Origin of the sequence: Pedomonas sp. V897, assembly GCF_051304405.1 — a bacterium.
Taxonomy (GTDB): Bacteria; Pseudomonadota; Alphaproteobacteria; order Sphingomonadales; family Sphingomonadaceae; genus Pedomonas.
Genome location: NZ_JBPPGG010000005.1, coordinates 55412 through 113082 on the forward strand (window position 1 = coordinate 55412; position 57671 = coordinate 113082).

The following is a 57671-nucleotide window of genomic DNA, read 5'->3' on the forward strand; positions in this document are numbered from 1 at the left end:
ATGCGGGCGGACAACAAGGGCGAAGGCGGCTCGCTGGCGCTGCTGGCGCTCATTTCCCACAAGGTGGCGGGCGCGCGCTGGACCACCGGCATCGTGCTCCTCGGCGTGTTCGCGACGGCCCTGTTCTATGGCGACAGCATGATCACGCCCGCCATCTCGGTGTTGTCCGCCGTGGAGGGTCTCACCGTCATCAACCCCGGCTTCTCCGTGCTGGTGGTGCCGCTGGCGGTGGTTCTGCTGGTGGGCGTGTTCGTCATCCAGCGGCGGGGGACGGCGCGGGTCGGCGCCCTGTTCGGCCCGATCATGGTGGTCTATTTCACCGTGCTGGCGGTGCTGGGCATCGCCAACATCATCGCCGCGCCGCGGGTGCTTCTGGCGCTGAACCCATGGTACGCCCTCCACTTCTTCAGCCTGGACGGCTTCCAGGCCTTCCTCGCGCTGGGCTCGGTGGTGCTGGCCGTCACCGGCGCGGAGGCGCTCTATACGGACATGGGCCACTTCGGCAAGCAGCCGATCCGCATGTCCTGGCTCACCGTGGTCATGCCGGCCCTCATGCTCAACTATCTGGGGCAGGGCGCGCTGCTCATGGTGGAGCCCGAGGCGGTGAGCAGCCCGTTCTACCATCTGGCGCCGTCCTGGGCGCTGATCCCGCTGGTGGTGCTGACGACGCTTGCCACCATCATCGCCAGCCAGGCGGTGATCTCGGGCGCCTTCTCCATCACCCAGCAGGCGATCCAGCTCGGCTTCCTGCCGCGCCTCAGCATCAAGTTCACCTCGGCCGAGGCGCAGGGGCAGATCTACATCCCCTTCATCAACTGGGGGCTTCTGGTCTGCGTGCTGACGCTGGTGCTGGCGTTCCAGAGCTCGTCCAACCTGGCGGCGGCCTACGGCATCGCGGTTACCGGCGCCATGACCATCGATACCATCCTCCTGGGCGTGGTCATCTTCCTGCTGTGGCGCTGGAACCGCTATCTGGCCTTTGCCCTGCTCGGCCTGTTCCTGGTGGTCGATCTCACCTATTTCAGCGCGAACCTCACCAAGGTTCCGGCGGGCGGCTGGGTGCCGCTGGCCATCGGCCTGTCCATCTTCACCCTGCTCACCACCTGGAGCCGGGGCCGCAAGCTGGTGCAGGACAAGCTGTCCCAGTCTTCCATGCCGATCGACGTGTTCATCAAGTCGGCCTGCGCCAGCACCACCCGGGTGCCGGGGACGGCGGTGTTCCTCACCTCCACCTCCAACGGCGTGCCCCATGCCCTGCTTCACAACATGAAGCACAACAAGATCCTCCACGAGCGGGTGGTGTTCCTGACCGTGATGATCGAGAACGTGCCCTACGTGCCGGCGACTCGCCGCATCGAGGTGATCGACATGGGGCAGAACTTCTACCGCATCATCATCCATTACGGCTTCATGCAGGATCCGGACATCCCGCGGGCGCTGGCGCTGGCGGCCGATCACGGCCTTGTCTTCAAGATGATGGAGACCAGCTTCTTCCTGTCGCGCCAGACGCTGGTAACATCGAGCAAGCCCGGCATGCCGCTGTGGCGGGAAAAGGTGTTCTCGTGGATGATGCGCAACGCCACCAACGCGATGGAGTTCTTCAAGCTGCCCAGCAATCGTGTTGTGGAGCTTGGCAGCCAGGTGGAAATCTGAGTCCACTTGTTCCATAAGAGCGCCCGCGTCCGCAGGGCACCCGCGGTCCCGGCTTCCTGGCCGCTTCCACGACGCAGCCCGGCGGTCCAGCGTTTGCAAGTCAGCAGGAAGTCAGTCCCATGAAGCCCAGAACCGGTGTTGATCGCTCCATCACACAGAAGTGGCGTCCGGCCACCCAGGCCATTCGCGGCGGAACCTGGCGTTCCGACTTCGGCGAAACCTCCGAGGCCCTGTTCCTGACCTCGGGGTTCTCCTACGAGAGCGCGGATGAAGTCGCCGCCCGGTTCCGGGGCGAGGCCGAGGGCTTCACCTACAGCCGCCAGACCAACCCCACCGTCTCCATGTTCGAGGAGCGCATGGCGCTGCTGGAGGGGGCGGAGGTGGCCCGCGCCACCGGCACCGGCATGGCGGCCATGGCCACCGCGCTGCTGTGCCAGCTGCGCGCGGGCGACCATGTGGTGGCGGCCCGGGCCCTGTTCGGCTCGTGCCGCTGGCTGGTGGACACCCTGCTGCCGCAGTACGGCATCGAGACGACCATCGTCGACGGCCGCGACAACGAGGCCTGGGCGAAGGCGCGCAAGCCCAACACCAAGGTGTTCTTCCTGGAGACCCCGGCCAACCCGACGCTGGACATCGTGGACCTGCGGGCGGTCAGCGACCTTGCCCACGAGATCGGGGCGAAGGTGGTGGTGGACAACGTGTTCGCCACCCCGGTGCTGCAAAAGCCGATGGAGCTGGGCGCGGATATCGTCTGCTACTCGGCCACCAAGCACATCGACGGCCAGGGCCGGGTGCTGGGCGGCGTCATCCTCTGCGACAAGAAGTTCGACGACGAGCACCTCTACGCCTACTTCCGCCACACCGGCCAGATCATGTCCGCCTTCAATGCCTGGGTGCTGCTGAAGGGGCTGGAGACGCTGGACATGCGCGTGCGCCGGATGTGCGAGAACGCCGCGAAGGTGGCCGATTTCCTCGCCGGGCGCGTGCCGACGCTGCTCTATCCGGGCCGCAGGGACTTCCCCCAGCACGCGCTGGCGATGCAGCAGATGGCGGCGGGCGGCACCATCCTCAGCTTCCATCTGGAATCGGAGCGGCAGGCGTTCGACCTCCTGAATGCGCTGGAGCTGATCGACATCTCCAACAACATCGGCGACTCGCGCTCGCTGGCCACCCATCCGGCAACCACCACCCACAAGGCGGTGGCACCCGAGATCCAGCGGGAGCTTGGCATTACGCCCGGCATGATCCGCCTGTCGGTTGGTCTCGAGGATCCGCAGGATGTGATCGAAGACCTTGACCGTGCGTTGAAGATTTTAACTCTTTAAAAGCTAGCGAGGCCTGCAACCGCCGCCATGGCCCATCGGGAGGGCGGGCGGCGGTGCAGCCGGAATGGAATCAAGCCAGGCTCCGCGTGGTGTGGAGGAACCGCCTGGGCTGCGGGAGGCAAAGCGATGGCGTCATTGCCTGAAGACGTGGACTACCCGTATGAGGCCACGACCGGCAGCATTACCGTGAAGGTGCTGCCCGCGTACATCGACGACCAGTCGGACCCGTCGGAGAGCCGCTATGTGTGGGCCTACCATGTCCGCGTGGAGAACAACGGCGGCTTCACCGTGCAGCTGATGACCCGTCACTGGATCATTGCTGATGGCAATGGACGGGTGCACGAGGTGAAGGGCGAGGGCGTGGTGGGGGAACAGCCGGTCCTCGAGCCGGGCGACGTGTTCGAGTACACCTCGGGCTGCCCGCTCAATACGCCGTCGGGCATCATGCGGGGAACCTACGGCCTGGTGGATGAGGAAGGCAACAGCTTCGACGTGGAGATCCCCGCCTTCTCGCTCGACAGCCCGTTTGCCCTCAGAACCATCAACTGACCCCTCTTTGGCCGCCAGGCGCAGGAGGGGCGAACCCCTCCTGCGAAAGGCGTGCTGGCCCGCAGGCCCCGGCCGTCAGATCACGCCGAGCGCGTCCATGGCCTCGGCCACGCGGACGAAGCCCGCGATGTTGGCGCCCAGCACATAGTCGCCCGGTGCGCCGTATTCCTCGGCGGTGCGGGCGCAGCGGTCGTGGATGTCCCGCATGATCTCGGCGAGGCGCGCTTCGGTCTGCTCGAATGTCCAGCTGTCACGCGAGGCGTTCTGCTGCATTTCCAGCGCCGAGGTGGCGACGCCGCCCGCATTGGCGGCCTTGCCCGGCGCGAACAGCACGCCCGCCTGCTGGAACACGCGCACCGCCTCGGGGGTCGAGGGCATGTTCGCGCCTTCGGCCACGACGATCACGCCATTGTCCACCAGCGTTCTGGCGTCCTTGCCGGTCAGCTCGTTCTGGGTTGCCGAGGGCAGGGCAATCTCGCACGGCACGTTCCAGATGGAGCCGCCCTCCACATAGTGGCTGCGCGCGCCCTTCAGGCGCACATATTCGGAGATGCGCTGGCGGCGCACTTCCTTGATTTCCTTCACCAGATCGAGGTCGATCCCGTCCTCGTCCACGATGTAGCCGTTGGAGTCGGAGCAGGCGATGACCCGCGCGCCGAAGGCGAGGAGCTTTTCCATGGCATAGATGGCCACGTTGCCCGAGCCGGAGACCACGGCGCGCTTGCCCTCGATGGCGTCGCCCCGGGCGGAGAGCATGCGGTCCACGAAGTAGACCGCACCGTAGCCGGTGGCTTCCTTGCGCGCCCGCGAGCCGCCATAGACCAGCCCCTTGCCGGTGAGCACGCCCGCCTCGTAGCGGTTGGTCAGGCGCTTGTACTGGCCGAACATGTAGCCGATCTCGCGTCCGCCGACGCCGATGTCACCGGCTGGCACGTCGATGTACTCACCCAGGTGGCGGTGCAGCTCGGTCATGAACGACTGGCAGAACCGCATGATCTCACCGTCGGAGCGACCCCGAGGATCGAAATCCGAGCCGCCCTTGCCGCCGCCGATGGGCATACCGGTCAGGGCGTTCTTGAAGATCTGCTCGAACCCGAGAAACTTGATGATGCCCAGGTTCACCGAGGGGTGGAACCGGATGCCGCCCTTGTACGGACCGAGGGCGGAGTTGAACTGGACACGGAAGCCGCGGTTGATTTCCACCTGGCCCTTGTCGTTCACCCAGGGGACACGGAAGATGATCTGGCGTTCCGGTTCGCAGATGCGCTCGAGAAGCGCGTTGTCAGCATAACGGGGATGTTTGGCGAGGACGCGGCCCAGGCTTTCGAGAACCTCGCGCACGGCCTGATGGAACTCGGGCTCGCCGGGATTGCGGCGCAGCACGGCCGCAAGGACTTCATCCAGAATGGGTTCGGTATGCGGATCTACATGGTTCACTGTTGTAACTTTCTTGCCTTTTGTGTCTTTGATCTGCAATTCTTATGCGTCAAAAGAACCGCGTGGGCTTCCTAGCGGACAACGCCTTGAGGGCAAACTGGAAATTGTCAGGTCTGCGCTGCTCTGCGGGGGGAAGCGGCGGAACGCCGCATGCCGCACGGTGGGTTGGAAACGTCCAACGCCGCGTTTTCGCCGCTCCGGGGTGGACGAAACAGGCCGGTCTGGCCTGTGGCGGCGCCGGACGGCGGCCTGTTCCAGCCAATTAAACTAATATTAATGTGTTAGTTTTCTAAGGGCCTCACCGGAAACCATCTGAGTGAGGCAATCTCTTCCCATGCGCCGTGTCTTCCGGGCAGCCGGTCTTGTGGCTGCCGCTCTGACCGTTGCGTCTCCCGTGGCCGCGGCCCCGAACAACGGTCCCTCCGTCGAGACGATCAAGGAAATGATCATCCGGCAATCCATCGCCCGTTATCCCGGCACGTGCGCCTGCCCTTACAGCACCATGCGCAACGGGCGCAGCTGCGGCCGGCGCAGCGCCTATTCCCGGCCCGGCGGGTATGCGCCCAAATGCTACCCGTCCGACGTGACCGCCGAGGAGGTGAAGGCCTATCGCGCCACGCTGGTCCGGCAGTAGCCGGAAAAGAAAAGGCCGCGCCGTGGGGACAGGCGCGGCCCTTTGTCAGCGAAGGGAGTGTCAGCGAACGCTTGTCAGCGAAGGACGCGCGGAGGGTCCGCGACCCTCAGCACAATCCCGCTCCCCTATTCCTTCTCCTTCGGGCGCTCGAATACCCAGTCCCTGGAGCAGAAGGCGCAGTTGACGCGGATGGAGCCGTCCGGCTCGCGCATGTTCATCAGATCGTCGAACGAGAACTGGCGCAGCACCGCCTGAATGCGCTCCCGCGTGCAGCGGCAGCCGCGATGGATGGCGATGGAATCGTAGACGCGCGGCTCATCCTGATTGAACAGCCGCCACAGCACCGTCTCCAGCGTCACCGTGGGGTCGGTCAGTTCCTCCGGCCGGAGGGTGTTGGTCAGGATGGTGGCGTGCTGCCAGTTGGGATGCTGGGTTTCGGCGGCGAAGTGGCGCGGGCCGCCTTCCTCGCCGCGCGGCAGGTGCTGGATCAGCATGCCGCCCGCGAACCATTCGCCGGTCAGGCCGTCGTGGCGCACCGCCAGCTTGACGAGGGAGGGCAGCTGCTCCGAGTTCTCGAAATAGGCGCCCGCCGCTTCAGCCAGGCTGTTGCCCCGCAGCTCGACGATGCCCTGATAGCGTTCCGTGTTCAGCGTCTTGTCCACGGTGATGGCGAGATAGCCCTCGCCGAACAGGGTCTCCAGCGGTGCGCCCGGCTCGATGGCCTTGATGGCCTCGGCGTCGAACTGGGCGTAGCCGCGCACCGCGCCGGGGGCGAGGTAGTCGACCACCAGCAGCGAGACGGGGCCGTTCGCCTTGGCCTGGATGGTGAGCTGGCCGCCGTCCTCGCGCAGCACCGAGCCCAGCAGCGCCGTCAGCGCCAGCGCTTCCGCCAGAAGCTGCGCCACGGTCGCCGGGTAGGCGTGGGCCGACAGCACTTCCGACAGGGTGGGGCCAAGCCGGGTGATGCGGCCGCGCACGTCCAGATTGTCGATCTGGAACGGGAGCACCAGATCGGTCACCCGCTCCCCGTCGAGGCGGATCGTTCCGTTGTTTACGGGTTCAGTCGTCCCAGGCACCACAGCAACACCGCCTTCTGAGCATGGAGGCGGTTCTCCGCCTCATCGAACACAACCGACTGCGGACCGTCGATCACCTCGCTGGTGGCCTCCTCGTCCCGGTGGGCGGGCAGGCAGTGCAGGAAGATGGCTTCCTTGCGGGCCAGCGCCATCAGCTCCGCCGTCACCTGATAGGGCATCATGGCCGCCATCTTGGCTTCGCTGTCGGCCTGGCCCATCGACACCCACGTATCGGTGACGACAACGTCCGCGCCCTCCACCGCCGCGCGCGGATCGCGCAGCAGCTCCACCTTGCCGCCGGCCTTGCGGGCGGCCTCGATCACGGCCGGCTCGGGATCATAGCCCTCCGGCACCGCCACGCGCACGGTGAAGCCGAGCAGCGATCCCGCCTCGATGATCGAGTGGGTCATATTGTTGCCGTCGCCCAGCCAGGCCCAGGTGGTGCCTTCGACACCGCCCAGCTTTTCCTCCACCGTCAGCAGGTCGGCCATGACCTGGCACGGGTGGTTGAAGTCGGTGAGGCCGTTGACCACGGGGACGCTGGCGTAGGCGGCCAGTTCCTCGATCTTGGCGTGCGCCGACGTGCGGATCATGATGGCATCGACCATGCGCGACAGAACCTGCGCCGTATCGGCAATGGTCTCGCCGCGCCCCAGTTGCAGCTCGGATGACGACAGGGTCAGGGTCGAGCCGCCCAGTTGCCGCATCGCCATGTCGAAGGAAACGCGCGTGCGGGTCGAGGGCTTCTCGAAAATCGAGGCGAGCACATGCCCGTCGAGCGGGCGGTCCGGGTCCACCCGGCCCTTGGGCTGGCCCTTGCGGGCGTCCTTGCGGCGGCGGGCTTCTGCCAGCATGGCCTTGATCGCCGGAACGCCGGGCGTGGTCAGATCGAGAAAGTGGCGGATCGGACTGTTGCTCATGTGCTGTCGGTCCTGCGAGGCGTCAAGCCTTGGGGAAGGAACGGGCGGCGGCGGACAGCCGCTCGACCGCTTCGTCGATGTGGGCCGGCTCGATGTTGAGCGGCGGCAGCAGGCGCAGCACGTCCTGGCCGGCGGCCACGGTGAGGATGCCCTCGGAGCGGGCGTGGTTGACCAGATCGCGGCTCGGCACCAGGCACTTGATGCCGCGCATCAGGCCAAGGCCGCGCACCGGCTCGGCCGCGAAGATGTCCGGGTGGTTGGGCGTCATCTGCTCCAGCGCGTGGGTCAGACGCTCGCCCATGTTGCGCACATGGTCGAGGAAGCCCGGCTCCAGCATCAGGTCGAGCACGGCGTTGGCCACCGCCATGGCCAGCGGGTTGCCGCCGTAGGTGGAGCCGTGGGTGCCGACCACCATGCCGGCCGCGGCCTCCTCGGTCGTCAGGCAGGCGCCGACGGGGAAGCCGCCGCCGATGCCCTTGGCCACGGTCATGATGTCGGGCGTGATGCCGTACTGCTCATAGGCGAACAGGGTGCCGGTGCGGCCCATGCCGCACTGGATCTCGTCGAGGATGAGCAGGAGGCCGTGCTTGTCGCACAGGGCGCGCAGGCCCTTCATGAATTCCGGCGTGGCGGGCGAGATGCCGCCTTCACCCTGGAGCGGCTCCAGCATGATGCCGCCGGTATGCTCGTCGATGGCCGCCTCGACCGCCGCCAGATCGTTGAACGGCACCACGGTGAAGCCCGGCAGCAGCGGCTCGAAGCCGTCGCGCAGCTTCTTCTGGTCCGTCGCCGAGATCGCGCCCATGGTGCGGCCGTGGAAGGCGTTGGAGAAGGTGATGATGCCGTACTTCTCCGGCCGGCCCTTCACGTAGTGGTAGCGCCGGCAGGCCTTGATGGCGAATTCCACCGCCTCGGTGCCCGAGTTGGTGAAGAAGGCGGAGTCGGCGAACGTCACCTCGCGCAGGCGCTCGGCCAGGCGCTCCTGCCCCGGCACCCGGTAGAGGTTGGAGGTGTGCCACAGCGCCTCGGCCTGCTTCTTCAGCGCCTCCACCAGATGGGGATGACAATGGCCGAAGGCGTTCACAGCGATGCCGGCGGCGAAATCCAGATATTTTCGCCCTTTGGAATCAAACATATAGCAGCCTTCACCGCGCACCATCTCGATATCGGCGCGAGCATAGGTCGGCATCACCGGTGTGATCATGCTTTGATCTCCAAACGACAAAAGGCGGTCCGTGAAGGACCGCCGGAGCCACGGCTGGTTTAATGGCGGCGAAGCGCGCGGGAGTCAATGGAACTCTATGCCACGCCAAGGGTTTGAGCGGGCCGCCGGGCGCTGGTCCGGCCTCGTCGCGCCAGGCCCGATTTTTTGCCGATGTTCCTTGACTTTATCCCCGATGAGGCCCATGAGTGCTGCGCTGCCTAGCAGCTTCGGAAGTCCTCCGGTCGCGTGACGCCGCCCTGTTTCTTTGTATGGGTGGCTGCCAGTTAAGAGCCTTCCTGATTCGACCGGCCATCCAGATCACGCGGAGGGTCATTCCCCTCAAGCCTTCGTGCCTCAAGCCTTGTGTGCAGGGTGCACGGAGCCTGGCGATGCGCGTGGCGCATCCGGGACGGATGTGATTTACGCCCGCCAGACATGATTTCATGAAAGCTGAAATGAAAACGAATTTCTCTGACCTTGGTCTTCACCCGACTCTGCTGCAATCCCTTGACCGTCATGGTCTGACAACGCCTACGCCGATTCAGGCGGGCGCGATTCCCCACGTGATGGACGGGCGCGACCTGCTCGGCATCGCCCAGACCGGCACCGGCAAGACGGCGGCCTTCGCCCTGCCGCTGCTGCACCGTCTGCTGAAGCAGCCCCGCCGGGTGAGCTACAAGCACTGCCGCGTGCTGGTGCTGAGCCCCACCCGCGAGCTGGCCAGCCAGATCATGACCACCTTCCGCAACCTGGCGCAGGGTTCGGCGCTGAAGATCGCGTGCGTGTTCGGCGGCGTGCCCATGGGTGCGCAGCGCCAGACGCTGGCGGCGGGTGTTGACGTGCTCGTTGCCACGCCGGGCCGCCTGCTCGACCACATGGCGCAGGGCACGGCGAGCCTTGGCGAAGTCGAGGCCGTGGTGCTCGACGAGGCGGACCAGATGCTCGACATGGGCTTCATCCAGCCGCTGAAGAAGATCGTCGCCGCCCTGCCGAAGCAGCGGCAGGGGCTGTTCTTCTCGGCGACCATGCCGCCCGCCATTCGGGCGCTGGCCGAAACCCTGCTCACCGACCCGGTGGAAGTGGCCGTCACTCCGGTCGCCAAGACCGCCGACAAGGTGGAGCAGCGGGTGATCCACGTTGCCCAGCCGCACAAGCGGCTGCTGCTGGTGGAAACCCTGCGCGACGCCGAGAACATGGACCGAGCGCTGGTCTTTGCCCGCACCAAGCACGGCGCCGACAAGCTGGTGACCATCCTCACCCGCGCCGGGCTCCATGCCGCCGCCCTGCACGGCAACAAGACGCAGGCGCAGCGCACCCGTGCGCTCGCCGGCTTCAAGGACGGCAGCATTCCCATCCTGGTGGCGACCGACATCGCCGCGCGCGGCATCCACGTGGATAACGTTTCGCACGTCATCAACTACGACATGCCCAACATCGCCGAGAGCTACGTCCACCGCATCGGGCGGACGGCGCGCGCCGGCAGCTCGGGCATTGCCATCTCGTTTGTCGATGACAGCGAGAAGCCGTACCTGAAGCAGATCGAGCGGCTGATCGGTCATTCCATCTTCGCCACCTCCCACAAGGGCGGCGAGTTGCCCGCGGCCATGACCGCGCCCGCACCCCGCGGTAACGGCGAGAGCCGGGGCGAGAACCGGGGCGGCGAGCGCCGCAAGGCGTCCGGCGGCCGTGGCGAGCCGGAAGGCAAGCCTGCCGCCCGCACCGAGCGGCAGGAGGGTATCCGCAAGGCCGCTCCGGCCCAGGAGCAGGGCGCGGAGCAGGCGCACCGTCCCCGTCGCCGCCGTCGCCGCCCGCAGGGGCAGCGTCCGGCCCGGGCTGCGTAAGCGGGCGGGCGTTTCGGGAGCTTTGCAGGGGCGTCAGTCCCCTGCACCCCGGCATTTCAAAGGGGCCGTGTCCGCGCTGGCGGGCGCGGCCCTTTTCCCTGGCGCAAGCAAAAGGGCGCGCCCTCGACGGGGAGAACGCGCCCTGAACATCGACTGGGGGTCGAAGGGGGCGAGACCCCCTTCACGAAAACAAGCGAAGTCTTGAGCCTAAGCCTTCAGCCGCCAGCCGGTGCGGAGCACGGCGTAGGTCACGGCGCCGAGCGCGGCGTTGATCGCCAGCAGGTAGAGCGCGCCCCAGGCGAGCGGGCCGTCGGCGATGCCGAGGAAGCCGTAGCGGAAGCCGTCGATGATGAAGAAGAACGGGTTGATGTGGCTCACCGTCGACCAGATGCCGCCCAGCCGGTCCAGCGTGTAGAAGGTGCCCGAGAGCAGGGAGAGCGGCTGGATCACGAAGTTGGTGATGGCGGCGGTGTGGTCGAACTTCTCCGCCCAGATGCCGGTGAGGATGCCGAGTAGCGAGAGCAGGATGGAGCCCATGAGGCCGAAGTAGAGCACGGCCCAGGGAGCGCGGATGGTGGCGTCCGCCCCCGGCCACAGGGCGATGGCCAGCCACACGGCGGCGCCCACGGCGAAGGCGCGGGTGACACCGCCGCCCACGTAGCCCAGCAGCAGCTCGCCCGGGGAGAGCGGCGGCATGAGGATGTCGACGATGGTGCCCTGCACCTTGCCGATCATCAGCGAGGAGGAGGTGTTGGCGAAGGCGTTCTGCACCATGGCCATGGCGATGAGGCCCGGGCCGAGGAACGTGGCGAACGGCACGCCGAGGATGGTCTGGCCGCCCCGGCCCAGCGCCACGGTGAAGATGACGAGGAACAGCAGGGTGGTCACGGCAGGCGCCCAGATGGTCTGGGTGTGCACCTTGAGAAAGCGCCGGACCTCCTTCAGATACAGGGTGCGCGTGCCATACCAGTTCAGCATGCCGATGCGCTGAACGCCGGGTTCCGGGAATCGGGACGCGTCGCCGGTCATTACGGCAGTGCTCCGGGCGGGACTGGACATGGATTCGGTTTTCCTCATGCTTTGCGGGATCTCACAGCTAACCTGCGGCCAATCGGCCCACAAGGTCTCGCTATTTGAACAGACCTTCCCTATGTAGGGTGCGAATATCTCAAATGAGGTTCTTTGTATGTCCTGGACTGACGAGCGGATCGATCTTTTGAGGCGTCTCTGGGAGAAGGGCTTGTCCGCGAGCCAGATCGCCGAGGAGCTGGGCGAGGGCGTCACCCGCAATGCCGTGATCGGCAAGGCGCACCGTCTGGGTCTGAAGGCGAGGCCGTCGCCGGTGAAGGCCGATGCTCCCAAGAAGGCGGCGGCTGCCGCGCCCAAGAAGCCCAAGGTGGTGGCCAAGCCCAAGCGGGTCACGCTGCTCGACCTGAGCGACAAGATCTGCAAGTGGCCGCACGGTCACCCGGGCGAGGAAGACTTCCACTTCTGCGGCAAGCCGGTGCAGGCGGGCTTCCCCTATTGCCCCGAGCACTGCGCGGTGGCCTATCAGGCGCAGCTGCCCCGCCGCGACCGGCGTTCGTCGATGCCGCCGATGGGGCCGCGCCGCTGACGCGCTGAGCGCAGGGGCCCGAATCCCGCAACGAAAAGCCGGGCCGGTGGGCGCAGGACGGAAACCTCAGTCCTTGCGCCTGCCGGCCTTTTCCTTTTTCCCGCCCTGGCGGGGCGAGGACGCGTCGTCGGCGTCCGCCGGTTGCTTGGGGTTGATTCGGACGAACGATTCGATGGGGCAGCGGCTGCCGGAGCGGGCCATGATCATGTCCAGCCCGCCGCAGAGCTGCCGGTTGGGCGTGGTGCGGTAATAGAAGCCGTCATAGAACGACAGGCCCGGGCAGTTGTTCTGGAGGCGCATCTCGTAATAGACGTTGCCCCGCATGCGCAGGCGGATGACACGGTCGCTGCGAATGTCCGCGTCCCGTATGTCGTCGATGGAGATGCACTGCACGCTCTCTTCCTCGCCGGGTGCCGGGTCCGGCTCGCGGGCGCGTTTGGGCGGCTGGGGCGGCGGATCGTCCGGCATGGCCAGGTTGGCCGCCGTGCCCGGCACCTTCACCACCGGGCGCAGGTAGTTCTGCGCGTGCGCTGACGACAGGGCCATCGCATCCAGCACAACCAGAAGCGCTGTAATCAAGGCAACGCGCATGGGATTCCGCTCAATTTCTCCTCACCTTGCCTAAGCCTCGAGTGGTGAACAAGGTGTGAACCGTAGGATGTTCCCCCCCAACCGGCGAGTCGCAGTCTGCCTGCCTTGCAGGGAAGGATGCAGCGGTCGTGCCGGGGGGGATTTTTCTGCGCAAGACGAATCGCCAGGCGTGCCCGGACGCAGCCAAAGGTGTCGGCGCATCGAGCGGCGCAGCGGGACGGAAAGGTGCGGGGAGAAGACATAAGGGAGAGATGGTGCTGCTGAGTGGGATTGAACCACCGACCTCTCCCTTACCAAGGGAGTGCTCTACCACTGAGCTACAGCAGCCCATTCATGCGGGCGGCCCGTTCGACCGGGAGCCCTTCATCGGGCGCCCTCTGGGCTCCGGACCGGGGCGAACCCGCGTCCCGAACTCATCGGGTGCGCGGTCTATTGCCGTCCGCGTTGCGGCTTGTCAAGAAAAGGTGGCGTCTTTTGAGGAAATTTATGTCGAACAACTCAAAACAGGCTTCAGATCGTACCCGCCGGCTGGCGGAGGCGCTGCGCGCCAACCTCCGCCGCCGCAAGGAAGCGGCCCGTGCCCGCACTCTGGCGGCTCAGGAGGCCGGTTCGGACAGCGCTGATTCGACCGCCGACGTCAGCTCGGGCGAATCAGGGGAAACCCGGGTGCCGAAGTAGCCGATGAGGCGGCCATCCCGGCCGATGAGGTACTTGTGGAAGTTCCACTTCGGCTCCGAGCCGGGGCCGAGGGTCTGCGCCGCCCAGCGGAACAGGGGGATGGCCTGCTCGCCCTTCACATGCGCCTTCTCGGCCATGGGGAAGGTGATGCCGAACTTGGTCTCGCAGAACTCCTTCACCTCCTTGTTGGTGGCGAACTCCTGATCGTTGAAGTCGCCGGAGGGCACGCCGATCACGGTGAAGCCCCTGGCGGCGTACTTGTCGTGCAGCGCTTGCAGCCCCTCGTACTGGGGAGTGAAGCCGCACTTGGAGGCGGTGTTCACCACCAGCATCACCTGGCCCTTGAACCGGGACAGGGGCAGCTTCTCGCCGTCAATGGCGGTCAGGGTGAAGTCGTAGGCGGTGCGGCCGTCCGGCGCCGTCCGTGGTTCGGCGTGAACGGCGTAGTTGTAGGCGAAACCGCCGGTGAGCAGGGCGGTCACAACCGCGGTGATCTTCTTCAGCATCGTGCGTCCTCTCCCTTTCGATGCCTGAGAGGGGCGGATTATAGGGCGAAGGCCCGGGCGAGAAAGGGCGTTGCAGGGGGAACGGGTTCCCCCTGCAACCGCCTGCGACAGGCCGCCTGACCGCCTCACACCGGGCGGGTGGCCTCGGCCAGCCAGTTCCGGGTGTCCTCGGGGACCAGCGGGGCCAGGGTCTCGATCACGCGGCGGTGATAGGCGTTGAGCCACGCCTTCTCCTCCGGCGTGAGCAGGGCGGGCTCCACCAGCGCCAGGTCGATCGGGGCCATGGTGAGGGTCTCGAAGGCGAGCATGGGGCGCTCGTCCTCCTCCCGCCTGTCCTCGTGCACCAGCACCAGGTTCTCGATGCGGATGCCGTAGGCCCCCGGCTTGTAGTAGCCAGGCTCGTTGGAGAGGATCATGCCCGGCGTCAGCACGATGTCGTTGACCGTCTTGCCGATGCGCTGCGGCCCCTCGTGGACCGAGAGGTAGCTGCCGACGCCGTGGCCGGTGCCGTGGTCGTAGTCGAGGCCGGCCTGCCACAGCGGCAGGCGGGCCAGCACGTCCAGCTGGCGGCCGGTGGTGCCGGCGGGGAAGCGGGCGGTGGCCAGCGCGATGTGGCCCTTGAGCACGCGGGTGAAACGCTCGCGCTCCTCGCTGCCGGCCGCGCCGACGGCAACGGTGCGGGTCACGTCCGTGGTGCCGTCGAGGTACTGGCCGCCCGAGTCGATGAGGAACAGCTCGCCCACCTTCAGCGGCCGGTTGGTCTCGGGGGTCGAGCGGTAGTGGATGATCGCCCCGTTCGGGCCCGCGCCGGTGATGGCGGGGAAGCTCTCCTCACGGAACAGGTTGGCCTCCTGTCGCAGCGACAGCAGCTTGGCGTCGGCGTCCAGCTCCGTGACCGTGCCCTTGGGCGCTTCCACGTGCAGCCAGTGAAGGAAGCGGGACAGGGCCGCACCGTCGCGCACGTGGGCGGCGCGGGTGCCCGCGATCTCCACCGGGTTCTTGATCGCCTTGGGCATGACGCAGGGGTCGCGGCCTTCGATGATCGTGGCCCCGGCCGCCTGCAGGCGGCTGAACACGGCAAAGACGGTGCTGTCCGGGTCCACCAGCACGCGGGAGCCGGCCGCGCCCAGTTCATCCAGACGCTGGGCGAAGCGCTCGCGCGGGAGGATGGTGACGGAGCCGTTCAGCGCCTCGGCGAGGGCGGGCGTCACCTTCTCGGGCTCGGTGAACAGCTCGGCGCGGCCGTCGGCAAAGGCGAGGGCAAAGGCGCGGGGGACGGGGGTGCAGGTCACGTCCGTGCCGCGGATGTTGAGCAGCCAGGCAACGGAATCGAGCGCGGCGATCACGGCGACGTCGGCCCCCGCGCTGGCGATGGCCTGGCCGGTGGCGGCCAGCTTTTCCTCAAGGCTCACGCCGGTGTAGGTGATATCGTGCAGCTGGATCGGGGCCAGCGAGGGCGACGGCTGGTCGGTCCAGACGGCATCGACCGGGTTGCTGTCCACCTCCACCAGCGCCGCGCCTTTCTTCTCCAGCGTGCGCCGGGTCGCCTCCACCCACGCCCGGGTGTGATACCACGGGTCGAAGCCGATCTTCTGGCCCGCGCCGACGCGCTCGCCGAGCCACTGAGTCGGGGAGGTCTCCAGCGTGCTCTGGTATTCATAGAGGCTGCCGTCCACCTGGGCGCGCACCTGAAGCGTGTAGCGGCCGTCCACGAACACGGCGGCGCTGTCCTCCAGCACCACGGCGGAGCCGGCCGACCCGCTGAAACCCGTCAGCCAGTGGAGGCGCTTGGCGTAATCACCCACATATTCGCTCATGTGCTCGTCGGTGAGGGGGATGACGAAGCCCGTGAGCCCGCGCTTGGTCAATTCCGCGCGCAGCGCGGACAAGCGTTCTCTTGCATTCGACATGACGAAATCCTTTTTGGTGGTTACCTTTTCCATAAGACGCGGGTGTGCCTCTCACAAGGGAGCGCGCCGGTTGCGTCCTCCGAGAACAAGGATAATTGACGGGGGGAGACCGCATGAATCGTTGTGTTTGGCTGGGTGCCCTGGTGGCGCTTGCAGCCGGCTGCGCCCATGCGCAGCCACCATTGCAGGAAAGGACCGGACGCATGACCACTGCCTCGCAAGCCGCGACGGACGCCGCCCGCTGGCCGGAGCCGCCGCGCGCGCCGCAGAAGCCCTACAGCTACAAGCGTCACGGCTACACCATCGAGGACCCCTGGCACTGGCTGAAGGATGAGGACTATCCCGAGGTCAACGACCCGGAGGTGCTGGACTACCTCAAGGCGGAAAACGCCTACTTCGAGGCGGTGATGGCGCCGCACAAGCCGCTCATCGAGAAGATCTACGAGGAGATGAAGGCCCGCCTGAAGGAGGACGACTACAGCGTCCCCGCCAGGGACGGCGCGTGGGAGTACTGGTGGCAGTTCCAGCCGGGTGCGCAGTACCGCGACTGGTATCGCCGGCCCGTCGCGGGCGGCGAGGCGGAGCTGCTGCTGAGCGAGCCGCAGCTGGCCGAGGGGCTGGAGTATTTCCGCCTCGGCACGCTGGAGGTGAGCCCCAACGGCAGGCTGATGGCCTATTCGGCCGACACCAACGGCTCGGAGCGATTCACCCTCAAGGTGCGGGATCTGGACGCCCGGGCCGATCTGGACGTGGAGATTCCCGGCACCATCGGCGACGTGGTCTGGGATGCGGCCTCGGAGGGCTTCTTCTACACGCTGGTCAACGAGAACTGGCGGCCCTACGTGGTGAAGTATCACCGCCTCGGCACGCCGGTGGCGCAGGATGCGGTGGTCTACGAGGAGGCGGACGGCGGCTTCTTCATCGACATCAGCCACACCCAGAGCCGCCGCTTCCTGGTGGTCTCGACGGCGGACCACGTCACCTCCGAGGTGCGGCTGGTGCCGCTGGCCGACCCGCTGGCGAAGCCGCTGCTGGTCTCGCCCCGGCAGACGGGGCGGGAGTATGACGTCGATGAGCGCGAGGGCACGCTCTACATCCGCACCAACGACACGCATAAGAACTTCCGTGTCGTCACCGCCCGGCTGGACAACCCGGGCGCGTGGGAGGAGCTGATCCCCGGCTCGGACGAGCATTACATCCGCGACCTCATCTCCTTCCGCAATGCGCTGGTGATCGAGGAGCGGGTGAACGGCCTCGACCAGATCCGCATGCGCGACTACGGGGGCGGCGAGCACTACGTCTCGTTCCCCGAGCCGGTCTATACCGTCTCGGTCGACGAGAACCGGGAATACGAGGTGACGGCGCTGCGCCTGCGCTACGAGTCGATGGTGACGCCGCGCACCACCTTTGATTACGACCTCTCCCGGCGCGAGCTTGTCACCCGCAAGGTGCAGGAGATCCCGAGCGGCTACGACCCGCGCCAGTACGAGACGGTCCGCATCATGGCCCCCGCCCGGGATGGCGCGCAGATCCCCGTCTCCATTGTCTACAAGAAAGGGTTCCGGCGCGACGGCTCCCAGCCGCTGCACCTCTATGCCTACGGCGCCTATGGCCTCGCCACGCCGCCGAACTTCTCGACCGTCCGGCTGTCGCTGCTGGACCGGGGCTTCGCCTACGCCATCGCCCACATCCGCGGCGGCGACGAGATGGGCTACCAGTGGTATCTCGACGGCAAGCTGGACAAGCGCCAGAACACCTTCAACGACTTCGTCGATGCGGCCCGGGCGCTCATCCAGCAGGGCTATGCCTCGGCGGGGAACATCTCCATCTCCGGCGGTTCGGCGGGCGGCGAGCTGATGGGCGCGGTCACCAACATGAACCCGGAGCTGTGGCGGGCGGTGGTGGCGCACGTGCCGTTTGTCGACGTGCTCAACACCATGCAGGACGAGAGCCTGCCGCTGACGCCGATGGAGTGGCCGGAGTGGGGCAATCCGATCACGGACAAGACGGCGTTCGAGACCATCCGCGCTTACAGCCCCTACGACAACGTGGAGGCCAAGAACTACCCGCCGCTGCTCATCACCGGCGGTCTCAACGACCCGCGCGTGACCTACTGGGAGCCGGCCAAGTGGGCAGCGAGGTTACGCGCGACCAAGACCGACGACAACCTGTTGCTGCTCAAGATCAACATGGGGGCCGGCCACGGCGGCAAGTCCGGCCGCTTCGCCAGCCTTTATGAGGATGCGGAGGAATACGTCTTCATCCTCAAGGCGTTTGGGATGGCGGACGCCGAATAGGCCGGCGGCCCTTGCGCCGCCCCGGCCGTACCGCCGGGGCGGCGCCCGTCTGCAAGAGGGGGAATTCATGGCCCAGACCTATGAAGTGCCGCTCGCCGTGCAGCCGGAGGACATCGACGAGCAGGGGCACGTCAACAACGTGGTCTACCTGCGCTGGGTGCAGGAGGCCGCCTCGGCCCACTGGACGGCGCTCGCCACGCCCGAGGAGCTGGCGCGGTGGATGTGGGTCGTGAAGCGCCATGAAATCGACTATTGCGCGCCCGCCTTGCCCGGTGACGTGCTGGTGGCGCGCACCTGGCTGGGCGAGACCCGGGGCGCGCGCTTCGACCGCTACGTGGAGATTCTGCGCGGCACGGACAACCAGCTGCTCGCCCGGGCGAAGACGACCTGGGTCATCCTCGACGCCGCGACCCAGCGGGTTGCCCGCGTGCCGCCCGAATTTGTTGCCCGCTTCCGGGACAACGAGCGGCCGGCGTGACCGACCGGCCGCCCCGCCCGGCTTGCTCCGCCCGCAGGGCCGTCAGCAGGCGCCGCAGGCCTTCTCCCAGGGCGGGGATTCGCCCCACAGCCCTTTGAGGAAGTCCACCAGACGGCGCACCTTGGCCGAGACGTGCCGGTTGGGCGGATAGACCGCATAGATGCCGAACGGCGGCCCGGCGTATTCCTTCAGAATCGGCACGAGGCGGCCCTGGCGGATGTCCTCGGCGGCGAGGAAGCTCGGCCCGGCGATGATGCCGTCGCCCTTCACCGCCGCCGCGCGCAGCACCTCGCCGTTGTTGGCGATGATGCGCCCCGATACGGCGATCTGGATCGGCTCGCCGTTTTCCGGGTCGCGGAAGGTCCATTCCTGCGCCGGGCCCAGGTTGGAATAGCGCAGGCAGTGGTGTTGCAGCAGATCGCGCGGATGCCGGGGCTCGCCGTGCCGCTTGAGATACTCCGGCGAGGCGCAGGTGATGGTGCGCGCGGACCCCAGTTTCACGGCGATGAGGTTGGAGTCCTTCAACCGCCGGGAAATGCGGATGGCAAGGTCGAAGCCTTCCTCGACGATATCCACCACCCGGTCGTTGAGGGTGAGTTCGAGCGAGACTTCCGGGTACTGCTCCATGAAGTCCGAGAGCGGCCAGCCCAGATTCATCACGGAGAAGGTGACAGGCGCCGACACCCGCAACAGGCCGCGCGGACACCGCGCCCCTGACGAGACCACCTGCTCCGTGTCTTCCACCTGCTCAAGAATGGAGACGCAGCGCTCGTAATAGGCCTGGCCCACTTCCGTCAGGGACATCTGCCGCGTCGTGCGGTTGAGCAGCTGCGCGCCCAGCCGGTCCTCCAGCTCCGCCACGGCTTTCGAGACGACGGACTTGGACACGCCAAGCTGGCGGGCGGCGCCGGAGAAGCTCTTCGCCACCACGACCCGCACGAACATCTCCATTGCGGTCAGTCGATCCATAGTCACCGCTCCTGCAATTTCTGCCGCGCCCCCGGCGCGGAACAGGGCAGTTTTGGCCGACCCTGCCGGAACGCGCAATCCAATAGTCTGAATTTGCAACAAATCTGATCTGGCATGGCGTTTGCGTTGCCTTTGGCGGCGGTCGCGTGGCGGTCGGCCGAGGGCTGGGTAGCGGAGAAGGCGTCCCGATGATGGTTGAGCAGGCTTGGGTGATTGAGCAGGACATGGGCGCGGGCGTCTACGCGCAGAATCCGCTGGTCCAGCACGTGGCGCGCACCCTGCGCCGCGACCTGGGAGAGCGCGCCGTGCCCGCGGCCCATCGCGCCATCGAGAAGATGCGCGCGGCCAGCGACGCGGTTGGCCTGTCGCTCTGGCTGGCGATCCATGCCCGCATTGTCGAGGAGGAAGGGCTCACCCTTCCCGAGGGTGTGGCGGTGCATTGACGCCGCCGTCGGCTCTTGCGATTTGACGCGCCCCGTCCCGGGTGCCCTGTGCTAAACAGGCGCAAACCGGCAAGGGAGCGAGGCAGGCGTGAGGACGGTGTCGATCGAGGCGTGGCGCGAGGCGGAAGCCGCCTTCAAGGCGGTGGTCGGCGAGGGCGGCTGGCTGAGCGACCCGGCGGACACCGACCCTTATGAGCGGGACTGGCGCGGGCTGTTCAAGGGGGCAACCCCGCTGGTGCTCCGGCCCCGCGACGTGGCGCAGGTTGCCGAAATCGTCAGAATTGCGGGCCGCCATGGCGTGCCTCTGGTGCCCCAGGGCGGCAACACCGGGCTGGTGCGCGGCGGCGTGCCCGATGCCTCCGGCCAGCAGGTGGTGGTCAGTCTCCAGCGCCTCAACCGCATCCGCGCGGTAAACCCGGACGACTTCTCCCTCGTAGCCGAGGCGGGGGCGGTGCTGGCGGACGTGCAGGCGGCGGCCGAGGCGGCGGACCGGCTGTTCCCGCTCTCGCTCGGCTCGGAGGGCTCGGCGCGCATCGGCGGGCTGGTCTCCACCAATGCCGGCGGCATCCACGTGCTGCGCTATGGCACCATGCGCGCGCTGGTCCTGGGGGTGGAGGCCGTGCTGCCCAGCGGCGAGATCTTCCACGGCCTGACGACCCTGCGGAAAAACAACACCGGCTACGACCTCACCCAGCTGTTCATCGGCGCCGAAGGCACGCTCGGCATTGTCACGGCGGCGACGCTGCGCCTGTTCCCCCGCCTGCGCACATCGACCAGCGCCTGGATGACGCTCGCCTCGCCTGAGGCGGCGGTCCGGCTGCTGGCGCTGCTGCGCGAGCGCACCGGCGATCAGGTGAACGCCTTCGAGCTGATCCCGCGCGAGGGGGTCGATCTGGTGCTCGCCCACTTCCCCGAGGTGCGCGATCCTGCGCCGTCCCGCCTGCCGTGGGTGGCGCTGACGGAGGTCGCCTCGACGCAGGCGGATGCGGACGTGCGGGCGCAGGTGGAAGCCGCGCTGGCGGAGGCGCTGGAGGCGGGGCTGATCCGCGATGCGGTGCTCGGCGAAACCGGGGCGCAGGCGCGGGCGCTGTGGCGCATCCGCGAGATCCTGCCCGAGGCGGAGAAGAAGGACGGCGCGGCGATCAAGCACGACGTGGCGGTGCCGGTGGCCCGCATGCCCGCCTTCATCGAGGAGGCGACGCCCGTCGTCGAGGCCATGGTGCCCGGCAGCCGGGTGCTGGCCTTCGGCCATCTGGGCGACGGCAACATCCACTTCAACCTGCGCCAGCCGCCGGGCATGGACCGCGCCGCGTTCCTGGAGGAATGGCATCGGGTCAGCGCGCGGGTGCACGACATCGTGCTGTCCTACGGTGGCTCCATCTCCGCCGAGCACGGCATCGGCAGCCTCAAGCGGGACGAGCTGGCGCGCACCGGCGACCCGGCCAAGCTGGCGGCGATGCGGGCGATCAAGGCGGCGCTCGATCCCCGGGGCATCATGAACCCGGGCAAGGTGCTATAAGCGCGGATATGACTATCAACATATTGCCTCCATCACCGGATCGCGCTTAACCTGCCGCGGCTTCCGGCCAGGAGGAGGCCGGTTTTTGTTCAGGGGTAGACATGACCAACAATTCGCCCGCATCCGCCGAACAGCGGTTGCCGCTTTTTTATAATTCCATTGTCCCGCTCTCGCCGTCCCGGCACTCGAAGCTGGTGATGGCCGATCGCCGTGATTTCAAGTTTTCCGCCAAGACTCACGCTATCCCGCTGACGGTTGACGAGTTTGTGATCGCCCAGCGCCACTTCCCCATCATCTTCGGCCCGGGCGAGATCTCGGTGCCGCTGGCGCTGGTGGGCCTGCGGGAGGGCCAGAACCTGTTCGTTGACGAGGACGGCAAGTGGCAGTCCGATGTCTACGTGCCCGGTTATGTGCGCCGCTATCCGTTCGTCCTTGCGCGCCTGTCGCCCGAGTCCACGGACCTCAGCCTCTGCTTCGACGAAAGCTACGAGCTGTTCAGCGAAGGCGAGAAGAGCAACCTGTTCGAGGGCAACGAGCCCAGCGAGATCACCAAGGGCGTGCTGCAGTTCTGCGAGCAGTTCGAGGCGGCGGTGCAGCGCACCCGCGCCTTTGCCAAGGAATTGCAGGATCTGGACCTGCTGATGGAGGGCGAGGCCCAGATTCAGCCGCAGAACGGTCCGGCCAGCCAGTTCCGTGGCTTCCGCATGATCAACGAGCAGAAGATGAAGGATCTGCGCGGCGACCAGCATCGCAAGCTGGTGCAGTCCGGCGCGCTGGGCCTGATGTATGCTCACCTGTTCTCGCTGAACCACATCCAGACGCTGTTCGGCAAGCAGATGCAGCGGGATGCCGCCGACGGCGTGCAGGCCCCGATCGGCGAGGCCGCCAACGGCTGAGCAAGCCCCGGCATGTGATCGCCGGGAGATCGACATGAGGAGGCCGGACCTTCGGGTCCGGCCTTTTCGTTTCCGGACTATTTGTTTCCGGGGTGGTGCTTGCTCGCAGCGTCCCTACAGCCGGTTGAGCAGGAAGAAGCGGCGCATCATCGGCGCCACCTGATCCATCACCTCGAACTGGAGCATGTGGCCCGCGCCCGCCACCTGCCCGGTGGTCACCTTCGGATTGACCCGGGCCAGGTTGATCGGCCGGTTCAGCGGCTTCTCGATCACGATGGCGAGGGTGGGGCAGGTCACCCGCGCGAAGGCGGTGGGGCCGTCCCAGTCGCACACCGCGTCCCAGCAGGCGCGCACCACGGCGGCAGGGGTGCGGGTCATCACCTCGATCAGCGCCTCGATGGCGGTCTGGTCGGCGGCCTTCACGATCTGGCGGCGGCCGAACACTTCCAGCATGTCGGCGAGCTGGCCGGGGTCGAGCCGGTCGATGTGGCGGCGCATGTCCTCGGTGTAGGCCTTCGCGCTGTCGTGCGGCACGATGGGCGCGGGGTCGAGCAGCACAAGGCCCGCCACCTTGTCGGGGGCCTGGACCGCCGCCTCCACCGCGATCTGCGCGCCCATGCTGTGGCCGACGAGAATGGCGCCCTCCGGCGCGGCCTGAAGCACGGCGGCGGCCTGGGTTTCGATGGTATAGCTGCTCGAGGCCGGGCTGCGGCCATGCCCCAGCAGGTCAAGGCAGAGGACACGCCGCTCGGGGAAGGCGTCGGCCACCGGCTTCATGGCGCTGTGGTCGCAGCACCAGCCGTGGATCAACACCAGCGGATGGGCGGCATCGCCCGGGGCTCCGGCCCGTTCGGTAATGAAGAGACTCATATCGCCGCCCTGATCGCCTTTTCTGCCTGTTGCCACGCCAGTTCCGCCAGTGGCTCGAGCTTGTCCGCCATTTCCCGGGCATGGGCGCTGGAAGCCGTGCCGCGAATCAGGCGTCCCTTGATGCCATGGAGGATAGCCGCCAGACGGAACATGTTGAAGGCGATGTAGAAGTCCAGATGCGGAATGTCCGTGCGCCCGGTGCGCCGGCAGTAGGCGGCGACATAGTCCGCCTCCGTCGGGATGTTCAGCGCCGCCAGGTTGAGGCCCTGGAGCCCCGCCGCAAGGGCTGGCGGCATGCGATACATCATCAGGTGGTAGGTGAAGTCCGCGAGGGGGTGGCCAATGGTGGACAGCTCCCAGTCCAGCACCGCCAGCACGCGCGGCTCGGTCGGGTGGAAGATCATGTTGTCGCACCGGAAATCGCCGTGGACGATGGCGCTGTCGTCCCCCGGCGGGATGTTCTCGGGCAGCCATTCCACCAGACGGTCCATGGCGGGGACGCGCCCCGCCTCCGCATCCTCGCGGTACTGCTTCGACCAGCGGCCGATCTGGCGGGCGAAGTAGTTGCCGGGCTTGCCGAAGTCCTCCAGCCCCGCCGCCCGGTAATCCACCCGGTGCAGGCGGGCGATGGTCTCGTTCATGGCGTCGAAGTAGCGGGGGCGGTCGCTTGCCGGAACCTCGGGGAAGGCCGGGTCCCAGAAGATCCGGCCCTCCACCATGTCCATGATGTAGAACCAGGTGCCGATGACGCTGTCGTCCGTGCAGAGCACATGGTGTCTGGCAACCGGAAAGCCGGTGGCGTGCAGGGCCGAGATCACCCGGTATTCCCGGTCCACCGCGTGGGCGGAGGCAAGCAGCTGGCCCGGCGGCTTGCGCCGCAGCACGTAGCGCCGCCGGGGCGTTGCCAGCAGATAGGTGGGATTGGATTGCCCGCCCTTGAACTGGCGGACGGTGAGGGGACCTTCGTAGCCTGACACATGCTGGCGCATGTAGGCGTCCAGCCGGGTTTCATCGAAACGGTGCGGTGCGCGCACCTCGGTGGTGCCGGTGTTGAGCGCCTGCCGGTCGTCGGCCATGGTCCCCCCGCTTGGAGAGCGCCGGGATCAGGCCTTCTGCTGCTCCCGTGCGATCGCGCGCCAGCCGATGTCCCGGCGGCAGAAGCCCTCCGGCCAGTCCAGCTTGTCGATCGCAGCATAGGCACGGGCCTGCGCCTCGGCGACGGTTGTCCCCAGGGCAGTCACGTTGAGCACGCGGCCGCCGTTGGCCACTATGCGGCCGTCCTGCGCCTTTGTGCCAGCGTGGAACACCACGACCCCCCCAACGGCGCCGGCCTCCTCGAGGCCGTTGATGACGGTGCCCTTGCGCGGCTCGCCGGGGTAGCCCTCGGCGGCCATCACCACGGTCAGCGCCACCTCGTCCTTCCACTGGACGCTGTCGGGCTGAAGCGCGCCCCGGGCCGCGGCCACGAGCACGGGCAGCAGGTCGCTCTTCATGCGCATCATCAGCACCTGGCACTCGGGGTCACCGAACCGGCAGTTGTATTCGATGAGCTTGGGGCCATCCTTCGTGATCATCAGGCCCGCATAGAGCACGCCCACATAGGGGTGGCCTTCCTCTGCCAGCGCCTTGATGGTGGGCTCGACGATCTCGCGCAGGGTTCTCTCCACCAGCGCGTCGGTCATCACCGGTGCGGGCGAGTAGGCGCCCATGCCGCCGGTGTTGGGGCCGGTGTCGCCGTCGCCCACGCGCTTGTGGTCCTGCGCGGTCGCCAGCGGCACGGCGGTCTTGCCGTCGGTCAGCACGAAGAAGCTGGCTTCCTCGCCTTCGAGGAACTCCTCGACCACCACTTCCGCGCCCGCCGCGCCGAACTGGCCGCCGAAGATCATGTCGATGGCACCGAGCGCCTCGTCCAGCGTCATGGCGACGACCACACCCTTGCCGGCGGCGAGGCCATCGGCCTTCACCACGATCGGCGCGCCCTGCTGGCGGATGTAGGCCTTGGCGGCCTCCGCGTCGCTGAAGCGCTCGTAGGCGGCGGTCGGGATGTTGTGGCGCTTGCACAGATCCTTGGTGAAGCCCTTGGAGCCCTCAAGCTGGGCCGCATACCGCGACGGGCCGAAGCACAGGATGTTCGCCTGCTTGAGCGCGTCGGCGAGGCCATCCACCAGCGGCTGCTCGGGGCCGACGACGACGAGGCCGATGTCCTTCTCCCGTGCGAAGCGGATGACGGCATCGTGATCCTTCACGTCCAGCGCCACCAGTTCGGCAACCGAGGCGATGCCCGCGTTGCCGGGCGCGCAATAAAGGGTGCCAAGCGTTTCGGAAGCTGCCAGTTTCCAGCACAGGGCGTGTTCGCGTCCGCCGCTGCCAATGACCAGTACGTTCATGTCGCCCTCTTGTGATTCGGCTTGGAGGTTGGGCGGCTTGTAGCTAGACAAGGGCCGAGGAACAACGCCGGTGACGACAGAAACGCCCAATCTTCCCGAATACTCGGTCAGCGAGATCGCCAACGCCGTCAAGCGCACGGTGGAGGACCGCTTCGGACTGGTGCGCGTGCGCGGCGAGATTTCGGGCTGGAAGCAGGCAGCTTCGGGCCATGCCTACCTCTGCCTCAAGGATGAAAGCGCGGTCCTCGACGGCGTGATGTGGCGCGGCATGGTCAATGGATTGCGCTTCCGGCCCGAGGATGGCCTGGAAGTGATTGCGACCGGCAAGCTTACCACCTACCCGGGGCGCTCCAAGTACCAGATGGTCATCGAGCGGATGGAACCGGCGGGCGTCGGTGCTCTCATGGCCCTGCTCGAGGAGCGCAAGCGCAAGCTGGCCGCCGAGGGTCTGTTCGATCCCCGGCGCAAGCGGCCGATTCCCTACCTGCCGGACGTGATTGGCGTGGTGACCTCGCCGACCGGCGCCGTGATCCGCGACATTCTCCACCGCCTTGCCGACCGCTTCCCGCGCCATGTGCTGCTGTGGCCGGTGCTGGTGCAGGGCGAAGGCGCGGCCGAGCAGGTGGCGGCGGCGGTGCGCGGCTTCAACGCGCTGCCGAAGGACGGCCCGATTCCGCGGCCGGACGTGCTGATCGTGGCGCGCGGCGGCGGCTCCATCGAGGACCTGTGGGCCTTCAACGAGGAGATCGTCATCCGCGCGGTGGCGGAGAGCGGGATTCCGGTCATCTCCGCCGTGGGGCACGAGACGGACACGACGCTGGTGGACTACGCGTCCGACCGGCGCGCGCCGACACCGACGGCGGCGGCGGAAATGGCCGTGCCGGTGAAGGCGGATCTGGATTACACCGTCGGCCAGTTCGGGCTCCGGCTGGACCGGGCGCTCGCCAAGGGCATGGAGCGCCGGGCCGAGGCCGTGAAGGGGCTGGGGCGGGGCCTGCCGCATCCGCGCCATCTGCTCCAGCTGGCCGAGCAGCGGTTCGACGAGCTGGCCGAGCGCCTGCCCAAGTCCCTGAACAACGGCCTTGTGGTCTGGCGCAACCGCTACGAGCGGCTGAGCGACCGGCTCGCGCCGCGCCTGCTGACACAGGAGTGGCGCCGCAGCACCGAGCGGCTGGAGCGGGCGGGCGAGGCCCTCGCGCGGGTCACGGCCCTGCGGCTGCGCGATGACTCGCGGCGGCTGGCCGAGGCGGTGCGGATGCTGGAGACGCTCAGCCCCTATGCCACGGTGCAGCGCGGCTATGCCGTCGTCCGGTCGCGCGACGGGCGCGTCCTGACGACAGCCGAGGCAGCGAAGGGAGCCGGAGCCTTGACCCTCGAGCTTCGGGATGGGACTGTGGACGCCGTGGTCGATGGCGCATCGTCGGCGCTTGCGGACAGCCTGTCGCCGGCTCCGCCCAAGGCAAAGGCGGGCAAGACCAGGCCCACCGACGCCAGGCCGCCGGAAGGCGGGCCGGCCGGGGACGGGCGGCAAGGCAGCCTGTTCTGAGCAGGCCTGCTCGCATGCGACGGCCAGCAAGGTTTCTTTCGATCGGCTCCAAGGCAAGATGAAGTGGTGTCCATGCTCAATTCCAATGCTCAGCGCCCCGCGCGGGTCCAGTATCTCCCCGGCACGTTCCGCCTGCTCAGTCCGGGCGACCATGTGGTCTGTGCGGTGACGGGGGTGAAAATTCCGCTTCAGGAGCTGCGCTACTGGAATGCGGAAACCCAGGAGGCCTATGCCAGCGCGGAGATCGCCACCCGCCGCTTCGCGGAGCTGCAGAAGAAGGCGGGCTGATCGCCATCGGTGTCCTGAAGGGTCGGACCCGGGCGGGGTCCGCACGGCCAGGGCCGGAGTGAACACGGGCAGGAGTCTGAGGGCGGTGCGTTGGGTGACGAAGGCCGGGCCGACAGGGGCGCGGCATCTGAGGGTGTTGGCGGTTGCAGCGGCGGTAGCGGCCGGCGTGGTGCTCGCGGGCAGCGGCGCACGGGCCGACGAGGCGCTGCCGGAGCGCGTCCAGCCGGACAGGAACCTGCCGGCCCCGGAGTTCCGCATCGAAAGCCCGGTCTCGCAAGGGGCGGTCGTGATCGGCCGTGCGCCCCAAGGCACGGCCCGGCTGGTCTTTGACGGCAAGGATTTGCCGTTGACCGCCGATGGCCGGTTCGTCATCGGCCTGCATCGGGATGCAACCGGCGAGGTGCCGCTTATCGCCCACCTCGCCGACGGCACGAAGGTCGAGCACCGGCTTGCCATCAGCCCGCGCACGTTCAACATCCAGCGCGTCAACGGCCTGCCGCCCAAGACGGTGCAGATGCCGCCTGAGATGCTGGCGCGCCGTCAGGAGGAGCTGCGCCAGATCACCGCCGCGCGCGCCGCCCCGTCGCTGGAGACGCACTGGACCCGGCCCTTCATCTGGCCGGCCAGCGGGCGTATCTCCGGCGTCTATGGCTCGCAGCGCATCCGCAACGGTGTGCCGGGCTCGCCGCACTATGGCGTCGATATCGCCAACAAGATCGGCACGCCGGTCGTTGCCCCGGCATCGGGCATCATCCGGCTGGCCGTCACGGATTTCACGCTGGAAGGCGGCCTCATCATCATCGACCACGGCTTCAACCTGTTCTCGTCCATGCTGCATCTGAGCCGCGTCGACGTGAAGCCGGGCGACATCGTGATCCAGGGGCAGCAGATCGGGGCCATCGGGGCGACCGGCCGCGCCACCGGCCCGCACCTCCATTGGGGGCTGCGCTGGGGCGATGTGCACGTGGACCCGACCACGCTGCCGGGTCTGCCGCCGCTGCCGGAGAGCGCGGCCGCCCCGGTCTCCGGCTCCAACTAGCGCCTGCTTTCTTCCAGACTGCGTTTGCCGCCGCCCGGCCAGGTTCGCGCCTTCCGGGCGGCTTTTCACTGCCCGGTATTTTGAATCGTTTTGTTTAAAAATTGGCGGTTTTTCGCGCCTTTGGGGCGTGTTTCTGTATCAATTTTGATACACCTGTCGCCGAAGTGATCCGTTCCGCAACGACGGCCTTCACTGCCTGAAACCCGCCGATCGTTCCGCCCGTTCCTCGCGCACCTGGACGGCGTGTCGTGCGTGTTTCCTGCGTCCGCTCCGGCCGGCCTCGGCCTGCCGGTGCCTCTTTTCCTGTCTCCGTATCCGTAAGGCTTCGGGCTGCGTCGGCACCGCTCGGCTGCCGCGCTGCGCCGGTTCCCGGTTGCGTCTGGTTGGCGGTCCGTGCGGAAGGCCCGGGGCTCGCGTCCCTCTCTCCCCACGGTCCGCAGTGATTTGCCACGACGAAGGAGAGAACCTGTCATGACGAGAACATCCCCCGCGCGGCAAAGGGTGGCGCTGAGAGCCGGAGTTGCCGCGGGAGCCCTGATCTGCCTGACCCTGATCCCCGGCACGGACGCCCATGCGCAGGAGGCCACGACGGAGACCATCGTGGTGACAGGCTCGCGCATTGCCCGGCCGGATCTGAGCAGCTCCAGCCCGCTGGCGGTGGTGGGTCAGGAGGAATTCCGGCTGGCGGGCGCGACGAACGTGGAAACCGTTCTCAACGTGCTGCCGCAGGTGATCCCGGGCGAGACATCCTTCTCCAACAATCCGGGCACAGGTGTGGCGACGGTCGACCTGCGCGGCCTGGAGGAGGAGCGCACGCTCGTTCTGGTCAACGGGCGGCGCTACATCTTCTTCGACACCTCCCAACTGGTCGACATCAACAACATCCCCGCCTTCCTGGTCGAGCGTGTGGACGTGGTGACGGGCGGCGCCTCGGCGGTTTACGGCTCGGATGCCATCGCGGGCGTGGTCAACTTCGTGCTGCGGCAGGACTTCGAGGGGATGGAGCTGGGCGGCACCTATCGCCTCACGGAGCGGGGCGACGGCGAGCGGATTGATGTCTACGCCACCCTCGGCACGAACTTCGCCGACGACAAGGGCAACATCGTCGCCTACGCCAACTACTACAAGCGGGACACCATCTACCAGAACGCGCGCCGGTTCTCCCGCACCGCGCTGGTGGACGATGTGGACGTAAACGGCAATCCCGTCCTGGTGGCAGGCGGCAGCTCGACCGTGGCGGGCGGGCGCGTCACCCTGCCGGACGCCACACGGCCCGCGACCTTCCCCGGCGACTTCGGCGGCCTGTTCCAGCCGGGCGGCGGGTTCCGGGAATTCATCTACCCGGGCGACCAGTATAACTATGCGCCGTCCAACTTCCTCATGGTGCCGCAGGAGCGCTGGCTGATCGGCATGCAGGCGCACTATGACGTGACCGACAACATCCGCATCTACATGGAAGGCACGTTCGCCAACAACCGCGTCTCGGGCGAACTGGCCCCGACGCCGTTTACGGAGACGGTCGCCATCGATGTGGACAGCCCCTTCCTGTCGCCCGCCGCGCGCGCCGCCTTCGCGGCGGCGGATGCGGCGGAGACGGGGGCGGATGCGGGAGACGGCTTTGCCAATGCCACCCTGTTCCGGCGCATGAACGAGGTGGGGCCGCGCCAGAATCTGGACGAACGCAACGCCTGGCGGTTCGTCGGCGGGGTGACGGGCGACGTGGTCAAGGGCTGGACCTACGACGCCTACTACCTGTTCGCCCGCACCCGCAACAGCCAGATCCAGAACGGCAACATCTCCATCAGCCGCATGCGCTCGGCCCTGCGGACGGAAATCGACCCGGAGACGGGCGCCCTGCAATGCGCGGACCCCGCGGCGCGGGAGCAAGGGTGCGTGCCGGCCAATGTGTTCGGCGAGGATGCCCTGTCGCCGGAAGCGGCCGACTATCTCGCCATCAGCGCCGCCAACAGCGAAATCTCCCAATTGCAGGTGGCGAGCGCCAGCGTCACCGGCGAGCTGTTCGATCTCGGGGCCGGGGCGGTCGGCCTTGCCCTCGGCGTGGAATGGCGTTCGGTCAAGAGCCAGTTCCTGCCGGATTTCTCGCTGGCCTCGGGCGACGTGAGTGGCTTCAACGCGGGTCAGGCGACATCGGGCCGCTATTCGGTCAAGGAAGTATTCGGCGAGCTGCGCGTGCCGCTGCTCGCGGAGAAACCCTTCGCCGAGCGTCTCGAGCTGACCGGTGCGGCGCGCTATTCCGATTATTCCCTCGATGCGGTGGGCGGCGTCTTTACCTGGGCGGCGGGCGCGGAGTGGGCGCCGATCCGGGATGTCACCCTGCGTGGTCAGTTCCAGCGGGCCATTCGCGCGCCAAACGTGGATGAGCTGTTTGGCGGGCAGGAACAGGGCTTCCCGCCGGCGAATGATCCGTGTTCCAACCGCACCCCGGAAAACCAGAACGCCACGGTGCGGGCGCTGTGCATCGCGACCGGCGTTCCGGCCGGGTCGGTCTTCACCTCAGGCGTGCAGCCGGACTCCCAGATCGAGGGGTCCTTCGGCGGCAACCCGGACCTGAAGGAGGAGAAATCCGACACCTATACCCTCGGTGTCGTGTTCCGGCCGGGCTTCGTGCCCGGGCTCAACGTGACGGTCGACTACTACCACATCAAGGTGGACAACTACATCACCGAGCTGGGCGGCGGCCTCAATAACGTGCTCGACCTCTGCTACAACGTGGTGCAGGACGCCAACAATCCCTACTGCCAGGCTATCCAGCGCAATCCGGGCGGCGATATCGATATCGTTCGCGTCAACAACGCCAACGTGGCGTCGCTGACCACGGCGGGCATCGACCTACAGATCGACTACGGGCTCGACCTGGGTTTCGGCCTGTTCGCTGACAACGAAAGCCGCCTGACCCTGTTCTTCCTTGGCACCTGGGTGGACAAATGGACCTACACCCCGGTGGTCGAGCTGCCCACCACGATCGATTGCGTCGGGCAGTTCGGCCCCACCTGCGACGATCCTATCCCCGAGTTCCGGTTCACCGCCCGCGCCACCTGGGCGACGGGGCCCTTGCAGCTCAGTCTGCGCTACCGGTGGGTGGACGCGCTCAAGGATGACCAGATCAAGAATGCGAACACGCCCGCCAGCCAGCTGGCCAAGCCCAAGCTCGGCGCGCATCACTATTTCGACCTCTCCGCCGTCTACAGCGTCAACGAAGACGTGGAGCTGTCCTTCGGCATCAACAACCTGTTCGACAACAAGCCGCCGCTGACGGGCGACTCGCAGGAACAGGCCAATACCTTCCCCGGCCTCTATGATGTGCTGGGGCGCGACTATTTCCTGAGCGCGACCGTCCGGTTCTGATTGCCCCGGATCGGGGCAGGCATCGCGGGGCGCTGGCCGGAGTGGATCCGGCTGGCGCCCTTATGCTGTCTGCTGCGTCGGCACTGCAACCGGACTGCAACCATTACACGATTCTCGTCAGCTCGGGGGGGTAATCTCTTTCGGGTGCGGAATTTTATTTCAAGCCCATGAGATTGTGTGGGAATAAGATGACAATGCCGTGCTGAATTTGTCACACCGGCTTCGCTCAATACATCAAAATAGTTGTATCTAGCTTTACTAGACTCTCGTCATCAGCTTGATTGGTCCCAGACCTAAACGGTGCTTACCAGCGGCGGATGAAATGACCACGCATAACTCGAATACACGTGATTCGGGAAAGGGGGCTCTTGCATTCGCAGCTGCGGTTTCAAGGATCAATCTAACGGGAGGAGTTCAAGGTGAGTTCAACCAATTTGGTGCTGCACAGGGCGCTTCTGAAGGCAGGTGTTGCCACTGCGCTCATGGCAGCGGCATCTCCTGCCATTGCGCAGCAGCAGGCTGAGACCACGACGATGGAGACCATCGTCGTCACCGGTTCGCGCATTGCGCGTCCCGAGCTCCAGGCGTCGAGCCCGGTTGCGGTTGTGGGCGCGGAGGAATTCAAGTTCTCCGGCGCGACCCACGTGGAAGAGGTGCTGCACGAGCTGCCGCAGGTCATCCCGTCGTTGGGCGCGACCTCGAACAACCCGGGCGATGGCGTGTCCACCGTCGACCTTCGCGGTCTGGGCGCGACCCGCACCCTCGTGCTGGTCAACGGCCGCCGCTACGTCTCCTACGACGAGCAGCAGGTGGTCGACCTCAACACCATTCCGACCGCTCTGATCGAGCGCGTTGACGTGGTGACCGGCGGCCGTTCGGCCGTTTACGGTTCGGACGCGATCGCGGGCGTCGTCAACTTCGTCCTGAAGCAGGACTTCGAGGGCGTGCAGGTGGGCGGCAGCTACCGCCTGAACGAGAAGGGCGACGGCGACACCTACACGGTCGATGGCATCATCGGCGGCAACTTTGCGGACGGCAAGGGCAACATCACCGCCTACATGAGCTACTCTAAGCGCAAGGGGATCATGGCCGACGCCCGGTCGTACACCCGCAACGTGCTCTCGGATGACGGCGCCGGCAACATCGAGTTCGGCGGCTCCGCGGTTATTCCGAACGGCCTGATCATCAACGGCAACGATGCCTGGATTGCCGACAATGGCAACCTGCTGCCGTATGACGGCTCCACCTACAACTACGCGCCGGACAACTATCTGCAGACGCCGAACGAGCGCTGGTTCATCGGCGCGTTCGCGAAGTACGAGATCAACGAACACGCCGAAGTGTTCGCTGAAATGCAGTACATCAACAGCCGCGCCCAGACCGAACTGGCACCGACCCCGGTCACGGGCAACTTTGACGTCTCCGTCGACAATCCGTTCCTGACGGAAAGCGCCCGCAACATTCTGCGTGCCATTGACGCCAACGAAAAGGCCAATGCGAATGCGGGTATCAACCCGAATGACGGCGTTGCCCGTGTGGCGGTCTACCGCCGCATGAACGAGGCGGGTCCGCGCCACCAGCTGGACGATCGCAATGCGTTCCGCGCCCTGATCGGTCTGCGCGGCGATATTGCGGCGGGGTGGGCCTACGAGGGCTACTACAGCTACGCCCGCAACCGGAACATCCAGACCCAGGATGGCAACATTTCCCGCAGCAAGTTCCAGCAAGCGCTGCTGACCAACGGGAATGCCTGCGTCAATACGTCGGGTGGCTGCGTGCCGCTCAACATCTTTGGCCTTGGCGTTGCCAACCCCGACGGCGTGAACTTCGTCACGCTTGGCAGCACCAACCTGAACGAGATCCAGTCGCAGGTGGCCAGCTTCACCGTGAACAACGGCGAGCTGTTCGACCTGGGCGCTGGCCCGGTCGGTATCGCTCTCGGCGCCGAGTGGCGGTCCGAGCGCGGTTCCTACCGTCCGGACACCTACCTGTCATCGGGTGACGTGATCGGCTTCAACGCTGGCGAGCCGACCAAGGGCGGCTACAGCGTGAAGGAGTTCTTCGGCGAGCTTATCGTCCCGCTGCTCTCCGACCTTCCGGCTGTCCACAAGCTCGAGTTCAACGGCGCTGTGCGTTACGCTGACTACTCCAGCGCGGTGGGCTCGGCCTGGGCGTACTCCGCGGGCCTGATGTATGCGCCGATCGAGGACATCACCTTCCGCGGCCAGTATCAGCGCGCTGTCCGCGCCCCGACCGTCAACCAGCTGTTCGCTGGCCAGTCGGTGAGCTTCCCGGCCGCGACCGACCCGTGCCAGACGCCGGAAGCGGCTTCCAACCCGACCCTGCGCCAGACCTGCCTTGCCAACGGTTTCCCGGCGGCCAGCATCGGCAAGTCTCTGCCGGGTGCCAACTCGCAGATCCAGTCGCGCTTCGGTGGCAACCCGGACCTGCACGAAGAAAAGGCGGACACCTACACCATCGGTGCGGTGATCCAGCCGCGGTTCCTGCCGCGCTTCTCGCTGACGGTCGACTACTACAACATCAAGATCGAGGACTACATCGCGTCCCCGGGTACGCCGGCCATCATCGCCGCCTGCTACGGCAACGCGGACAGCAACTTCACGCCGTATGACCCGGCGATGTGCGCCCTCGCGCCGCGCAACCCGCTTTCGGGTCTGCTGGAGGATGTCGTCAACCTGAACGCCAACCTCGGCGAGCTGAAGACCTCGGGTATCGACTTCGAGGCCCGTTACTTCGTCAACGTGCCGTTCGGCGTCGACAACGATGGCCGCCTCGACTTCCGTCTGTCGGGCACCCGCCTGATCAACTGGAAGCTGAACACCGTTGCTTCGATCCCGAGCCTGCTCATCGAGTGCGATGGCGCGTTCGGTGCGAACTGCGGAAACGTGTTCCCGAAGTGGCGCTGGAACTTCCGCACCACCTACTCGACCGGCCCGGCGAGCGTGTCGTTCAACTGGCACCACATCGGCTCGGCTCGGGACGACGACGAGGGCACGACCTACTGGCGTGAGAAGGTGGGCAGCTACGACATCTTCGATCTGGCTGCCAGCTACGAGCTGAACGAGACCATCTCGTTCACCGCGGGCGTCAACAACCTGTTCAACCGGAAGCCGCCGCTGATCGGCGACGGCAACAACGAACAGTCCAACACCTATCCGACCACCTACGACGTGTTCGGTCGCCAGTACTTCTTCAGCGCCACGGCCAAGTTCTGATCCCTGGCCCAAGCTGGAAACGTACAGGAGCGGCGGGGAGCAATCCCCGCCGCTTTTCTGTTGCCCGGCGTGTGGAGCCGGCGCGCCGCACAGGCCTGCGGGGAGAGAAGCGCATCGCGCTGCCGGCGGCGATCGCCGGATGCAATCGTTTCATTGCGCGAACTGGCGTTGCGCGGCCGTCAACATTTCATCCGGCAACGAGACTCCGAAATGCCAAATACTGGTCATGCAACATATTGGCGAAATACTCGTAATAGTTGTATAGAGACTCAATAAATTCCCGCATTAAAATTTTACTAGATAATAACTGCCCGTTACATTGTTGCAATTCTGTGTCTAATGAGCAACAGGCTGGCAACGTCCCCACACATCGCGCCCGAGCGCTGCTTTACACCGTCTCACCGCTCCGTTTCATTGCTCGCAAGCCGAAAGGCCAGCGGTCCTTCCCAGGATGTTTGGACAAGCGGCATTGCCCCTGCATGCCTGCACGGGGCAGCGGCTGCCCGCACACCCAAGGCCAGGGCCGCACTAGCAGGGTAAATTTACGAGAGGAACTCGGTTGTGAGTCATTCAAACTCGTCCGTTCTCCGGGCGGTGCTGAAGGCCGGTGTCGCGACTGCGATCGTGGCTTCGGCTGTTCCGGCTGTCGCGCAGGAGCAGTCCGCGTCGATGGACACCATCGTCGTCACCGGTTCGCGCATTGCGCGTCCCGAGCTGCAGGCGTCGAGCCCGGTTGCGGTTGTGGGCGCGGAGGAATTCAAGTTCTCCGGCGCGACCCACGTTGAAGAGGTGCTGCACGAGCTGCCGCAGGTTGTTCCGTCGTTTGGTGCGACCTCGAACAACCCGGGCGATGGCGTGTCCACCGTCGACCTTCGCGGTCTGGGCGCGACCCGCACCCTCGTGCTGGTCAACGGCCGCCGTTACGTCTCCTACGACGAACAGCAGGTGGTCGACCTCAACACCATTCCGACCGCTCTGATCGAGCGCGTTGACGTGGTGACCGGCGGCCGTTCGGCCGTTTACGGTTCGGACGCGATCGCGGGCGTCGTCAACTTCGTTCTGAAGGACGACTTCGAGGGCGTGCAGGTGAGCGGCAACTATCGCCTGAACGAGAAGGGCGACGGCGACACCTACACGGTTGACGGCATCATCGGCGGCAACTTTGCGGACGGCAAGGGCAACATCACCGCCTACATGAGCTACTCGAAGCGCAAGGCGATCATGGCCAGCGCCCGCTCGTACACCCGCAACGTGCTCGCGGACGACGGCGAGGGCGGCATCTCCCTGGGCGGTTCGTCGGTTCTGCCGCGCGGCCTGTTCATTGCCGGCGACGACGCTTTCATGGGCAGCAACGGCACCGACCTGCTGCCGTATGACGACTCCAGCTACAACTACGCGCCGGACAACTACCTGCAGACGCCGAACGAGCGCTGGTTCATCGGTGCGTTTGCGAAGTACGAAATCAACGAACACGCCGAAGTGTTCGCTGAAATGCAGTACATCAACAGCCGCGCCCAGACGGTGCTGGCGCCGACCCCGGTTTCCGGCAGCTTCAAGGTCTCCGTCGACAACCCGTACCTGTCGAACGGCGCCCGTGACCTGCTGCGCGGCATCGACGCTCGCGAAGAGCTGGATGCGGACGCCGGCATTGCGCCGAACGACGGCATCGCCAACCTGGCGATCTACCGCCGCATCACCGAGGCCGGTTCGCGTCACCAGGTGGACGACCGCAACGCGTTCCGCGCCCTGATCGGTCTGCGCGGCGACATTGCGGCGGGCTGGGCCTACGAGGGCTACTACAGCTACGCTCGCAACCGGAACATCCAGACGCAGGAAGGCAACATTTCCCGCAGCCGGTTCCAGCAGGCCCTGCTGACCGACGGCGACAAGTGCTCTGTCACCACCAACGGTTGCGTGCCCATCAACATCTTCGGCGAGGGCACCCTGACGCCGGAGCAGCTGGCCTTCATCACGGTCCCGAGCACCAACCTGAACGAGATCCAGTCGCAGGTGGCCAGCTTCGTCGTGAACAACGGCGAGCTGTTCGACCTGGGCGCTGGCCCGGCCGGTATCGCGATCGGCGCCGAGTGGCGCTCCGAGCGCGGTTCCTACCGTCCGGACTTCATGCTCTCGACCGGCGACGTGATCGGCTTCAACGCCGGCGAGCCGACCAAGGGCGGCTACAGCGTGAAGGAGTTCTTCGGCGAGCTCATCGTCCCGCTGCTCTCCGACCTGCCGGCTGTCCACAAGCTCGAGTTCAACGGCGCTCTGCGCTACGCTGACTACTCGAACGCGGTGGGCTCGGCCTGGTCCTACTCCGCGGGCCTGATGTATGCGCCGATCGAGGACATCACCATCCGCGGCCAGTATCAGCGCGCCGTCCGCGCCCCGACCGTCAACCAGCTGTTCGCTGGCCAGGCCGTGGGCTTCCCGGTCGCGACCGACCCGTGCCAGACGCCGGAAGCGGCTTCCAACGCGACGCTGCGTCAGACCTGCCTTGCCAACGGCTTCCCCGAGGCTTCCCTCGGCAAGGCCCTGCCGGGCGCCAACTCGCAGATCGAGTCGCGCTTCGGTGGCAACCCGGATCTGACGGAAGAAAAGGCTGACACCTACACCATCGGTGCGGTGATCCAGCCGCGGTTCCTGCCGCGCTTCTCGCTGACGGTCGACTACTACAACATCAAGATCGAGGACTACATCGAGTCCCCGGGTACGCCGGCGATCATTGCTGCCTGCTACGGCAACGCGGACAACAACTTCACGCCGTATGACCCGGCGATGTGCGCCCTCGCGCCGCGCAACCCGCAGTCCAAGCTGCTGGAGGGTGTCGTCAACCTGAACGGCAACCTCGGCGAGCTGAAGACCTCGGGTATCGACTTCGAGGCCCGTTACTTCGTCAACGTGCCGTTCGGCGTCGACAATGACGGCCGCCTCGACTTCCGTCTGTCGGGCACCCGCCTGATCAACTGGAAGCTGAACACCGTGGCTTCGATCCCGAGCCTGCTCATCGAGTGCGATGGCGCGTTCGGTGCGAACTGCGAAAACGTGTTCCCGAAGTGGCGCTGGAACTTCCGCACCACCTACTCGACCGGCCCGGCGAGCGTGTCGTTCAACTGGCACCACATCGGCTCGGCTCGGGACGACGATGCGGGCACCACCTACTGGCGTGAGAAGGTGGGCAGCTACGACATCTTCGATCTGGCTGCCAGCTACGAGCTGAACGAGACCATCTCGTTCACCGCGGGCATCAACAACCTGTTCGACAAGAAGCCGCCGATGATCGGCGACGGCAACAACGAACAGTCCAACACCTATCCGTCCACGTACGACGTGTTCGGTCGCCAGTACTTCTTCAGCGCCACGGCCAAGTTCTGATCCTGGCCAAAGCTGGAAACGTACAGGAGCGGCGGGGAGCAATCCCCGCCGCTTTTTTTATGCCGGCTGTCGAGTGCGTGCGGCGCGGCCGGGGCGCGCGGCTGCCGCTGTTTCTGTCCTGGGACGGTGTGTGTGGAGCGGGAGCGGCCTGCCTGGCCTCAGGCGGGCACTACATCGAAGGCGATGGTGGTGCGGGTGTCGTCGTCTTCGAACGGCACGGTGCCGTGCCAGGTGTAGGAGGGAAAGAGCACCAGCCGCCCCACTTCCGGTCGGATCACCCGGCGCGGCGGCAGGTCCAGCCCGAACTCCGCGGGCGGCTCGCCGAACTGGATCCACCCGGCCTTGCTGTCCTCGCCGCCGGCCTGAACGCAGGTCGGCAGCTGCACGTAGAAGGCGGAGCTGATCCAGCCCTGGGAGTGCAGGTGGTTCACATGGTGGCCGCCACCGCCCCGCAGCCGCACGGACCATGAGCCGGTAAAGCGCACCTTCCCCGACTTGCGCCGCAGGAGCGGGTGGCTCGGGTCCTCCGGCAGGCGGCGCACGTACGCCGCGATCGCGGCCTCGATCTGCCGTTTGGCCGCCTGGATGACCGGGTCCCGGTTGACGAACAGCGCGCCCTGGGTCTGCGTGCCGCCCCGCAGCGACTGGTCCAGCGGGTGCTGGGCGGTGAGGTGCAGCGGGAGAAGGGCAGCCTCGATCTGCCGCGCGAAGGTGGCGATATCCTCCACCCCCTCGGGCGGCTCGACGGCCAGTGGCATCACCAGCCGGTCGTAATCGTGCAGCCAGTGCTCCCTGGGATCGTCCAGCATGCGCCAGGCGGTGCCGAGGTAGGCCCACGCGAACTGGCTGTCCGGGTCGAGCCGGGCGGCTTCCTCCGCTTCCCGGGCCGCCGCATCGGGCTTTTTCTGGCGCAGCAGGTGGCGGGCGTAGTTGGCGCGCGCCATTGCGTCCTCCGGCAGCGCGGCGATGACCTTCCGGAACAGGGCATCGGCTTCCGCGGCGTCGCCGCGATCGCAGCGCGCCATGGCTTCCAGATGATCGATCATGGGGTGGTCGCCCACCGTCCGGCGGGCTTCGGCACAGGCATCGACCGCTTCATCCAGGCGCTTCTGGGGCAGGAGAATGCTGAACAGGGTCAGCCACAGCTCCAGGTCTTGCCCGTATTGGGCCAGCGCTGCGCGGATCGAGGCCGTCGGTTCCTCCGCCAGCTTGTGTTCCCACACCAACTTGGCCAGCGCCAGATGGGCGGCGGCGTAGGTGGGGGCGGTCTCGGTCAGATGGCGGTAAAGGGCGATGCCCTCCAGAGGGCGGCCAAGGTCGATGAGAGCGCTCGCCCGCCCGTCCACCAGCTCCGGCCCGGAAAAGCCTGCCTGCTCGGCCCGGTCGAAGCACGTCAGCGCTTCCTCCGGCTCGCCGTTCAGCCGCAGCACGACGCCCAGGTTCACCCAGGCCCTCGCATGGCGCGGCTCGATCTGCGTGGCCTGGCGGAAGGCGGCGGTGGCTTCCTCCAGCCGTTCGGCGCGGCGATAGGCATTGCCCAGCGCCGCCCATGCCTTGGCGGAATTGGGTGCAAGGCCGGTGGCGCGTTGCAGCGCCTCGATCGCCTCGCCTGTGCGCCCGGCGGCGTTGGCCGTCAGGCCAAGGTTGATCCAGGCGTCGAGAAACCGGGGCTCCTGCGCCAGGGCCTGCCGATAGGCGGCCAGCGCTTCCTCCGTCCGTCCCAGGCTGTCCAGCAGGTTGCCCAGGTTGTTCAGCAGTTGCGGCTGGCGGGGGCGCACCTTCAGCGACGTCTGCATCGCCGCGACGGCACCCTCCCTGTCGCCCAGTGCCTTCAGCGCCAGCCCCAGAAGATGCTGGGCATCAGGCTGGAAGGGATGCAGGCCGAGCACCTGGAGGCACAGGCCGCGCGCCTGCGCGGCGTCGCCCGATTGCAGCACCTGAAAGGCCCGTTGCAGCATCTGGGCGCTGGCGGCCGTCAGGGGTGCGTCATGGAGCGGGGAAGGTCGGGTTGCCATCGGCAACAACTATAGGAATGGCGCAAACGCCTTGGCAAGCGCTTCAGGCCGAGGACTGGCGCATGTCCTGCGCCCCCGATGCCCACGCGCCAACCCGCCGCGCGGCGGGCAGGCGGATGGTGGCCCGCGTGCCCTCGCCCACGTGGCTTTGCAGCTCCAGCTGCCCGCCCTGCAATTCGATGAACTGCCGCGCAAGGGGCAGGCCGAGCCCGATGCCGCCGTAGCGGCGGGTTTCGGATTCCTCCACCTGGGCGAAGGGCTTCATCACCTCCTCGATCATGTGCGGCGGGATGCCGATGCCCTCGTCCTCCACGTCGATGCGGATGGTGCCGTCCGCCTCCACATCGAGGCGCACGGTGACCAGACCGTCCGGCCGCGAAAATTTGAGCGCATTGGCAATGAGGTTGATGAGCGCCTGCCGCGTGAGCCGGGCGTCGATCCGCGCAAGGAGGGGCGCATCCAGCAGGATCTCCCGCAGCGACGCGCTGTTGCTGGTGCCCCGGCCCCGGGCCATTGCGCCGGCGCTTCGCACCAGGGCAACCAGATCCACCTGGCTCTCCGTTACCCGCAGCTTGCCCGCCTCGATGCGGGCCAGATCGAGCATGTCCTCCACGATCGCCAGCAGGTGGTGGCCGCTCTCCAGCACGGTGCGGGCGTACTGGCTGTGAATGCCCGGATCCACCCGGCCCGCTTCCAGATCCTGGGTGAGAAGGTCGGAGAAGCCGATCACCGCGTTGAGCGGCGTTCGCAGTTCATGGCTCATGTTGGCGAGGAAGCGCGACTTGGCCTGACTGGCCGCTTCCGCCCCGTCGCGGGAGGCTTCCAGTTCCTCCTGCAACCGCAGCAGTTCCGCCTCGCGCTGCTTGAGCGCCGAGATATCCACGTGCGTCACCGCCACCCGGCCGTTGGCGAGCAGCTGGATGGTGCTGCGATACCAGCGGTCGCCCAGCTGCCGCTCGCAGCGGTAGGAGGGCGCCTTGCCGGAGATGCGGTCGCTGCCGAAGAATTCCGCCTCCGGCAGGCCGGGCAGGCCGCTGGCGGCCTCGATCTGCCGCCACGACATGCCGGGGAACAGCGCGTCCGGCGTCAGGCCGAGCACCCGCGCGTAAACGTCGTTCCACAGCACGAGGCTGTGGTCGTCGTCGAACAGGGCGAAGGCCTCGGCGGTTTCGGAAAGCTCCCGCCAGTTCTGCTGGGCGGCTCTCAGATCGGCAATCGCGCGGTCGGCGGCTTCCTGCGCTTCGAGCCCCTCGCGCAGCAGCATGTGCCCGGCGTGGTTGGCGAGGACCATGGCCAGGGCGAACAGCAGGGTGGCCAGCGCCAGAAGCAGGCCGGCGGAGTCGCCCTGCCAGAGAAACAGGACGATGAACGGCAGGGCGATGCCGCCGATGAACGCGCGGGCGGCGCGCGGCGCCGGGGTCAGCATGGCGGCCGCCCCGGCGCAGATCGCGGCGTTGACGACTTCCAGGAAAATCCCGTGCTGTTGCGGCAGCCAGAGGATGAAGGTTGCCGTCAGGCCCCACAGCAGGCCGTTGGTTCCGGCGGTCACCCAGATGCTGGCGGGAAGCCCGGCCGGATACGGACCGCCGCTCCTTCGCCTCTGCCGGCGGAAGACATCGAGGAAAATGCCGGCCCACAGCAGGCTGTGGAGCCCGAGCCAGACCGCTTCCAGATGAAAGGGCAGCTGGCCCCACAGCAGCAGCGTCGTCAGCAGCGCCGCCATGCTGAGGGCGAGGCCATGCAGCCGCAGGCGCTCCTCCAGCGCCCGGATCAACCGCATCCGGCTGCCTGTACCGCTGCCGGCGGGAGCGCTCAACGCACCATGCTCGGGAGGGCGAATGTCATCGTCGTTCAGCACTGGTGCGTTGAGCCCGCGTTTGTCAGTTCTGGTTGTCCGGCGACACGGTCAGGATCAACCGCCCGTCGCCTTCCGATACCACGACGGTCTGCCCATCCTTGACTTCGCCGCGCAGTATCATCTCGGCCAGCGGGTCCTGCAAATATTTTTGCACGACGCGCTTGAGCGGCCGCGCGCCGTAGACCGGATCGTAGCCCATGCGTCCGAGCCACGCGGCGGCGCCGGGTTCGAGGTCGAGGCGGATCTTGCGATCCTCCAGCAGCTTCTGCACCCGCCGCACCTGGATCTCGACGATCGGGCCCATGTGCGCTTCGCCCAGCCGGTGGAACAGGATGATCTCGTCCAGACGGTTGAGGAATTCGGGGCGGAAGTGGCCGCGCACCACCTGCATCACCTCGTCCTTCACGTCGGACGTGTCCCGGCCTTCCGGCAGGTTGGCGATGAACTGCGCGCCGAGGTTGGAGGTCAGCACGATGATGGTGTTGGTGAAATCGACCGTGCGGCCCTGGCCATCCGTCAGGCGGCCATCGTCCAGCACCTGGAGCAGCACGTTGAACACGTCGCTGTGCGCCTTCTCCACCTCGTCGAACAGCACCACCTGATAGGGCCGGCGCCGCACCGCCTCCGTCAGCACGCCGCCTTCCTCGTAACCCACGTAGCCCGGCGGCGCGCCGATCAGCCGCGCGACGGAGTGCTTCTCCATGAACTCGCTCATGTCGATGCGGACCATGGCGGTGGGGTCATCGAACAGGAAATTGGCCAGCGCCTTGCAGAGCTCGGTCTTGCCGACGCCGGTGGGGCCCAGGAACAGGAAGCTGCCGAGCGGCCGGTTGGGGTCCTGAAGGCCGGCGCGGGCGCGGCGCACGGCGGCGGAGACCGCATCGATCGCCTCCTTCTGGCCGATCACCTGCTGGCTCAGCAATTCCTCCATGTGGAGCAGCTTCTCGCGCTCACCCTCCAGCATCTTGTCGACCGGAATGCCGGTCCAGCGGGAGACCACGGCGGCGATGTCCTCGGCCGTCACGCTCTCGCGCACCATGCGGCTGGCGGCGGCCTCCTTGGCGGCGGCCAGCTGCTTCTCCAGCTCGGGGATGATGCCGTAGGCCAGCTCGCCCGCCCGTTGCAGGTTGCCGTTGCGCTGGGATTGCTCCAGTTCGGTGCGGGCCGCATCCAGCCGCTCCTTCAGCTGGCGCTCGCCCTGCATCTTCTCGCGCTCGGCCATCCAGCGGGCGGTCAGTTCCGCCGACTGGCTTTCAAGGTCGGCCAGTTCGGTCTCGATGCGCGCCAGCCGCTCGCGGGAGGCGTCGTCCGTTTCCTTGCGCAGCGCCTCGCGCTCGATCTTCAGCTGGATCACCCGCCGGTCGAGCGTCTCGATTTCCTCGGGCTTGGATTCCACCTCCATCCGCAGCCGGCTGGCGGCCTCGTCCATCAGATCGATGGCCTTGTCCGGCAGGAAGCGGTCGGTGATGTAGCGGTTGGAGAGGGTGGCCGCCGCCACCAGCGCGCCATCGGTGATGCGCACGCCGTGGTGCACTTCGTATTTTTCCTTGAGGCCGCGCAGGATGGAAATGGTGTCGGCCACGGTCGGCTCGCCCACGAACACCGGCTGGAAGCGCCGCTCCAGCGCCGCGTCCTTCTCCACATACTTGCGGTATTCCTCGAGGGTGGTCGCGCCGATGCAGTGCAGCTCGCCCCGGGCCAGCGCCGGCTTGAGCAGGTTGGAGGCGTCCATCGCGCCTTCCGTCTTGCCCGCCCCGACGAGGGTGTGCATCTCGTCGATGAACAGCACCACCTCGCCCTCGGCCGCGCGCACTTCCTCCAGCACGCCCTTCAGCCGCTCCTCGAACTCGCCGCGATACTTGGCGCCCGCGATCAGCGCGCCCATGTCCAGCGCCATGATGCGCCGGTCCTTGAGGCCATCGGGCACGTCGCCCTTGGCGATCCGCAGCGCCAGCCCCTCGACGATCGCCGTCTTGCCGACGCCGGGCTCGCCGATCAGCACCGGGTTGTTCTTGGTGCGCCGCGAGAGCACCTGGATGGTGCGGCGGATTTCCTCGTCGCGGCCGATCACCGGGTCCAGCTTGCCGTCGTGCGCCGCCTGCGTCAGGTCGCGAGCGAACTTCTTCAGCGCGTCATAGCGGTCCTCGGCGGAGGCGGTGTCGGCGGTGCGCCCCTTGCGCAGCTGGTTGATCGCCTGATTGAGGCCCTGCGCCGTCACGCCCGCGTCCGCGAGGATGCGCGCGGCCGCCGTGCCCTGCGCCAGCGCAATCGCCAGCAGCATCCGCTCCACGGTCACGTAGCTGTCGCCGGCCTTGGCGGCGATCTGCTCGGCCTGGTCGAGGATGCGCACGGTCTCGCCGTCCCAGCCGATCTGGCTGGCGCCCGAGCCGGTCACCTTCGGAATCCTGCCCAGCGCCAGATCGACCGCCTGCACCACCTGCTCTGGCCGCCCGCCCGCCGCGCGGATCAGGTTGGCCGCCATGCCCTGATCGTCTTCCATCAGGGCCTTGAGCAGATGCTCGGTCTGGACCCGCTGGTGATTGTTCCGCACGGCCACGGTCTGGGCCGATTGCAGGAAACCGCGCGCCCGCTCGGTAAACTTCTCGATATTCATGGGCTTTGCCCCTCAAGGTTTACGCTCGAGCTTCATGTAATGTGGCATATTTGCCACACAAGAGGTCGGGTGGTCCGATATGGCACAAACTCTTACGGCGGCATTTTCCGCTCCGGTGGCGGGATGACGAAGGGGGCCGCCGCGCCTTCCACTTCGGTGACCGGCGCGCCGCTGAACACGTTGCCCATCACCTGCGCCGGCGCCGGGCCGAGATTCCGCACGAAGGTGAGGCTGGCGGCCGTGTCGTTGCGGATGCTGTTGTTGACGATGAACACCTGCTGGCCCGGCTGCGCGTCGCGCGGCGTTGTGAGGATGATGGCGGTCGTTGCCGCGCCGGGGCGGGCCATGGTCTTGCGGAAGCGGTTGCCCCGCACCACCGCGTTGGCCCCTGCGATTTCCACCAGCAGGCGGGAGGCGGCCGAGCCGTCCTCGATGGTCGAGGAGGTGATCTCCGTGGTCCGTGCGGCCGAGCGCACCGCAACGCCGCCCTGGGGCGCGAGGAAATGGGCGGCGTCGATGCTCAGCCGGGCGATGCCGAGCGCTTCCACCTGCACGGGCGCGGGCCCTGGCGCGCCACCCTCAAAGCTGGTGTTCTCGATGCGCACGATGCTGCCGGCGCGGGGCACGGCGAGCACGCCCCGGCTGTTGGCGCGGAAGGTCGCGCGGCGGACGGTGGCGCTGCGCCCCTCGATCCGCACGGCGGCGGCCGTCGCATCCGTCCCGCGCGCCCCGGCGAAGTCCACGCCGTCGATGGTGATGTCATTGCCGCGCAGGATGAACTGGGCGCGGCCCTCGCACAGCGGGCCTTCCACCCGCGCCGTGTTGGGCTCCGCCTGGATGGTGAGGTGGTGTGCCGTCCACACCGCGCACTCGCGGTAGATGCCGGGCGTCAGCCGCACGGTCGTGCCGGGGCGGGCGGCGCGGGCGGCGTCGGCGAGCGAGACATAGGTCTCGCCGGGGCCCACCATCATCGGCCGCCCCCATTGGGTTGCTGCCGCAAGCGGCAGGGAGCTTGCGAGGAGCAGCAGGCAGGCCGCAAGGCAGGCAAGGCGCGGCATGGGGACTCCGCTTGGGTTCCGAACCCGGTCGCCCCGGCGCGCGGGCTCAACGCGCCCCCTCCTTTGCGCTCAACGCGCCAGTCCCCGCAGCGTTTCGATATGGTCCGCCTCGTGGGCGGGCTTGTCGGTGCGGATGCGGGCAATGCGCGGAAACCGCATGGCGAGGCCCGACTTGTGGCGATTCGAGACGTGGATGCTGTCAAACGCCACTTCCAGCACCAGCGCCTTTTCCACCTCCCGCACCGGGCCGAAGCGCTTGAGGGTATGGCCGCGCACCCAGCGGTCGAGCCATTTCAGTTCTTCGTCCGTGAAGCCGAAATAGGCCTTGCCCACGGGGAGCAGCTGGCCGTCCGGCCCCCACGCGCCGAAGGTGAAGTCGGAGTAGTAGCTGGAGCGCTTGCCGTGGCCGCGCTGGGCATACATGAGCACGCAATCGGCGGTGAGCGGGTCGCGCTTCCACTTGTACCACAGGCCGACGCGCCGCCCGCCCGTATAGGGGCTGTCCCGCCGCTTCAGCATCAGCCCCTCGATATCATGCCCGCGCGCGCCGGCGCGGATGTCCGCCAGCGCGTCCCAGTCGTGCGCCTCGATGAGCGGGGAGACGTCGAACACATCGCGCGGCAGCTTGTCCGCCACCGCCAGCAGCCGCTCCCGCCGCTGCACGAGGGGCAGGGGGCGCAGGTCTTCCGGCCCCTCCGCCAGAATGTCGTACAGCCGGATGAAGGCGGGGTGGGTGCGCAGCAGTTTCGCGTCCACCGTCTTGCGGTTCAGCCGCTGTTGCAGGGCATTGAACGAGGCGGGGTCGCCTTCGTCGCCGCGCACCAGAAGCTCGCCGTCCAGCGCCGCCTCGACGGTCAGGTTCGCGATGACCTCGGGAAAGGCGCCGGAAATGTCATCGCCGGTGCGCGAGTAGAGGCGGCGGGTGCCGCCGAGACTGACCGCCTGCACGCGGATGCCGTCCCACTTCCACTCGGCCAGAAACTCCGCCAGATCCAGCGTCTCTCCGGCCTCCAGCGGCGCTGCCAGCATGAAGGGGCGGAACACGGCGGTCTCGCCGATCTCGGGCATGGGGGCCTTGCCCTCTGCCCACTCGAACAGGTCCGGGTAGGGCGGGGTGAGGCCGTGCCACAGCTCCTCCACCGTCTCCAGCGCCACCCCGAAGGCCTCTGCGAAGCCGGTGCGGGCAAGCCGCGCGCTGAGCCCGACGCGCATGCCCCCGGTTGCCAGCTTGATGAGCGCATAGCGGCCCGAGGAGTCGAGCCGGTCCAGCAGCCGCGCCAGTTCGGCGGGCGCTTCGGCGCGGCTGAGGCGCTGGAGCGTCAGCACCGTGTCGGCAAGGCCAAGCGGCGCGTTGCCCGGCGTCTGCGTCGGCCAGAGCAGCGCGCAGGTCTCGGCCAGGTCGCCCACGTAATCGTAGGACAGCTCGAACAGCACCGGGTCGGTGCGCTCCAGCAGCAGGGCGCGGATGAGCGCGGGCTTCACGGCAGGGATTTTCAGGTCCCTTGTCAGTGCGGCCAGACCCCAGCCCCGGTCGGGGTCGGGCGTCCGTTTCAGATAGTCGGCGATCAGCGCGATCTTGCCGTTGCGGGACGGGGTGTAGACCAGCCGGTCGAGCAGGTGGGCGAAGTGCTCCATCAGTCCTCCTCGTCCTCGCGGCCGTGCAGGAGGAGCGCCCGCGCCGGGATGCCTTTCTGCTGGCACCAGTGGACGAGCGCTTCCTCGCGTCCATGCGTCACCCACACCTCCGCCGGGGCCAGCTCCCCGATGGTGGCGGTGAGTTCGCCCCAGTCCGCATGGTCGGAGAGGATGAGCGGCAGCTCCACGTTCTTCTGCCGGGCGCGCTGGCGCAGGCGCATCCAGCCGGAGGCCATGGCGGTGATGGGGTCCGGCAGGCGGCGGGACCAGCGATCGGCAAGCGCCGAGGGCGGGCAGAGAATGATCTCTCCCTTCAGCGCCGCCTTGGGCAGACCGGCCATGGGCTGCACGTCGCCCAGCCGCACACCCAGCGCTTCATAGAGGCGCGTCAGCTGCGTGAGCGCACCATGCAGGTAGACCGGCCGCTCGTATCCCGCCGCGCGCAGGAGGGCGATCAGCCGCTGCGCCTTGCCGAGAGCGTAGGCCCCGACCAGCACGCAGCGCTCGGGGGCGCTCGCGCGGGCATCGAGCAGCTTGGCGATTTCCTTCTCGGCCGGCGGGTGGTGGAACACGGGCAGGGCGAAGGTGGCCTCGGTTATGAACACGTCGCACGGAACGGGGACACACGGCGGGCAGGTGGGGTCGGGTGTCCGCTTGAAGTCGCCCGAGACGACGATCCGCTCGCCCGCGTATTCCAGAAGAATCTGCGCCGAGCCCAATACGTGCCCGGCCGGGTAGAAGCAGACCCGCACCTCGCCCACCCGGATCGGCTGGCCGTAAGCCACAGCCTTGCCGCCCGGCTGCGGGCCGTACCGGGCGGCCATGATGGCCAATGTTTCCGCCGTGGCGATCACGGTGCCGTGGCCGCTGCGGGCGTGGTCGGCGTGGCCGTGGGTGATGAGGGCTCGCGGGCGCGGCTGGCCGGGGTCGATCCAAAAATCGCCGGGCGGGCAGTAAATGCCGTCGGGTTCGGCGCGCAGCCAGGTGCCAAAGCGTGTCATGATTCTATATCTGGAGTGTGTCCTCCCTCGGCCAAGAGCTGCTGCCGCCTGTCATCGCCCGCTGGTTCGCCGCGCGGGGCTGGACGCCGCGCCGCCACCAGCTGGACATGCTGGCCGCCGCCCGGGATGGCACTCACGCCCTGCTCGTTGCTCCCACCGGCGCGGGCAAGACGCTGGCCGGGTTCCTGCCCACGCTCGCCGCGCTGGCGCGGGGAGAGCGGCGGGGGCTGAGCGCGGTATACGTATCCCCCCTGAAGGCGCTTTCGGTCGATGTCTCCCGCAACCTTGCGCAGCCCATTGCGGAGATGGGCCTCGACATTCGCGTTGAGACCCGCACCGGGGACACCGGCGCGCACCGCAAGGCCCGCCAGCGCATCGCCCCGCCCGATGTGCTGCTCACCACCCCGGAGTCCCTGTCGCTGCTGCTCACCTACCCGGAAGCGGAGGCGATGTTTGCCGATCTGCGTACCGTCATCATCGACGAGATCCACGCCTTCGCCCCCACCAAGCGCGGCGATCTGCTGGCGCTCGCCCTCGCCCGCCTGCAACGGCTGGCACCCGGCCTGCGCCGCGTCGGCCTTTCGGCGACGGTGGCGGACGAGGCGGCCCATGCCCGCTGGCTCGCGCCGCAGGCGGATGAGGCGGCCGTTCGCCTCGTGCGCGGGGAGGCGGGCGCTGTGCCGCACATCGACATTCTGGTGCCCGAAAACCGCATTCCGTGGGCCGGTCACACCGCCCGCCATGCGGTGCCCGCGCTCTACGATCTCATCCAGCGCCACCGCGTCAGCCTCGTGTTCACCAACACGCGGGCCAATGCGGAGCGGCTGTTTCAGGAGCTGTGGTCCATCAACACGGCGAACCTGCCCATCGCCCTGCACCACGGCAGTCTTGCGGTCGAGCAGCGGCGGCGGGTGGAGGCGGCCATGGCGGCGGGGGCCTTGCGTGCCGTGGTTGCCACCGCGTCGCTCGACCTCGGCATCGACTGGGGCGACATCGACCTCGTGGTCCAGGTGGGTGCGCCCAAGGGCGCGTCGCGCCTGCTCCAGCGGATCGGCCGCGCCAACCATCGCCTCGACGAGCCCAGCCGCGCCGTGCTCATCCCCGGCAACCGGTTCGAGTATCTGGAGAGCATGGCCGCCCGCGACGCGGCCCTTGCGGGTGATCTGGACGGCGAGCCCTTCCGCCCCGGCGGGCTCGACGTGCTGGTCCAGCACATCATGGGGCTGGCCTGCGCCGCGCCGTTCGAGCCCGACGCGCTTTTTGCCGAGGTCCGCTCGGCCGCACCTTACCGCGACCTGCCCCGCGCCGACTTCGACGACACCCTCGCCTTCATCGAAAGCGGCGGTTACGCGCTCAGGGCCTACGACCGCTTCCGGCGGCTGGTGCGGATGCCGGACGGGCGCTACCGCGTCTCCCACCCGCGCCTCATCCAGCAGCACCGGCTCAACGCCGGCGTGATTCTGGACGCCCCCATGCTGGAGGTGAAGATCGGCCGCCGCGCGCTCGGCCGGGTGGAGGAGAGCTTCGTGCAGCAGCTGGAGCCGGGCGACACCTTCCTGTTCGCCGGGCGTGTGCTGGTGTTCGAGCGGCTGGAGAAAACCACCGTTCACGTGCGCCCCGGCCCCGGGCGGGAGCCCAAGGTGCCCGCCTATCTGGGCGGCCGGTTGCCGCTGTCCGCCAACCTGGCGGACCGGGTGCGCGCGTTTCTGTCCGATCCCGGAGCCTGGGGCCGCTTCCCCGGGGAGGTGCGGACGTGGCTTGAACTTCAGGCCCGCGTCTCGGTGCTGCCCGCCGCCGATGGTCTGCTCGTTGAAACCTTTCCCCGCCGCCGCAAGCACTACACGGTGGCCTACTGTTTCGAGGGGCGGGCGGCCCACCAGTCCCTGGGGCTTCTGCTCACCCGGCGGATGGAACGGCTGGGTCTCGGCCCGCTCGGTTTTGTCGCCAACGACTATGCGCTCGCCGTCTGGTCGCTGCGGGCGCCCGATGATCCCGCCGCCCTGTTCACGCCCGAGATCCTGCGGGACGAATTGGCCGAGTGGCTGGCCAACTCCGCCCTGCTCAAGCGCTCGTTCCGGGACGTGGCGGTCATCGCCGGGCTCATCGAACGCCAGCACCCCGGCCTGCGGAAAACCGGGCGTCAGCTCACCATTTCCTCGGACCTCATCTACGACGTGCTGCGCCAGTACGAGCCCGGCCACCTGCTGCTGCGCGCCACCTGGGCCGATGCGCGCGGGCGGCTGACGGATGTGGACCGGCTCGCGGCTTTCCTTGCCCGGATGCAGGGCCATATCCATCATCAGCCCTTGCGCTGCGTCTCGCCGCTGGCCGTGCCGGTGCTGCTGGAGATCGGCCGCGAGGCGATTGCGGGCAGCGCGGAGGAAACCCTGCTCCCTGATGCGGGAGGCGACGCGATGACCGATCCAAACGCCTTCACGTTCCACGGTGACACCTTCGTGGCGCTTCCCGACCATGCCCTGTGGTGGCCGCGCCGCCGCGCGCTGCTGGTGGCCGACCTGCATCTGGAAAAGGCGAGCAGCTACGCCCAGCACGGCCAGTTCCTTCCGCCCTACGACAGTCTGCAGGCGCTCGCGGCGCTGGAGGCGCTGGTGGACCGGCTGGAGGTGCAGGAGTTCTGGTGCCTGGGCGACAGCTTTCACGACCTCCGTGCCGCCACGCGTCTGCTGCCGGAGGTGCGGGGCCGCCTGCAAGCGCTGACCGCCCGCCTGTTCTGGGTGTGGATCACCGGCAACCACGACCCGGCGGTCGATGCCCTGCTGGGCGGCGTCACCATGTCCGAGATGCGGATCGACCAGTTCGTGCTCCGCCACGAGGCGGACCCCACCGAGCGGCGGCCCGAGCTTTCCGGCCACTTTCACCCGAAGCTGCGCCTTGTCGTGCGCGGACAGGCCATCAGCCGCCGCTGCTTCGCCCTGGGGGAGGGCAGGCTGATTCTGCCCGCGTTCGGGCCGCTCACCGGCGGGCTGGACGTGACCGACCCCGCGATCGCCCGGCTGATCGGCCCTCGCGGCGAGGCGCTGGTGGCGACCGGCGCGGGGCTGCGGCGCTATCCGATCGGAGCCTTGTCGTCCTGAGGGCCGTTGGTGGCGGCATAGTAATGCCAGCCGAAGATCGCCATGGCACCGCGGTGGGGCCGCCAGCCCTCCGCCAGCAGGCGCGTTGCCTTCGCCTTGGGGCGTTCCTCCAGCGCCAGCAGCCGCCGCATGGCCTCCTGCAACGCCAGATCGTCGGCGGGCCAGATATCGGCGCGCCCCTCGGCGAACAGCAGGTAGATCTCGGCGCTCCACCGCCCGAATCCCCTCACGGCGGACAGGGCGGCGATCGCCGCCTCGTCGTCCATCGTTCGCAGCGCCTCGAAATCCAGCCGTCCGCTCGCCACCGCCTCGGCCAGCGAGCGGGCGTAGGAAATCTTCTGGCGGGAGAGCCCGCAGCCCCTGAGCGTTTCCTCATCCGCTTCCAGAACCGCCTCCGGGGAGTCGAGGGAACCCAGCCGCGCTTCGAGCTTCGCATAGATGGCGCGGGCGGCATGTACCGAGATTTGCTGGGCAATCAAGGTTCGCAGCAAGGCGTTGTAACCACGCGGGCGATGGCGTGCCTCCGGCAGGCCCACACGCGCCAGCGCCTGCGCCACGCGCGGGTCCTGCGCCGCGACCGCCTCAAGCCCGGCTGCAAGCTGTTCCGTGGTCAAACCCATCAACAGTTCCAGCTTGATTTGTCTCCTTGGCCGCTTAAACAGCCTTGGACGGAAGGTAAGCACAAACAGGCCACAGCGGCAAAAGGGGAAAGAGCAAGCTCATGGTGAAGTTGATTGTCGTGAACCGGGATGGTGAGGAGACCGTTTGCGAGGCCGAGGTCGGCCTGTCCGTCATGGAGAACATCCGTGACAACGGTTTCGACGAGTTGCTTGCTCTGTGCGGCGGTTCCTGCTCCTGCGCCACGTGCCACGTGTATGTGGACGATGCCTTTCTGAGCAAGCTCGATCCCATCAGCCCGGACGAGAACGAGCTGCTGGACACCTCCGACAACCGGGAGAGCAACTCGCGCCTGTCCTGCCAGATCGAGATGACCGAGGAGCTGGACGGCCTGCGCGTGACCATTGCGCCGGAAGACTGATCCGGCTCAAAGGCTTGGGCCCGGGGGCCTGCCCTCCGGGTCCGGCGTCCGGGGCTTGGACGTGCGGTGCCAACGGTTCGTCGCACGTCCGCTGACGCCCAAACCCGGGCTGTGGTGTTAAACCCTTATGATGGGTGATCGCGGCGAGCCTTGGATCGAGCAGTTCTTCATGCGCAAGGACCGCGCGTTCTGGATTCTCCAGACCTGCGGCTGGCTTGGATACGGACTGCTGCGCTTCCTCAATGGCCTCGTCAACAAGATGGGGCTGGAGTATCTGGCGCCCACGCTCATCAGCACCGCGACCGGTTTTTCCCTCTCGCTCATCATGGCGGCGGTGTTCCGCCACATCGTGCGGTATCGCGCCCCCGTCGTCTGGAGCGTCAGCGCGCTCGTCGTCTTTCTCTGCGCCGCGCCGTTCTCCATCATCGAGGTGTGGGGCTTCTCCATCTTCTTCGCTCCCACCTGGGAGCCGCACGGCCTTCAGTTCCTCGGCACCATCCTCATTGACGTGACGGTGCTCACCGCCTGGACGGCGCTCTATTACAGCATCAACTACTACCTCATGCTGCGCCATCAGATGGAGAGCATGCTGGCCCTCTCGGCCCAGGCCCACGCCGCGCAGCTGAAGATGCTGCGGTACCAGCTCAACCCCCACTTCCTGTTCAACACGCTCAACTCCATCTCCACCCTCGTGATGCTGAAGGAGACCGAGCGCGCCACCGCCATGCTGAGCCGGCTGTCGTCCTTCCTGCGCTATTCGCTGGTGGGCGAGCCCAGCCACATGGTGACGCTGGAGCAGGAAGCGCGGGCGCTTGAGCTGTACCTCGATATCGAGCGGATGCGCTTCGAGGAGCGGTTGCGGGTCTCATTCGAGATCTCCCCCGCGGCACAGGAGGCGCTGCTGCCGTCCCTCCTGCTCCAGCCGCTGGTCGAGAACGCCATCAAGTATGCCGTTGCCCCCTCGGAAGACGGCGCGGACATCTGCCTGAAGGCGGAAGTTCTGGCGAACCGTCTGTGCATTACCATCTCGGATACCGGGCCCGGCTTTAGTGTCGGCGCGAAACACTCGGACAGCAGCGGCGTTGGTCTGGCGAACATCCGCGATCGCCTGAGCCAGGCCTATGGCGATGATCATCGCTTCGAACTTGGTGCGAACGAACCGCACGGAGTTGTGGTAAGAATAGAGATACCGTTCCAGCGGACAGCCCGCGCAACCGTCGATATGGAGGCTGCAGAATGACCATTCGCACGATCTTGGTGGACGACGAGGCGCTCGCCATTCAGGGGCTGGAACTACGCCTTGCCAGCCACCCGGACGTGGAGATCGTTGATCGCTGCCGCAACGGCCGGGAGGCCATCCGATCGATCAAGACCCATAAGCCGGATCTCGTGTTCCTCGACGTGCAGATGCCGGGGTTCGACGGCTTCGGCGTGATCGAGGGGCTGATGGACATCGAGCCGCCGCTCATCGTGTTCGTGACGGCGTTTGACGAGTTTGCCCTCAAGGCATTCGAGGCGCAGGCACTGGACTACCTGCTGAAGCCCGTGGACGAGGCCCGTCTGGCGGCCACCCTGCAGCGGGTGCGCGACCGGCTGGCCGAGCGCCGCGCGTCCGACGAGTCGGGCCGCCTGCGCAACCTGCTCAAGACCGTGGCGCCCCAGGCTGTCACCAACGCGCAGGAGGAAGTGGGGCCGGGACGCTACGAGAAGCTGCTCAACGTCAAGGACCGGGGGCAGATCTTCCGGGTGGACGTGGAGAGCATCGAGCGCATCGACGCGGCCGGCGACTACATGTGCATCCACACCGGCGGCCAGACCCTCATCCTGCGCGAGACCATGAAGGATCTGGAGCGCAGGCTCGACCCGCGCAAGTTCCGCCGCATCCACCGCTCCACCATCGTCAACCTGGATCAGGTGCGGCAGGTGAAGCCCCACACCAATGGGGAGTGCTACCTCATCCTGTCCTCCGGTGCACAGGTGAAGGTCTCCCGCAGCTACCGCGACGTGGTGGCGCGGTTTCTTTGACGGAATGACTCTCTGGCAGGAGGGACGCGGTCCCTCCTGCTCCTCCCTTCAGACTATCCTTCCGGCCCTTCCGTCCTCAATCCTTCCGCACGGCCGAGCCGATGTAGTTGATGCTGGTGTCGCGCGTGACCGAGAAGCTGCGGTTCACCACCGAGTAGCTGAGGCCCTTCACGTCCGTCACCGTCAGGCCCGCCCGGCTCAGCCGTTCGGTCAGCTCCTCGGGAGTCAGGAAGGCGTTCCAGTCGTGCGTGCCCTTCGGCACCCAGTGCAGAATCCGCTCCGCCGCCACGATGACGGCGAGGTAGGACTGGGGTGTGCGGTTGGGGGCGGAGAAGACCAGCAGGCCGCCGGGCTTCAGCAGCCGGGCGAGCGCGCCGAGGAACAGGTCCACGTCCGCCACGTGCTCCACCACTTCGAGCGCGGTGATGAGGTCGAAGGTGCGGCCCTCCTCCGTCAGCGCTTCCGCCGAGCCGGCGCGGTAGTCGATGTCAAGGCCGCTTTCCCCGGCGTGGAGTCGGGCGGCGGCAATGGCGTCGTCGCTGGCGTCCAGCCCGGTCGCCGCGGCGCCCATGCGGGCCAGCGACTCCGTCACGATGCCGGCGCCGCAGCCCACATCCAGCGCCGTCAGCCCCTTGAGCGGGCGGAGCTGGTCGGTATCGCGGCCAAAATGGCGGCAGGCCGCGTCCCGGATGTAGCCCATGCGCGCCGGACCCAGCCGGTGCAACGGGGCCATCGGGCCGTCCGGCTCCCACCACCGGGCGGCCAGGGTGGAGAATTTGTCGATTTCACCCTCGCTGATCGTCGAGGGTCTTGGAGCTTTGCTTGCGTTCATCATCCGCACTTTCTATCAAGAGCGCGCACTTTCAACTAGGGATCCTCGCGACGACATGGCGCGCATTGTAATGAAATTCGGCGGCACCTCTGTCGCCAATCTGGATCGGATCCGCAACGTGGCCCGGCGTGTGAAGGCCGAGGTCGATCGCGGAAACGAAGTGGCTGTGGTTGTTTCGGCTATGGCCGGCGAGACGGACCGTCTCGTCGGGTTTTGTCGCGAGGCTGCGACCCTCTACGATGCCCGCGAATATGATACGGTTGTGGCCACCGGCGAACAGGTGACGACCGGCCTGCTGTCGATCGTCCTCCAGTCGATGGGCGTTCCGGCCCGGTCCTGGCTGGGCTGGCAGCTGCCCGTCCACACCGACGGGGCCCACGGCGCGGCGCGCATCCAGTCGATCGACACCGAGGAGATCATCAGCCGCATGGCGACCGGGCAGGTTGCGGTGGTCGCCGGCTTCCAGGGGCTTGGCCCGGACAATCGCATCACCACATTGGGGCGCGGCGGGTCCGACACCAGCGCCGTGGCGCTTGCCGCCGCGCTGAAGGCGGACCGCTGCGACATCTACACCGATGTGGACGGTGTTTACACCACCGACCCCCGCATCGTGCCGAAGGCGCGCAAGCTTGATAAGATCACCTACGAGGAAATGCTCGAGCTGGCCAGCGTGGGCGCCAAGGTGTTGCAGACCCGCTCGGTCGAGCTGGCGATGAAGGAAAAGGTACGGGTGCAGGTGCTCTCCTCCTTTGAGGACTTGCCCGGCACGATGGTCGTGGATGAGGATGAGATCGTGGAACAGGAACTGATTGCAGGTGTTGCCTACAGCCGGAACGAGGCGAAGATCACGCTCGTGGGCGTGCCCGACCGGCCGGGCGTTGTCGCGGCCATCTTCTCCCCGCTGGCGGATGCCAATGTGAACGTGGACATGATCGTCCAGAACGTGGCGCAGGACAGCGCGACCACCGACGTCACCTTCACCGTGCCGCGCACCGACCTGCCGCGCGTCATCGACGTGCTGGAGAAGCACCGGCCCGACCTGGGCTATGCGGACTTGCGTTCTGACGATGCGGTCTCCAAGGTGTCGGTGGTTGGCGTTGGCATGAAGAGCCATGCAGGTGTGGCCCAGACCATGTTCAAGGCATTGGCGGATCGCGGCATCAACATTCAGGTGATCTCGACCTCCGAGATCAAGATCAGCATCCTCATCGCCGAGGAATACACCGAGCTTGCCGTCCGTGCCCTGCACACGGCCTACGGCCTGGATGCGGCCGCATGACCGAAACCGCAACCGCCACCGGCTATGCGCGCCTCGAGTCGCTGATGGCGCGCGGGTCCAGCTTCTTCGGCAGCCGCTACGCCATTCTGGGCGGGGCGATGACCTGGGTGTCGGAGCGCAACCTGGTCGCCGCCATCTCCAACGCGGGCGGCTTCGGCGTGCTGGCCAGCGGCGCCATGCAGCCGGAGCGTTTGCGTGAGGAAATCCAGGCCACCCGCGCGCTCACCGGGAAGCCCTTCGGCGTCAACCTCATCACCCTGCACCCGCAGCTGCTGGAGATGGTGCAGGTGTGCCTTGACGAGAGCGTGACCCACATCGTGCTGGCGGGCGGCCTGCCGCCGGGCGACGCCATCGAGCGGGCCAAGAACGGCGGCGCGAAGGTGGTCTGCTTCGCCCCGGCGCTGGCGCTGGCCAAGAAGCTGGTGCGCTCGGGCGTCGATGCGCTGGTGATCGAGGGTTCGGAGGCAGGCGGTCATATCGGTCCGGTGTCGCTGACGGTGCTGGCGCAGGAGATCCTGCCGCACATCACCGAGGTGCCGGTCTTTGTCGCCGGCGGCATCGGGCGGGGCGAG

Annotated in this window: 43 protein-coding genes, 1 tRNA gene and 1 pseudogene (2 of these 45 running past the window's edge); 24 read left to right on the plus strand and 21 right to left on the minus strand. The window is 67.3% G+C overall.

Annotation, left to right across the window (positions count from 1 at the left end; all coding sequences use genetic code 11):
- The 3 genes from ACSJJU_RS12930 to apaG all read left to right on the plus strand — a co-directional run.
- On the plus strand, positions 1–1653 hold the 3' portion of the coding sequence (locus ACSJJU_RS12930) for a potassium transporter Kup (RefSeq protein WP_435915983.1). Its footprint begins 231 nt before the window's first position; 1653 of the gene's 1884 nt are visible here — the last part of the coding sequence; its start codon lies off the left edge, out of view; it ends in the stop codon at positions 1651–1653.
- Between the two features lie 119 nt (positions 1654–1772).
- Entirely contained in the window at positions 1773–2978 is a 1206-nt protein-coding gene (gene metZ / locus ACSJJU_RS12935) for an O-succinylhomoserine sulfhydrylase (protein WP_435915985.1), read from the plus strand.
- 126 nt (positions 2979–3104) lie between these two features.
- Positions 3105–3527 carry a Co2+/Mg2+ efflux protein ApaG gene (gene apaG / locus ACSJJU_RS12940; protein ID WP_435915986.1) on the plus strand — a complete coding sequence of 141 codons (423 nt, stop codon included), beginning with the start codon at positions 3105–3107 and terminating at the stop codon, positions 3525–3527.
- A gap of 75 nt (positions 3528–3602) precedes the next feature.
- On the opposite strand, the gene gdhA is transcribed toward apaG, so the two are convergent.
- Positions 3603–4964 (minus strand): NADP-specific glutamate dehydrogenase, encoded by a 1362-nt coding sequence (gene gdhA, locus ACSJJU_RS12945; protein ID WP_435915988.1) that lies wholly within the window; start codon positions 4962–4964, stop codon positions 3603–3605.
- A gap of 334 nt (positions 4965–5298) precedes the next feature.
- Here gdhA and ACSJJU_RS12950 point away from each other — a divergent pair, with 334 nt between their 5' ends.
- A complete protein-coding gene (locus ACSJJU_RS12950) occupies positions 5299–5598 on the plus strand; it encodes a hypothetical protein (protein ID WP_435915990.1) in 300 nt (99 codons plus the stop codon).
- A gap of 125 nt (positions 5599–5723) precedes the next feature.
- Here the strand turns inward: ACSJJU_RS12950 and ACSJJU_RS12955 are convergent, their stop codons facing one another.
- The 3 genes from ACSJJU_RS12955 to ACSJJU_RS12965 are packed head-to-tail and all read right to left on the minus strand — an operon-like array spanning position 5724 to position 8798.
- Positions 5724–6674, minus strand: coding sequence for an Hsp33 family molecular chaperone HslO (locus ACSJJU_RS12955; RefSeq protein WP_435915991.1), 951 nt, complete (start codon positions 6672–6674; stop codon positions 5724–5726).
- Positions 6650–7594: an ornithine carbamoyltransferase gene (argF, locus tag ACSJJU_RS12960; protein ID WP_435915992.1), complete on the minus strand. Its 945-nt coding sequence runs from the start codon at positions 7592–7594 to the stop codon at positions 6650–6652. Before argF ends, ACSJJU_RS12955 begins: the two co-directional genes overlap by 25 nt.
- 22 nt (positions 7595–7616) lie before the next feature.
- The gene (locus ACSJJU_RS12965) at positions 7617–8798 is read right to left on the minus strand and encodes an aspartate aminotransferase family protein (protein WP_435915993.1); all 1182 of its coding nucleotides are present in this window, start codon (positions 8796–8798) and stop codon (positions 7617–7619) included.
- 455 nt (positions 8799–9253) lie between these two features.
- Here ACSJJU_RS12965 and ACSJJU_RS12970 point away from each other — a divergent pair, with 455 nt between their 5' ends.
- Entirely contained in the window at positions 9254–10639 is a 1386-nt protein-coding gene (locus ACSJJU_RS12970) for a DEAD/DEAH box helicase (protein WP_435915995.1), read from the plus strand.
- A gap of 207 nt (positions 10640–10846) precedes the next feature.
- Here ACSJJU_RS12970 and ACSJJU_RS12975 read toward each other — a convergent pair whose 3' ends face one another.
- Positions 10847–11668, minus strand: a complete 822-nt coding sequence (locus ACSJJU_RS12975; RefSeq protein ID WP_435915997.1) for an ABC transporter permease — start codon at positions 11666–11668, stop codon at positions 10847–10849.
- A 157-nt stretch (positions 11669–11825) separates the two neighbouring features.
- On the opposite strand from ACSJJU_RS12975, the gene ACSJJU_RS12980 reads away from it, so the two are divergent.
- On the plus strand, positions 11826–12254 hold the full coding sequence (locus tag ACSJJU_RS12980; protein WP_435915998.1) for a GcrA family cell cycle regulator: 429 nt from the start codon (positions 11826–11828) through the stop codon (positions 12252–12254).
- 66 nt (positions 12255–12320) lie between these two features.
- On the opposite strand, the gene ACSJJU_RS12985 is transcribed toward ACSJJU_RS12980, so the two are convergent.
- The 4 genes from ACSJJU_RS12985 to ACSJJU_RS13000 form a co-directional block, all read right to left on the minus strand.
- A complete protein-coding gene (locus ACSJJU_RS12985; RefSeq protein WP_435915999.1) occupies positions 12321–12845 on the minus strand; it encodes a hypothetical protein in 525 nt (174 codons plus the stop codon).
- 252 nt (positions 12846–13097) lie between these two features.
- Positions 13098–13172 (minus strand) — tRNA-Thr (locus ACSJJU_RS12990).
- A gap of 269 nt (positions 13173–13441) precedes the next feature.
- Entirely contained in the window at positions 13442–14029 is a 588-nt protein-coding gene (locus ACSJJU_RS12995) for a glutathione peroxidase (protein ID WP_435916000.1), read from the minus strand.
- Between the two features lie 125 nt (positions 14030–14154).
- A complete protein-coding gene (locus ACSJJU_RS13000; protein WP_435916001.1) occupies positions 14155–15939 on the minus strand; it encodes an aminopeptidase P family protein in 1785 nt (594 codons plus the stop codon).
- Between the two features lie 203 nt (positions 15940–16142).
- Here ACSJJU_RS13000 and ACSJJU_RS13005 point away from each other — a divergent pair, with 203 nt between their 5' ends.
- Both ACSJJU_RS13005 and ACSJJU_RS13010 read left to right on the plus strand, forming a co-directional pair.
- On the plus strand, positions 16143–18236 hold the full coding sequence (locus ACSJJU_RS13005) for a S9 family peptidase (RefSeq protein WP_435916003.1): 2094 nt from the start codon (positions 16143–16145) through the stop codon (positions 18234–18236).
- A gap of 67 nt (positions 18237–18303) precedes the next feature.
- Positions 18304–18714 (plus strand): acyl-CoA thioesterase, encoded by a 411-nt coding sequence (locus ACSJJU_RS13010; RefSeq protein ID WP_435916004.1) that lies wholly within the window; start codon positions 18304–18306, stop codon positions 18712–18714.
- Between the two features lie 42 nt (positions 18715–18756).
- Here the strand turns inward: ACSJJU_RS13010 and ACSJJU_RS13015 are convergent, their stop codons facing one another.
- Positions 18757–19683, minus strand: a complete 927-nt coding sequence (locus ACSJJU_RS13015) for a LysR family transcriptional regulator (RefSeq protein WP_435916005.1) — start codon at positions 19681–19683, stop codon at positions 18757–18759.
- A 188-nt stretch (positions 19684–19871) separates the two neighbouring features.
- Between ACSJJU_RS13015 and ACSJJU_RS13020 the strand changes: the two genes are divergently transcribed.
- From ACSJJU_RS13020 to ACSJJU_RS13030, 3 genes are all read left to right on the plus strand, one after another.
- Positions 19872–20126: a hypothetical protein gene (locus ACSJJU_RS13020; protein ID WP_435916007.1), complete on the plus strand. Its 255-nt coding sequence runs from the start codon at positions 19872–19874 to the stop codon at positions 20124–20126.
- A gap of 88 nt (positions 20127–20214) precedes the next feature.
- The gene (locus ACSJJU_RS13025) at positions 20215–21645 is read left to right on the plus strand and encodes an FAD-binding oxidoreductase (RefSeq protein WP_435916008.1); all 1431 of its coding nucleotides are present in this window, start codon (positions 20215–20217) and stop codon (positions 21643–21645) included.
- A 101-nt stretch (positions 21646–21746) separates the two neighbouring features.
- Positions 21747–22541 (plus strand): SapC family protein, encoded by a 795-nt coding sequence (locus tag ACSJJU_RS13030; protein ID WP_435916009.1) that lies wholly within the window; start codon positions 21747–21749, stop codon positions 22539–22541.
- 114 nt (positions 22542–22655) lie between these two features.
- Here ACSJJU_RS13030 and ACSJJU_RS13035 read toward each other — a convergent pair whose 3' ends face one another.
- From ACSJJU_RS13035 to purD, 3 genes are read right to left on the minus strand one after another with little or no spacing between them, the layout of a single operon-like run.
- A complete protein-coding gene (locus ACSJJU_RS13035) occupies positions 22656–23411 on the minus strand; it encodes an alpha/beta fold hydrolase (protein ID WP_435916010.1) in 756 nt (251 codons plus the stop codon).
- Positions 23408–24487: a phosphotransferase gene (locus tag ACSJJU_RS13040; RefSeq protein ID WP_435916011.1), complete on the minus strand. Its 1080-nt coding sequence runs from the start codon at positions 24485–24487 to the stop codon at positions 23408–23410. Before ACSJJU_RS13040 ends, ACSJJU_RS13035 begins: the two co-directional genes overlap by 4 nt.
- A gap of 27 nt (positions 24488–24514) precedes the next feature.
- Complete coding sequence (gene purD / locus ACSJJU_RS13045; protein ID WP_435916013.1) at positions 24515–25798, minus strand: phosphoribosylamine--glycine ligase; 1284 nt, start codon at positions 25796–25798, stop codon at positions 24515–24517.
- Positions 25799–25868: 70 nt separating this feature from the next.
- On the opposite strand from purD, the gene xseA reads away from it, so the two are divergent.
- The 6 genes from xseA (at position 25869) to ACSJJU_RS13075 (ending at position 38648) form a co-directional block, all read left to right on the plus strand.
- On the plus strand, positions 25869–27344 hold the full coding sequence (xseA, locus tag ACSJJU_RS13050) for an exodeoxyribonuclease VII large subunit (protein ID WP_435916015.1): 1476 nt from the start codon (positions 25869–25871) through the stop codon (positions 27342–27344).
- A gap of 72 nt (positions 27345–27416) precedes the next feature.
- Complete coding sequence (locus ACSJJU_RS13055) at positions 27417–27632, plus strand: DUF2093 domain-containing protein (protein ID WP_435916055.1); 216 nt, start codon at positions 27417–27419, stop codon at positions 27630–27632.
- A gap of 85 nt (positions 27633–27717) precedes the next feature.
- A complete protein-coding gene (locus tag ACSJJU_RS13060; protein ID WP_435916017.1) occupies positions 27718–28671 on the plus strand; it encodes a M23 family metallopeptidase in 954 nt (317 codons plus the stop codon).
- Between the two features lie 471 nt (positions 28672–29142).
- Positions 29143–32037, plus strand: a complete 2895-nt coding sequence (locus tag ACSJJU_RS13065; RefSeq protein WP_435916018.1) for a TonB-dependent receptor — start codon at positions 29143–29145, stop codon at positions 32035–32037.
- A 419-nt stretch (positions 32038–32456) separates the two neighbouring features.
- Positions 32457–35273 carry a TonB-dependent receptor gene (locus ACSJJU_RS13070; RefSeq protein ID WP_435916019.1) on the plus strand — a complete coding sequence of 939 codons (2817 nt, stop codon included), beginning with the start codon at positions 32457–32459 and terminating at the stop codon, positions 35271–35273.
- Between the two features lie 561 nt (positions 35274–35834).
- Positions 35835–38648, plus strand: a complete 2814-nt coding sequence (locus tag ACSJJU_RS13075) for a TonB-dependent receptor (RefSeq protein WP_435916021.1) — start codon at positions 35835–35837, stop codon at positions 38646–38648.
- 158 nt (positions 38649–38806) lie between these two features.
- Here the strand turns inward: ACSJJU_RS13075 and ACSJJU_RS13080 are convergent, their stop codons facing one another.
- From ACSJJU_RS13080 to ACSJJU_RS13105, 6 genes are all read right to left on the minus strand, one after another.
- Positions 38807–40663 (minus strand): tetratricopeptide repeat protein, encoded by a 1857-nt coding sequence (locus ACSJJU_RS13080; RefSeq protein ID WP_435916022.1) that lies wholly within the window; start codon positions 40661–40663, stop codon positions 38807–38809.
- A gap of 43 nt (positions 40664–40706) precedes the next feature.
- The gene (locus tag ACSJJU_RS13085) at positions 40707–42443 is read right to left on the minus strand and encodes an ATP-binding protein (RefSeq protein ID WP_435916024.1); all 1737 of its coding nucleotides are present in this window, start codon (positions 42441–42443) and stop codon (positions 40707–40709) included.
- Between the two features lie 100 nt (positions 42444–42543).
- Positions 42544–45135 (minus strand): ATP-dependent chaperone ClpB, encoded by a 2592-nt coding sequence (gene clpB / locus ACSJJU_RS13090; RefSeq protein ID WP_435916025.1) that lies wholly within the window; start codon positions 45133–45135, stop codon positions 42544–42546.
- Between the two features lie 92 nt (positions 45136–45227).
- Positions 45228–46193, minus strand: coding sequence for a hypothetical protein (locus ACSJJU_RS13095; protein ID WP_435916026.1), 966 nt, complete (start codon positions 46191–46193; stop codon positions 45228–45230).
- A gap of 69 nt (positions 46194–46262) precedes the next feature.
- Positions 46263–47828 (minus strand): cisplatin damage response ATP-dependent DNA ligase, encoded by a 1566-nt coding sequence (locus ACSJJU_RS13100; RefSeq protein ID WP_435916027.1) that lies wholly within the window; start codon positions 47826–47828, stop codon positions 46263–46265.
- Positions 47828–48829, minus strand: coding sequence for a ligase-associated DNA damage response exonuclease (locus tag ACSJJU_RS13105; RefSeq protein WP_435916028.1), 1002 nt, complete (start codon positions 48827–48829; stop codon positions 47828–47830). Before ACSJJU_RS13105 ends, ACSJJU_RS13100 begins: the two co-directional genes overlap by 1 nt.
- Positions 48830–48846: 17 nt before the next feature.
- On the opposite strand from ACSJJU_RS13105, the pseudogene ACSJJU_RS13110 reads away from it, so the two are divergent.
- Positions 48847–51213, plus strand: a pseudogene (locus ACSJJU_RS13110) (ligase-associated DNA damage response DEXH box helicase); the annotation flags it as partial.
- 30 nt (positions 51214–51243) lie between these two features.
- Complete coding sequence (pdeM, locus tag ACSJJU_RS13115) at positions 51244–51924, plus strand: ligase-associated DNA damage response endonuclease PdeM (RefSeq protein ID WP_435916056.1); 681 nt, start codon at positions 51244–51246, stop codon at positions 51922–51924.
- Here pdeM and ACSJJU_RS13120 read toward each other — a convergent pair.
- Entirely contained in the window at positions 51897–52544 is a 648-nt protein-coding gene (locus tag ACSJJU_RS13120) for a DNA-3-methyladenine glycosylase family protein (protein ID WP_435916029.1), read from the minus strand. The genes pdeM and ACSJJU_RS13120 overlap by 28 nt on opposite strands.
- A gap of 101 nt (positions 52545–52645) precedes the next feature.
- On the opposite strand from ACSJJU_RS13120, the gene ACSJJU_RS13125 reads away from it, so the two are divergent.
- The 3 genes from ACSJJU_RS13125 (at position 52646) to ACSJJU_RS13135 (ending at position 54988) form a co-directional block, all read left to right on the plus strand.
- A complete protein-coding gene (locus ACSJJU_RS13125; protein WP_435916031.1) occupies positions 52646–52963 on the plus strand; it encodes a 2Fe-2S iron-sulfur cluster-binding protein in 318 nt (105 codons plus the stop codon).
- A 127-nt stretch (positions 52964–53090) separates the two neighbouring features.
- Positions 53091–54203, plus strand: coding sequence for a sensor histidine kinase (locus tag ACSJJU_RS13130; RefSeq protein WP_435916032.1), 1113 nt, complete (start codon positions 53091–53093; stop codon positions 54201–54203).
- On the plus strand, positions 54200–54988 hold the full coding sequence (locus ACSJJU_RS13135) for a LytR/AlgR family response regulator transcription factor (RefSeq protein ID WP_435916033.1): 789 nt from the start codon (positions 54200–54202) through the stop codon (positions 54986–54988). The genes ACSJJU_RS13130 and ACSJJU_RS13135 overlap by 4 nt, the downstream gene beginning before the upstream one ends.
- A gap of 76 nt (positions 54989–55064) precedes the next feature.
- On the opposite strand, the gene ubiG is transcribed toward ACSJJU_RS13135, so the two are convergent.
- Positions 55065–55820, minus strand: a complete 756-nt coding sequence (ubiG, locus tag ACSJJU_RS13140) for a bifunctional 2-polyprenyl-6-hydroxyphenol methylase/3-demethylubiquinol 3-O-methyltransferase UbiG (protein WP_435916034.1) — start codon at positions 55818–55820, stop codon at positions 55065–55067.
- A gap of 55 nt (positions 55821–55875) precedes the next feature.
- Here ubiG and ACSJJU_RS13145 point away from each other — a divergent pair, with 55 nt between their 5' ends.
- Together ACSJJU_RS13145 and ACSJJU_RS13150 are read left to right on the plus strand one after the other, a co-directional pair.
- A complete protein-coding gene (locus ACSJJU_RS13145) occupies positions 55876–57099 on the plus strand; it encodes an aspartate kinase (RefSeq protein ID WP_435916036.1) in 1224 nt (407 codons plus the stop codon).
- Positions 57096–57671, plus strand: the 5' portion of a protein-coding gene (locus ACSJJU_RS13150; RefSeq protein WP_435916037.1) for an NAD(P)H-dependent flavin oxidoreductase. It continues 468 nt past the right edge of the window; only the first 576 of its 1044 coding nucleotides appear in the window; it begins with the start codon at positions 57096–57098; its stop codon lies beyond the right edge, outside the window. Before ACSJJU_RS13145 ends, ACSJJU_RS13150 begins: the two co-directional genes overlap by 4 nt.

What these genes read in the sequence shown, in the direction of transcription:
- metZ (WP_435915985.1), top strand. Translation starts at nt 1,773, where the DNA reads ATGAAGCCCAGAACCGGTGTTGATCGCTCCATCACACAGAAGTGGCGT.
- apaG (WP_435915986.1), top strand. Translation starts at nt 3,105, where the DNA reads ATGGCGTCATTGCCTGAAGACGTGGACTACCCGTATGAGGCCACGACC.
- ACSJJU_RS12950 (WP_435915990.1), top strand. Translation starts at nt 5,299, where the DNA reads ATGCGCCGTGTCTTCCGGGCAGCCGGTCTTGTGGCTGCCGCTCTGACC.
- argF (WP_435915992.1), bottom strand. Translation starts at nt 7,594, where the DNA reads ATGAGCAACAGTCCGATCCGCCACTTTCTCGATCTGACCACGCCCGGC.
- ACSJJU_RS12965 (WP_435915993.1), bottom strand. Translation starts at nt 8,798, where the DNA reads ATGATCACACCGGTGATGCCGACCTATGCTCGCGCCGATATCGAGATG.
- ACSJJU_RS12970 (WP_435915995.1), top strand. Translation starts at nt 9,254, where the DNA reads ATGAAAACGAATTTCTCTGACCTTGGTCTTCACCCGACTCTGCTGCAA.
- ACSJJU_RS12975 (WP_435915997.1), bottom strand. Translation starts at nt 11,668, where the DNA reads ATGACCGGCGACGCGTCCCGATTCCCGGAACCCGGCGTTCAGCGCATC.
- ACSJJU_RS12980 (WP_435915998.1), top strand. Translation starts at nt 11,826, where the DNA reads ATGTCCTGGACTGACGAGCGGATCGATCTTTTGAGGCGTCTCTGGGAG.
- ACSJJU_RS12985 (WP_435915999.1), bottom strand. Translation starts at nt 12,845, where the DNA reads ATGCGCGTTGCCTTGATTACAGCGCTTCTGGTTGTGCTGGATGCGATG.
- ACSJJU_RS12995 (WP_435916000.1), bottom strand. Translation starts at nt 14,029, where the DNA reads ATGCTGAAGAAGATCACCGCGGTTGTGACCGCCCTGCTCACCGGCGGT.
- ACSJJU_RS13000 (WP_435916001.1), bottom strand. Translation starts at nt 15,939, where the DNA reads ATGTCGAATGCAAGAGAACGCTTGTCCGCGCTGCGCGCGGAATTGACC.
- ACSJJU_RS13005 (WP_435916003.1), top strand. Translation starts at nt 16,143, where the DNA reads ATGACCACTGCCTCGCAAGCCGCGACGGACGCCGCCCGCTGGCCGGAG.
- ACSJJU_RS13010 (WP_435916004.1), top strand. Translation starts at nt 18,304, where the DNA reads ATGGCCCAGACCTATGAAGTGCCGCTCGCCGTGCAGCCGGAGGACATC.
- ACSJJU_RS13015 (WP_435916005.1), bottom strand. Translation starts at nt 19,683, where the DNA reads ATGGATCGACTGACCGCAATGGAGATGTTCGTGCGGGTCGTGGTGGCG.
- ACSJJU_RS13020 (WP_435916007.1), top strand. Translation starts at nt 19,872, where the DNA reads ATGATGGTTGAGCAGGCTTGGGTGATTGAGCAGGACATGGGCGCGGGC.
- ACSJJU_RS13030 (WP_435916009.1), top strand. Translation starts at nt 21,747, where the DNA reads ATGACCAACAATTCGCCCGCATCCGCCGAACAGCGGTTGCCGCTTTTT.
- ACSJJU_RS13035 (WP_435916010.1), bottom strand. Translation starts at nt 23,411, where the DNA reads ATGAGTCTCTTCATTACCGAACGGGCCGGAGCCCCGGGCGATGCCGCC.
- ACSJJU_RS13040 (WP_435916011.1), bottom strand. Translation starts at nt 24,487, where the DNA reads ATGGCCGACGACCGGCAGGCGCTCAACACCGGCACCACCGAGGTGCGC.
- purD (WP_435916013.1), bottom strand. Translation starts at nt 25,798, where the DNA reads ATGAACGTACTGGTCATTGGCAGCGGCGGACGCGAACACGCCCTGTGC.
- ACSJJU_RS13055 (WP_435916055.1), top strand. Translation starts at nt 27,417, where the DNA reads ATGCTCAATTCCAATGCTCAGCGCCCCGCGCGGGTCCAGTATCTCCCC.
- ACSJJU_RS13065 (WP_435916018.1), top strand. Translation starts at nt 29,143, where the DNA reads ATGACGAGAACATCCCCCGCGCGGCAAAGGGTGGCGCTGAGAGCCGGA.
- ACSJJU_RS13080 (WP_435916022.1), bottom strand. Translation starts at nt 40,663, where the DNA reads ATGGCAACCCGACCTTCCCCGCTCCATGACGCACCCCTGACGGCCGCC.
- ACSJJU_RS13085 (WP_435916024.1), bottom strand. Translation starts at nt 42,443, where the DNA reads ATGCGGTTGATCCGGGCGCTGGAGGAGCGCCTGCGGCTGCATGGCCTC.
- clpB (WP_435916025.1), bottom strand. Translation starts at nt 45,135, where the DNA reads ATGAATATCGAGAAGTTTACCGAGCGGGCGCGCGGTTTCCTGCAATCG.
- ACSJJU_RS13095 (WP_435916026.1), bottom strand. Translation starts at nt 46,193, where the DNA reads ATGCCGCGCCTTGCCTGCCTTGCGGCCTGCCTGCTGCTCCTCGCAAGC.
- ACSJJU_RS13100 (WP_435916027.1), bottom strand. Translation starts at nt 47,828, where the DNA reads ATGGAGCACTTCGCCCACCTGCTCGACCGGCTGGTCTACACCCCGTCC.
- ACSJJU_RS13105 (WP_435916028.1), bottom strand. Translation starts at nt 48,829, where the DNA reads ATGACACGCTTTGGCACCTGGCTGCGCGCCGAACCCGACGGCATTTAC.
- pdeM (WP_435916056.1), top strand. Translation starts at nt 51,244, where the DNA reads ATGACCGATCCAAACGCCTTCACGTTCCACGGTGACACCTTCGTGGCG.
- ACSJJU_RS13120 (WP_435916029.1), bottom strand. Translation starts at nt 52,544, where the DNA reads ATGGGTTTGACCACGGAACAGCTTGCAGCCGGGCTTGAGGCGGTCGCG.
- ACSJJU_RS13125 (WP_435916031.1), top strand. Translation starts at nt 52,646, where the DNA reads ATGGTGAAGTTGATTGTCGTGAACCGGGATGGTGAGGAGACCGTTTGC.
- ACSJJU_RS13130 (WP_435916032.1), top strand. Translation starts at nt 53,091, where the DNA reads ATGATGGGTGATCGCGGCGAGCCTTGGATCGAGCAGTTCTTCATGCGC.
- ACSJJU_RS13135 (WP_435916033.1), top strand. Translation starts at nt 54,200, where the DNA reads ATGACCATTCGCACGATCTTGGTGGACGACGAGGCGCTCGCCATTCAG.
- ubiG (WP_435916034.1), bottom strand. Translation starts at nt 55,820, where the DNA reads ATGAACGCAAGCAAAGCTCCAAGACCCTCGACGATCAGCGAGGGTGAA.
- ACSJJU_RS13145 (WP_435916036.1), top strand. Translation starts at nt 55,876, where the DNA reads ATGGCGCGCATTGTAATGAAATTCGGCGGCACCTCTGTCGCCAATCTG.